46 protein-coding genes, 2 tRNA genes and 2 pseudogenes (1 of these 50 running past the window's edge) are annotated in these 57233 nt (G+C 40.7%); 12 read left to right on the forward strand and 38 right to left on the reverse strand.

Going from position 1 to position 57233, the window contains the following annotated elements:
- Positions 1–1263, reverse strand: the 5' portion of a protein-coding gene (locus HMPREF0549_RS00330) for an adenylosuccinate synthase (RefSeq protein WP_003716247.1). 27 nt of this gene lie to the left of the window's left edge; only the first 1263 of its 1290 coding nucleotides appear in the window; its start codon is at positions 1261–1263; the stop codon falls past the left edge of the window.
- A gap of 200 nt (positions 1264–1463) precedes the next feature.
- Between HMPREF0549_RS00330 and HMPREF0549_RS00335 the strand changes: the two genes are divergently transcribed.
- Positions 1464–2438: a GMP reductase gene (locus tag HMPREF0549_RS00335; protein ID WP_003716248.1), complete on the forward strand. Its 975-nt coding sequence runs from the start codon at positions 1464–1466 to the stop codon at positions 2436–2438.
- A 269-nt stretch (positions 2439–2707) separates the two neighbouring features.
- Here HMPREF0549_RS00335 and HMPREF0549_RS00340 read toward each other — a convergent pair whose 3' ends face one another.
- The 11 genes from HMPREF0549_RS00340 to HMPREF0549_RS00390 form a co-directional block, all read right to left on the reverse strand.
- Positions 2708–3043: a HigA family addiction module antitoxin gene (locus HMPREF0549_RS00340; RefSeq protein WP_003716249.1), complete on the reverse strand. Its 336-nt coding sequence runs from the start codon at positions 3041–3043 to the stop codon at positions 2708–2710.
- A gap of 47 nt (positions 3044–3090) precedes the next feature.
- A complete protein-coding gene (locus HMPREF0549_RS00345; protein WP_003716250.1) occupies positions 3091–3747 on the reverse strand; it encodes a nitroreductase in 657 nt (218 codons plus the stop codon).
- A gap of 72 nt (positions 3748–3819) precedes the next feature.
- Positions 3820–4971 carry a M20/M25/M40 family metallo-hydrolase gene (locus HMPREF0549_RS00350; RefSeq protein ID WP_003716251.1) on the reverse strand — a complete coding sequence of 384 codons (1152 nt, stop codon included), beginning with the start codon at positions 4969–4971 and terminating at the stop codon, positions 3820–3822.
- A gap of 35 nt (positions 4972–5006) precedes the next feature.
- Positions 5007–6164, reverse strand: coding sequence for a 2-hydroxycarboxylate transporter family protein (locus tag HMPREF0549_RS00355; RefSeq protein ID WP_040530571.1), 1158 nt, complete (start codon positions 6162–6164; stop codon positions 5007–5009).
- Positions 6165–6454: 290 nt separating this feature from the next.
- Positions 6455–7717: a sensor histidine kinase gene (locus HMPREF0549_RS00360; protein ID WP_003716253.1), complete on the reverse strand. Its 1263-nt coding sequence runs from the start codon at positions 7715–7717 to the stop codon at positions 6455–6457.
- Positions 7718–7723: 6 nt separating this feature from the next.
- Complete coding sequence (locus HMPREF0549_RS00365) at positions 7724–8389, reverse strand: response regulator transcription factor (protein WP_040530896.1); 666 nt, start codon at positions 8387–8389, stop codon at positions 7724–7726.
- A gap of 12 nt (positions 8390–8401) precedes the next feature.
- Positions 8402–9010, reverse strand: a complete 609-nt coding sequence (locus HMPREF0549_RS00370) for a GTP pyrophosphokinase (RefSeq protein WP_003716255.1) — start codon at positions 9008–9010, stop codon at positions 8402–8404.
- A gap of 143 nt (positions 9011–9153) precedes the next feature.
- A complete protein-coding gene (locus tag HMPREF0549_RS00375) occupies positions 9154–10941 on the reverse strand; it encodes a glycerophosphoryl diester phosphodiesterase membrane domain-containing protein (protein WP_003716256.1) in 1788 nt (595 codons plus the stop codon).
- A gap of 63 nt (positions 10942–11004) precedes the next feature.
- On the reverse strand, positions 11005–11424 hold the full coding sequence (locus HMPREF0549_RS00380; RefSeq protein WP_003716257.1) for a hypothetical protein: 420 nt from the start codon (positions 11422–11424) through the stop codon (positions 11005–11007).
- A gap of 2 nt (positions 11425–11426) precedes the next feature.
- Positions 11427–12953, reverse strand: a complete 1527-nt coding sequence (locus HMPREF0549_RS00385; protein WP_003716258.1) for a Y-family DNA polymerase — start codon at positions 12951–12953, stop codon at positions 11427–11429.
- A 122-nt stretch (positions 12954–13075) separates the two neighbouring features.
- Complete coding sequence (locus tag HMPREF0549_RS00390; protein ID WP_003716259.1) at positions 13076–13942, reverse strand: aldo/keto reductase; 867 nt, start codon at positions 13940–13942, stop codon at positions 13076–13078.
- A gap of 129 nt (positions 13943–14071) precedes the next feature.
- Between HMPREF0549_RS00390 and HMPREF0549_RS00395 the strand changes: the two genes are divergently transcribed.
- Entirely contained in the window at positions 14072–14791 is a 720-nt protein-coding gene (locus HMPREF0549_RS00395; protein ID WP_003716260.1) for a gamma-glutamyl-gamma-aminobutyrate hydrolase family protein, read from the forward strand.
- Between the two features lie 63 nt (positions 14792–14854).
- Here the strand turns inward: HMPREF0549_RS00395 and HMPREF0549_RS00400 are convergent, their stop codons facing one another.
- The 9 genes from HMPREF0549_RS00400 to cls (HMPREF0549_RS00440) all read right to left on the reverse strand — a co-directional run bounded on the left by HMPREF0549_RS00400 (position 14855) and on the right by cls (HMPREF0549_RS00440) (position 32110).
- Positions 14855–16195: a glutamate--cysteine ligase gene (locus HMPREF0549_RS00400; protein ID WP_003716261.1), complete on the reverse strand. Its 1341-nt coding sequence runs from the start codon at positions 16193–16195 to the stop codon at positions 14855–14857.
- Positions 16196–16538: 343 nt separating this feature from the next.
- The gene (gene pgmB / locus HMPREF0549_RS00405) at positions 16539–17201 is read right to left on the reverse strand and encodes a beta-phosphoglucomutase (protein WP_003716262.1); all 663 of its coding nucleotides are present in this window, start codon (positions 17199–17201) and stop codon (positions 16539–16541) included.
- 20 nt (positions 17202–17221) lie between these two features.
- Positions 17222–19474: a glycoside hydrolase family 65 protein gene (locus HMPREF0549_RS00410; RefSeq protein WP_003716263.1), complete on the reverse strand. Its 2253-nt coding sequence runs from the start codon at positions 19472–19474 to the stop codon at positions 17222–17224.
- 97 nt (positions 19475–19571) lie between these two features.
- Positions 19572–20918, reverse strand: a complete 1347-nt coding sequence (locus HMPREF0549_RS00415) for an SLC45 family MFS transporter (RefSeq protein WP_040530578.1) — start codon at positions 20916–20918, stop codon at positions 19572–19574.
- 211 nt (positions 20919–21129) lie between these two features.
- Positions 21130–22065 carry a LacI family DNA-binding transcriptional regulator gene (locus HMPREF0549_RS00420; protein WP_003716265.1) on the reverse strand — a complete coding sequence of 312 codons (936 nt, stop codon included), beginning with the start codon at positions 22063–22065 and terminating at the stop codon, positions 21130–21132.
- Entirely contained in the window at positions 22065–25925 is a 3861-nt protein-coding gene (addA, locus tag HMPREF0549_RS00425) for a helicase-exonuclease AddAB subunit AddA (RefSeq protein WP_003716266.1), read from the reverse strand. Before addA ends, HMPREF0549_RS00420 begins: the two co-directional genes overlap by 1 nt.
- A complete protein-coding gene (locus HMPREF0549_RS00430; protein ID WP_003716267.1) occupies positions 25925–29701 on the reverse strand; it encodes a PD-(D/E)XK nuclease family protein in 3777 nt (1258 codons plus the stop codon). The genes addA and HMPREF0549_RS00430 overlap by 1 nt, the downstream gene beginning before the upstream one ends.
- Before the next feature lie 129 nt (positions 29702–29830).
- On the reverse strand, positions 29831–30598 hold the full coding sequence (locus HMPREF0549_RS00435; RefSeq protein ID WP_003716268.1) for a sulfite exporter TauE/SafE family protein: 768 nt from the start codon (positions 30596–30598) through the stop codon (positions 29831–29833).
- Positions 30599–30631: 33 nt separating this feature from the next.
- The gene (cls, locus tag HMPREF0549_RS00440; RefSeq protein WP_003716269.1) at positions 30632–32110 is read right to left on the reverse strand and encodes a cardiolipin synthase; all 1479 of its coding nucleotides are present in this window, start codon (positions 32108–32110) and stop codon (positions 30632–30634) included.
- A 132-nt stretch (positions 32111–32242) separates the two neighbouring features.
- On the opposite strand from cls (HMPREF0549_RS00440), the gene HMPREF0549_RS00445 reads away from it, so the two are divergent.
- Both HMPREF0549_RS00445 and HMPREF0549_RS00450 read left to right on the forward strand, forming a co-directional pair.
- Positions 32243–32821, forward strand: coding sequence for a GNAT family N-acetyltransferase (locus HMPREF0549_RS00445; RefSeq protein WP_003716271.1), 579 nt, complete (start codon positions 32243–32245; stop codon positions 32819–32821).
- Positions 32822–32859: 38 nt separating this feature from the next.
- Positions 32860–33141, forward strand: coding sequence for a hypothetical protein (locus HMPREF0549_RS00450; protein ID WP_003716273.1), 282 nt, complete (start codon positions 32860–32862; stop codon positions 33139–33141).
- Positions 33142–33218: 77 nt separating this feature from the next.
- Here HMPREF0549_RS00450 and HMPREF0549_RS00455 read toward each other — a convergent pair whose 3' ends face one another.
- The 3 genes from HMPREF0549_RS00455 to HMPREF0549_RS00465 form a co-directional block, all read right to left on the reverse strand.
- Complete coding sequence (locus HMPREF0549_RS00455) at positions 33219–33569, reverse strand: type II toxin-antitoxin system PemK/MazF family toxin (protein WP_003716274.1); 351 nt, start codon at positions 33567–33569, stop codon at positions 33219–33221.
- Between the two features lie 102 nt (positions 33570–33671).
- Complete coding sequence (locus HMPREF0549_RS00460; protein WP_003716275.1) at positions 33672–35873, reverse strand: ATP-dependent Clp protease ATP-binding subunit; 2202 nt, start codon at positions 35871–35873, stop codon at positions 33672–33674.
- A gap of 56 nt (positions 35874–35929) precedes the next feature.
- Positions 35930–36151, reverse strand: coding sequence for a hypothetical protein (locus HMPREF0549_RS00465; protein WP_003716276.1), 222 nt, complete (start codon positions 36149–36151; stop codon positions 35930–35932).
- A gap of 433 nt (positions 36152–36584) precedes the next feature.
- Here HMPREF0549_RS00465 and HMPREF0549_RS00470 point away from each other — a divergent pair, with 433 nt between their 5' ends.
- From HMPREF0549_RS00470 to HMPREF0549_RS00490, 5 genes are all read left to right on the forward strand, one after another.
- The gene (locus HMPREF0549_RS00470; RefSeq protein WP_003716277.1) at positions 36585–37010 is read left to right on the forward strand and encodes an OsmC family protein; all 426 of its coding nucleotides are present in this window, start codon (positions 36585–36587) and stop codon (positions 37008–37010) included.
- Between the two features lie 12 nt (positions 37011–37022).
- The gene (locus HMPREF0549_RS00475) at positions 37023–37484 is read left to right on the forward strand and encodes an NUDIX hydrolase (protein ID WP_040530582.1); all 462 of its coding nucleotides are present in this window, start codon (positions 37023–37025) and stop codon (positions 37482–37484) included.
- A 152-nt stretch (positions 37485–37636) separates the two neighbouring features.
- Positions 37637–39127 carry a cardiolipin synthase gene (gene cls, locus HMPREF0549_RS00480; protein ID WP_040530585.1) on the forward strand — a complete coding sequence of 497 codons (1491 nt, stop codon included), beginning with the start codon at positions 37637–37639 and terminating at the stop codon, positions 39125–39127.
- 18 nt (positions 39128–39145) lie between these two features.
- Entirely contained in the window at positions 39146–39490 is a 345-nt protein-coding gene (locus tag HMPREF0549_RS00485; RefSeq protein ID WP_003716280.1) for a hypothetical protein, read from the forward strand.
- The gene (locus HMPREF0549_RS00490; RefSeq protein WP_003716281.1) at positions 39487–40353 is read left to right on the forward strand and encodes a DUF4097 family beta strand repeat-containing protein; all 867 of its coding nucleotides are present in this window, start codon (positions 39487–39489) and stop codon (positions 40351–40353) included. The genes HMPREF0549_RS00485 and HMPREF0549_RS00490 overlap by 4 nt, the downstream gene beginning before the upstream one ends.
- Before the next feature lie 109 nt (positions 40354–40462).
- Here the strand turns inward: HMPREF0549_RS00490 and HMPREF0549_RS00495 are convergent.
- From HMPREF0549_RS00495 to yycF, 12 genes and pseudogenes are all read right to left on the reverse strand, one after another.
- Positions 40463–41636: pseudogene (locus HMPREF0549_RS00495) on the reverse strand (iron-containing alcohol dehydrogenase).
- Positions 41637–41776: 140 nt separating this feature from the next.
- A complete protein-coding gene (locus tag HMPREF0549_RS00500) occupies positions 41777–42325 on the reverse strand; it encodes an NADPH-dependent FMN reductase (protein ID WP_040530588.1) in 549 nt (182 codons plus the stop codon).
- A gap of 98 nt (positions 42326–42423) precedes the next feature.
- Positions 42424–42528, reverse strand: a pseudogene (locus tag HMPREF0549_RS10230) (hypothetical protein); the annotation flags it as partial.
- 18 nt (positions 42529–42546) lie between these two features.
- Positions 42547–44991, reverse strand: a complete 2445-nt coding sequence (locus HMPREF0549_RS00505) for a mucin-binding protein (protein WP_003716285.1) — start codon at positions 44989–44991, stop codon at positions 42547–42549.
- Between the two features lie 264 nt (positions 44992–45255).
- The gene (gene rlmH / locus HMPREF0549_RS00510) at positions 45256–45735 is read right to left on the reverse strand and encodes a 23S rRNA (pseudouridine(1915)-N(3))-methyltransferase RlmH (RefSeq protein ID WP_040530899.1); all 480 of its coding nucleotides are present in this window, start codon (positions 45733–45735) and stop codon (positions 45256–45258) included.
- A 454-nt stretch (positions 45736–46189) separates the two neighbouring features.
- Positions 46190–46687: a phosphatidylglycerophosphatase A family protein gene (locus HMPREF0549_RS00515; protein ID WP_040530591.1), complete on the reverse strand. Its 498-nt coding sequence runs from the start codon at positions 46685–46687 to the stop codon at positions 46190–46192.
- 252 nt (positions 46688–46939) lie between these two features.
- Positions 46940–48187 carry a S1C family serine protease gene (locus tag HMPREF0549_RS00520; protein WP_003716288.1) on the reverse strand — a complete coding sequence of 416 codons (1248 nt, stop codon included), beginning with the start codon at positions 48185–48187 and terminating at the stop codon, positions 46940–46942.
- Positions 48188–48278: 91 nt separating this feature from the next.
- Positions 48279–49085 carry an MBL fold metallo-hydrolase gene (locus HMPREF0549_RS00525; RefSeq protein ID WP_003716289.1) on the reverse strand — a complete coding sequence of 269 codons (807 nt, stop codon included), beginning with the start codon at positions 49083–49085 and terminating at the stop codon, positions 48279–48281.
- A 14-nt stretch (positions 49086–49099) separates the two neighbouring features.
- Positions 49100–49942, reverse strand: a complete 843-nt coding sequence (locus HMPREF0549_RS00530) for a two-component system regulatory protein YycI (protein ID WP_003716290.1) — start codon at positions 49940–49942, stop codon at positions 49100–49102.
- Between the two features lie 14 nt (positions 49943–49956).
- The gene (locus HMPREF0549_RS00535) at positions 49957–51249 is read right to left on the reverse strand and encodes a YycH family regulatory protein (protein WP_003716291.1); all 1293 of its coding nucleotides are present in this window, start codon (positions 51247–51249) and stop codon (positions 49957–49959) included.
- Positions 51227–53095, reverse strand: a complete 1869-nt coding sequence (walK, locus tag HMPREF0549_RS00540; RefSeq protein ID WP_003716292.1) for a cell wall metabolism sensor histidine kinase WalK — start codon at positions 53093–53095, stop codon at positions 51227–51229. Before walK ends, HMPREF0549_RS00535 begins: the two co-directional genes overlap by 23 nt.
- Before the next feature lie 13 nt (positions 53096–53108).
- Positions 53109–53816 carry a response regulator YycF gene (gene yycF / locus HMPREF0549_RS00545; protein ID WP_040530594.1) on the reverse strand — a complete coding sequence of 236 codons (708 nt, stop codon included), beginning with the start codon at positions 53814–53816 and terminating at the stop codon, positions 53109–53111.
- Positions 53817–54055: 239 nt separating this feature from the next.
- Between yycF and HMPREF0549_RS00550 the strand changes: the two genes are divergently transcribed.
- Both HMPREF0549_RS00550 and HMPREF0549_RS00555 read left to right on the forward strand, forming a co-directional pair.
- A tRNA-Lys gene (locus HMPREF0549_RS00550) sits at positions 54056–54128 on the forward strand.
- A gap of 115 nt (positions 54129–54243) precedes the next feature.
- On the forward strand, positions 54244–54951 hold the full coding sequence (locus HMPREF0549_RS00555; protein ID WP_003716294.1) for a MerR family transcriptional regulator: 708 nt from the start codon (positions 54244–54246) through the stop codon (positions 54949–54951).
- A 45-nt stretch (positions 54952–54996) separates the two neighbouring features.
- On the opposite strand, the gene HMPREF0549_RS00560 is transcribed toward HMPREF0549_RS00555, so the two are convergent.
- The gene (locus HMPREF0549_RS00560) at positions 54997–55641 is read right to left on the reverse strand and encodes an HAD family hydrolase (protein WP_003716295.1); all 645 of its coding nucleotides are present in this window, start codon (positions 55639–55641) and stop codon (positions 54997–54999) included.
- 174 nt (positions 55642–55815) lie between these two features.
- Here HMPREF0549_RS00560 and HMPREF0549_RS00565 point away from each other — a divergent pair.
- Positions 55816–55888, forward strand: a tRNA-Lys gene (locus HMPREF0549_RS00565).
- Between the two features lie 89 nt (positions 55889–55977).
- Here HMPREF0549_RS00565 and HMPREF0549_RS00570 read toward each other — a convergent pair.
- Positions 55978–57099, reverse strand: coding sequence for an NAD(P)-dependent alcohol dehydrogenase (locus HMPREF0549_RS00570; protein ID WP_003716296.1), 1122 nt, complete (start codon positions 57097–57099; stop codon positions 55978–55980).
- Positions 57100–57233 lie beyond the last annotated feature (134 nt).

The following is a 57233-nucleotide window of genomic DNA, read 5'->3' on the forward strand; positions in this document are numbered from 1 at the left end:
AATGGTTTGAATTCGGTCGGCACCGACGGAAACGGTGGCGAGTGGGGTTTCGGATAATTCGCTAACTCGCTTGAGGTAGTTTTGAGCGTTAACTGGTAAATCTTCGAACTTCTTAACACCAGTAATATCTTCATCCCAACCAGGCATTTCTTCGTAAACTGGTTCGCAACGGTCGAGTTCCTTTAAGCTAGCAGGGTAGTAGTCGATTACTTTGCCATCGAGCTTGTAGGCCTTGCATAATTTAACGGTCTTTAAGCCGGTCAAAACATCCAACAAGTTCAAGCTCAAAACAGAAAGTCCTGAAACACGACGTGCGTGCCGCATAGCAACGGTATCAAACCAACCAACCCGACGAGGACGACCAGTAACAGTACCGTATTCATGACCAGTTTCACGAATTTGGTCACCAATTTCATCAGTCAATTCTGTTGGGAATGGGCCAGCGCCAACACGAGTTGAGTAAGCCTTGCAGATCCCAACAACAGTATTAATCTTGTTAGGTCCAATCCCAACACCGGTGCAAACACCACCAGCGATTGGGTTTGAAGCAGTAACGTATGGGTAAGTACCCTGATCAACATCAAGCATTACCCCTTGAGCACCTTCAAAGAGAACCTTCTTACCGGCATCCAAAGCGTCATTAACAACCCGTGAAGTATCAGTAACGTACTTCTTCAACTGTTGACCATATTCATAATAAGGTTCAAAAATATCATCAAAGTTAATTGGATCAACGTGGTACAACTTAGTGAATAATTCGTTCTTTTCCTTTAAGTTACGCTTCAACTTAATTTCGAACGTATCCTTTTCTAACAAGTCGCACATCCGAATACCTACACGGGAAACTTTATCCATATATGTAGGTCCAATCCCGTTTTTAGTGGTACCAACCTTGTGATCACCCTTAGCAGCTTCCTGGCACTTGTCCAATAGAATGTGGTAAGGGAAAGTAATGTGTGAACGTGAAGAAATCCGTAAGCCAGAAAGGTCGATTCCGTTGTCTTCCAGATACTTCATTTCCTTAAGCATTGCTGGTGGATTAATAACAACCCCGTTACCGACAACCGCCAACTTATCCTTACCGAAAATTCCAGATGGGATCAACCGTAAGGCAAACTTCTTTCCATCGAACGCAATTGTGTGACCGGCATTATTTCCACCTTGGGAACGGACTACAACATCCGCTTCTTGACTAAGGTAATCGGTCATTTTACCTTTCCCTTCGTCTCCCCATTGACTACCAACAATCACAACTGATGACATTATTCTTTCACCTCAAACTATTAATTTGTAAAAGACGTTTTTACTTCACTATATTACCGGACTTCAGAATCTTCGTCAAGGAGATAACGAACGATTTTTCTAAGCATTTTTATAATTGTCCGATGTTTTTTATTGACGATAATCATTAAACAGTGCATAATAGCATACGGAATTTTTAAGAAAGTAAAGGAGCTGTTCTCGTGCAAACATTCGATTACGATGACATCCAACTAATCCCAAACAAGTGCATTATTAAAAGCCGAAAAGAGGCTGATACCAGCATTAAATTTGGACCAAAAACATTCAAGATCCCTGTTGTACCGGCAAACATGGAAAGCGTGATCAACGAAGACCTTGCTGTTTGGCTCGCCCAAAATGATTACTTCTATGTGATGCACCGGTTTGAACCCGAGAAGCGTGCCGGGTTCGTTAAACGGATGCATGAGCGCGGCCTCTTTGCTTCCATTTCTGTTGGAATTAAGGATTCTGAATACGACTTTATCGATCAACTAAAAGCCGAACATTTAGATCCAGAATACATTACAATTGATGTTGCCCATGGTCATTCCGATTTTGTTATTAAAATGATCCAATACATCAAGAAAAACCTTCCCGACGCATTCGTAGTCGCTGGAAATGTCGCAACCCCCGAAGCAGTTCGTGACTTAGAAAATGCTGGGGCGGATGCTACTAAAGTTGGTGTTGGCCCTGGTAAAGCCTGCATCACTAAGCTAAAGACCGGTTTTGGTACTGGTGGCTGGCAGCTCGCTGCAATCCGCCTCTGTGCTAAGGCTGCTCGTAAGCCAATCATTGCTGACGGTGGTATTCGTCATAATGGTGATATTGCTAAGTCCGTGCGCTTCGGTGCTTCGATGGTAATGATCGGTTCAATGCTTGCTGGTCACCTTGAATCTCCAGGTCACGTGATCACAATTGATGGCAAGCGCTATAAGCAATATTGGGGCTCTGCTTCTGAAGTTCAAAAAGGCGCTTACCGGAACGTTGAAGGTAAACAAATGCTCGTTCCTTACCGTGGTTCAATCAAAGATACTCTTCGCGAAATGCAAGAGGATCTTCAATCATCAATTTCATACGCTGGTGGTCGTGATCTTGAATCAATCCGCCGCGTCGATTACGTAATCGTCAAAAACTCTATCATGAATGGGGATTATTAAAGTCAGAGTGCGAAGCCGTTAAAGCCAGAGTGCGAGCCAGCAAAGAGCTTGCGGAAAGTTAGCAATTTCTCCTGACGAAGGTGTCTTACGCCTAGGAAGGAGGTTGCTAACTCTAGCAAGCTCCTGGCGAGCAGATCTTGACTATGTTGTCTATAGGAGCTTCCCTGTGAGCAGATCTCAGCCATATCGCAGTAAGAACACCACTAACTTCTAATAAAAGTCAAAAGAGATCGTGAAGAATCAGCTGATTTTTCACGATCTCTTTTTTGCTATACGGTTACCCAACTGTACCGTTGAAGAAATAATGGTGAATCTCCTTTTTCTTTATTAAGCTTAGATTCTTGTTCAGCTAGCTGAAGCTTATAATTAGAGTCTAAAGATAGTAGTAATTTACTAGGAATCCCCATAACTTTTTCAATACGAAGAGCTAAGATCTCTGTTAAATATCGTTTTCGATTAAGAATATCTGAAATATTTTTCTGACTTACTCCAATCCGTTTTGCTAAATCAGACTGCGTAATTCCATAGTAGCCCATTACTTCCTTGAGTAGATCAGCAGCTGAGCTAGTATGATACTGTTTTATTCTATTTTCACGATGCAACATTATTCATCAGCTCCTTAATGCTCAGTAGAGTACTTTATCATTTATTTCTAATCACTAAAATGCAAAACCTCACCCAAAGGACGGCGCTCGGACCGGTAAGAATTAATCTTCGCTTTTTTCTCGTAGCCCAGTGAAATCCCTTCAATAAAGCGCTCGTCGTCAGGAACATCCAGGATCCGGTGCAAAATATCGGGAAAACGAACACTATTATAGGTTGGAATTGATCCCAGGCCTAGATCAGTTGCCGCTAACATTAGTGTTTGGCCAAAAGCTCCCGCGTCCAGAATCGACCAATCCGGTGAAGCCTTTGGAATCGTAATATAGAGGATTACCGGAGAATTGTAGAGAGTCTGACTAGCTTCGGTCATTTGTTGGTGAGCCTCGTCAAACGTTGGAAAATGATGAACAATGCCATGGCGCCACTGCTTCATATTAGCCTGCGTTTTATCGCTCCAGTCTTCCCGTGACATCACTGTCAAATCGGGATGTCCGTGATTTCCTGCTAGATCTTTCTCATGATATGCCGTCTTAATTTGCGCCAACGATTTGCCCATTGCACAGTAAACTTGCCACGGTTGCGAATTAACCCACGATGGGGCCCGCTGTGCTAGTTTCACAACTTTCTTAATGAGATCCTGTTCAACAGGTTGATCAGTAAACTGCCGAACTGAATGACGAGAATTAATTGCTTCCGTTAAATTCATTCTGATCGCTCCCTGATTACCTTATTCGTTAGTTACAGTTTAACCTATTTTTATTAACTAACGGAACCAGCACTAGCCTTTTTGAGCAATAAAGTTAGCAATCAATGATGATCTCGTTAACAACGACTTCGCACTAGCATGTTCTTTTTCGCTATGGGCGTCATCCCCGACAACCCCTAAAGCATCAATTGTCGGTACATTCCGGGCAACCATAATTCCCGCATCGGATGCTCCACCGCCACCAACAGCTCGGAGCTTACCATAACCAACCTGTTGGGCAACCTGATTTAACTCAGCAAAAAGCTTATTAACTGCTGGCGTGTCCTCCATACTATCGATCTTCGTCCGCACTTTCACTGTAGTTGTCGTATCTGAAACGGTTGGCGTAGCAGCGATTGATTTAATCCGCTCCAATAATTGATCCCGTTGCTGGTTCGTCTTAAACCGAACACCGAGGCTAGTCGTTGCCCGATCCGGAATAATATTCTCACTAGTTCCCCCATTAATCACTCCACAATTCACATGGACACCCGCTTGCAAATCACTGAGTGCGCTTAATTTAATGATTTGGTGGGCCAATTCAATAATCGCGCTCCGTCCCTTTTCCGGTTCCGCTCCTGAATGGGCAGCTCGGCCATGAACAGTAACATCAACGATCATCCCGCCACGGTTATGGGTTCCAACATGACTTGGATCGTCCTTTGTCCCTTCAAGGTTAAAACCATAGGCACCACCTTGGCACTCTTTCGCAATAATGTTATACGTATTTGAATCCATATGAAGCTTTTCCTCGTCACTCACGACAATCATTTTAACCGGGCGCCGATTCAACTTCAGTTTTACCAGAGCCTGAATTGCAAATAGGCCAATCACCAATCCAGGCTTCATATCAAAGATCCCTGGTCCCGTCATTCGATCCTTCTCAAGCTTAAATGGCCGTTGTTCGACAGTTCCCTTTGGAAAAACGGTATCCATGTGACCAAGCAGAATCACTGGTTGAAGGCCTTCTTCTCCTGGTAGCTCGCCAATTAGGGCCATCCCCTGCTTTCCACTATCTCGTTGACGAGTTTGCATTCCGATTTCGCGCATTTTTGCGCTAAGAATATCCGCTACCTTTTGAATACCAGCAATGTCATTAGACGGGCTATCGACATTGATGATTTCCTCTGTTAACTCAACCATTGCCGAAAATTGTTTTTGTAAGTAGTCTGTAATTTGATTCATTGTTATCTCCTCCGCTCAATTAATCGTCTTAATTCTTATAAATAATTAATTGCAAAGCCAGCAAAGAAAACCGACACTAAGGTAACGGTGACCAATCCAGCAGTAATCATTTTTGGTAAGAAATAATTTTCTAATGCCGCTTGTTCTGTCTCTGTTTGACCAGTACTTGCTGCTATTTCCTGAGACAAAATCATTGTAGTGGGAAAGCCAAAAGTACATGTCATCCCCAACGCAACTGCCATTTCACGTGAAACATTGAAGAGCTTTGCGGTAAAGAAAGAAGTTATTACTACCCCAATTGTTCCCACAATCAGGCAAACCAATAATGGGAGTAAAACAGACATTACAGTTTGTGGCGTTGTATTCGCAAGGCTTGCTAAGATCACGATGGTTACCAAGAATGTAATCATCCCACTAGAAGCCGTTTTATCCATGATGTGGTCATTAAGAAAACCTAATTGATTGAAGATAATCCCTAAGATAAAGCACAGGACCAGGTAATTAATCGTACCGTGAATCAGGAGACTAACCCCGTAGCTTAACGAGGCAACGAGACCCAGCTTAGCAAGATTGATAATTGGTGTATCAAAAAGTGCTGATAATTGTAATGGTCGACGGTGCGGAGTCATTTCAGTCTGCTTTTCCTGAAGCTCTGATTTACCGTCTTGGAGAAGTCGGTGAGCTTCCCGCCGCATTGCATAAGTAGCAATTGGAATTCCAATTATGTTTTGGAACGTTAGCACTGCTAGGGCGTAGGTGGACAGCATCTGCATATTCTTTGCCCGCATAGCATTCAGTAAGACCAACGTCGCGGCATTTCCGCCAGCAAAAATTGGGGCACCGACAACACCAAAGTTCTTCTGCTTTACTAATAAGGCAACGGCAACAATTAAAACGCATGAACCGATTGCACCAAGAATCGCAATCACAACTACCTTCCATTGACGCTTTAGTTCAGTAAGATTAATGGTGGTTCCAAGCGACGTTAGCATCAATCCAACAATTGCCATCCCGAATTCTTCAACCCCACTATTTGAGAAAAGATTTTTCGGCAAGATTCCGGTCCAGAAGCCGATTAACGCTAAAACTGAAATTGTTAGTACCGTATCAATAATTCCGTTAGTTTTTCGGGAAACATATTCGCTAGCAGCATAAATCACTAGCAGGATTGTTAAAGAAATTACTCCAGACATAAAAAAATCCTCCAATATCATTTACTGTTCAAAAACCGATCTCGAAGCGTAAATGGTTTGGAAGATCCAAAAAAGACCACGCAGTACTGAACTGTGTGGTCTTTAATAATTTATCGAGCCAACACAGGTACGCTTTGAGAAATCTCAAAATGACCGTACCCGTGTGAAAACACTAAATACGATCAAAAGTGTACCATGCTTGCCAACTATTTTGATAACGTGTTTTCATTATTCTGGCTCCTTTCATTAAATCTTGATTAGAATATTACACTGATTTTCCCAGATGTCAATCACTTATTTTTAATTTGTCTTTTAATTGTGATGATAAACGAAATCTTACCATTGGAATAGCTCGCCTTAATCTGGCCACCAAAGCTTTTAACAATACTCTGGGCCATTGATAGGCCAATCCCATAACCTGATTTTTTCTCACTAACCGTTCGGGCTTTATCTTCACGGTAAAACCGTTCAAAGAATCGTTGGTAGTCAGCATCCTTGCCAGCCGCGAATGAGTTAGTAACAGAAAGGATCACGTTCTTTTTTCGTTTACCTAGTCTTAAATTAAGGAAAACATCGCCATGCGGATCACAGTATTTATTAGCATTATCAAGTAGGATGCTGATTAATTCATAGAAGTAATTCTCATCTGCCCTTACTTTAAGGCCTGAGGTTACCGACTTCTTAAAATGCTTGCCATCCTGAAGAATAACGTTCTTAAAATTATCAGCAACCCGGTTAGTGATTTGACTCGCATCAATCACGGAAAGCGTCATTTGTGGCCGTTCTTGGAGACGGGCCAGAGAAACAAAATAATTAATCAGCTTAGTTAATCGCCCAACCTGCTCTTTTGTACTCTTTGTGAGGTCATTTTCCCCATTCAGCAACTCTTGCATTTCATTATTAGCTGAAATAACGCTTAGTGGCGTCTTTAGTTCATGTCCTGCATTGGTAATAAACTCTTTTTGGCGTTTTTCCGCTTGAATTATTGGGCGGATTGCGGCATTAGAAAACAGAATAAGCACGATTGTGTAGAGCAGCAAACTAATTATTCCTAGAAAGACTCCTAAGTATGTAACTTCCCGCGCTTTGGCTAACATTAGGCTTTCATCCAGGAAAACAACGTTAGTCCGCTTACTATTGTTTTTCACTCGGTAAGCATAAAAGGTCTGATGATAAAAGATCCTTCCCTGTGTTCGGTGGCGCTTCAATACCCGTTGCGTTAATTTTTGAATTTCTGCTGGTGAAACAGATAAGATGTGGCTGTCCTCAATCTGCATCTGCTTATTTTTCTTATTAAAAGTTGCGCTGAAATAGCGGTACTGATACAAGCTTTCTTTGGTAAATTGACTCTGCGAAAATAGCTGTGGTTGGCTAGAAACCGTCCTCGCCGGCATCTCTCCCTCATTATTACTCAAAATTTGCAAAACCGAATTTACTTCCTGATGGGCCCGGAAATAAGTAATCGAACTGATACTACCAACGATTGTGACAATTACTAGTAATAATGCACACGTTGAAAAGATAATAAATTGTTTTCGAAAATGCCGGATCATTGTTCCTTATCCCTCCAAACTATATGGCCCACCCTTTTCACCAATAATTTTTACCGTAGATTGAATTGACTGAAATTTTTGCCTTAAGTAACAAATATTTATCCAAACATCTTCAGCATCGGCTTCATCATCAGCACTCCAAACGTGGTTAAGCAAGTCATCAGCAGTTAGTTTCTTGCCTGCATTGAGGATAAAGTACCCTAACATTTGGGTTTCTTCACGAGAAAGGCTGATTGAATTACTGCTTTCAAGGACCTGCTCATCACTATCCAAGTGCAAATCAGCAAACTCAAGATCGCCATCACCATAATCCTTCGCCCGCCGTTCTAACGAGCGCAACCGTGCAAGTAATTCCTTAAGCGAAAATGGCTTCGTTAGGTAGTCATCGGCTCCCGAGTCTAATCCATTAACTCGGTCGTCTTCTTCAGCCATTGCAGTTAACATCATGATATAGGTCCGATCACCGCGCGCCCGAATCTCTTTTAAAGCCTCGATCCCATTTTTTATTGGCATCATAATATCTAAGATTATCGCATCGTAGGCATTCTTTTGCGAAAGTTCAACTGCAGCCTGACCATTTTCAACGGCATCAACTTGATAACCGCTTTGTTCCATTGCCATTTTCAAAACTCGCGCTAGTTGTTCTTCGTCTTCAGCAAGTAAAATTCTCATCTTAATTACCACCTAATCTTCCCGAATTAACTGACGAATGGTTTCCATTTGAATATCACACGAGGCAAGCTGATCTGCACATCGCTTTAATTCCTTACCGATTCGTTCTGGATTTTTTATCTTATGCTTATATTTGATTTCATGTTCCAAACTGGCCCATGAATCCATTGCAATTGTCCGCAACTGGATTTCGACATAAAAGTGACCTGGATTCTGCCCATCAATATCTTGGTAGTTTTCGGTTACGTCTAAGATTAAATGATAGCTTCGGTAACCATTCGGCTTAGCATTCGTAATGTAATCTTTTTCTTTAACGACTGAACACCAATCACTATTACGTAAAATCGTCAGACACCGCTCAATATCACTAATAAAATTACAAACAATCCGAATTCCTACAGCATCTTTGCACTTTCGTAATGCTGATTCAGCCGTTAGCGGATAATTTTTTCTTTGACACTTTTCTTCCATGCTGGCTGGTGTCTTTACCCGGCCAATTAAGTGTTCATATAATTTTGGCTGTTGACTAGCAACTTCTTGTTGGTTTAATTGGCGAATCCGCTTTTCAACATCAAGAAGAATATTATCTAACGTTCCTTCATAAGGGCCATAGATCGACATGATCAACACTCCTTGTCATCTTTTAACTCTTTTTATTATAACAAGCTTTCCGTAAACCCTTTAACAATAAGGGATCCTTAATATAAATATAAAAAAGCAAGGGATCCTTCAAGTTTGGATCCCTTGCAATTAATTCTTTATCATCATGGTTCTAGCCCACCACTTGTAGGAACGGCTAAAATAAAGTTGAGGATTCGATTAGCATAGCTCTTTGAACCCATATAGTCTTTAATGGTCGAGTTTAGTTCGCCTAAATTATCGGTAATAATCCCGTCAACATGGTTATACATCATCTGCTTCATAACATTACTATCATTAACAGTCCAAGAATATACCACATCTTTTTGACGGTGGGCTTGCTGAATAAATTCAAAGTTTAACGTGGAATATTCCATTGAGTACCCATCGGCAACGCTCTTTGGATAAGAAAAGTTGTACGGTTGGATATAAAGCACCTTTAACTTCGGATTCAACTGTTTCAATCTCGCAACAGCGTGATAATCGAGTGAATGGACTAAGTCATGATCCTTAATAATTCGTTTTCCGTACTGACGATTAAACCGTTTAAGCATCCCCTTAGAATCTGTAGGCGTGGTCTTCACCTCAATCAACAATTTTTGGTGAAGCTTTTCCGCTGCATTGAGGTACTGATCAAAGCTAGCGATTTTAGCATGGTGACCGTTCTCGTGAGCAGTTAAACGAGTCAGTTGGGCTAGTGTTAATTCATGTGGCGTCTTGTTAACCCCGGCTAATTTCTTTAGGTTTTCATCATGGAGAACCACAAATTTATGATCCTTTGTCTCATGAATATCCATCTCAACATAGGTTGGGTGTAAACGGTGAGTCTTCTTCATTGCAGGAATGGTATTTTGAACCCCATTTTCTTCCGCAACCCCGCGATGAGAAATTGTGACCGGCCGCGTCAACCCAGAACCTTTGAGGTAGTAATAATTATTAACTACCGCTAAACTACCGGCAAAGACTGCTAGCAAGGCAATTGCAGTCCAACCATGCCAACTACTCTTTCTTACCTGTTCATCACTTGTTGAAAAATCATCGAGTAAAGAAATCACTATCTGTAAGGCAATGGTCCCCGTCCAAATTGTTAGCAATTCACTAATAACCTGCACTAATGTCAAATTAAAAATTGCCATTACAAAAGCAAATTTCCCGGGAAATAAATCCATTAGCGTCTGTAAACCAAAAATTAATAGGTAAAATAAGCCTAGACTTATTGTGGTTACTACCACAAGTACAATTAAACGTTTAACATATTGCCACCACTCTAATTTCCGTGTGAGCTGCCAGCTTCTAACTAGAGCATCACGAGTACGGCGACGTTGATAAATCATTAAGGGCAAAGTGAGAATCAGCCGAATCCCAAGAATTGTAATGATAACGTAGAAAACAATCAAGCCAGCTAACAGCATATTGTTCCGCGTCATAAAGTCGAAAATAAACTCAGGAATTTGAACCTTCGAAAGTAATGGCGTCCGAAATACCAGATCCACAAAAGGCAGAACGAGAATAAAGTAAAGAAGCATTAGTGGTAACGAGCCAGGACGAATATTCTGTATCGCTATCCACGATTCTTTCATCAGTCGTTTGAAACTAGCCTGGTTACCCAGAATCAACCGCAGTCCCAATAGAAGGAACGCAAACTGCCAATAAATCACAAGAAGCAGGAGCACTAGTTCGATTAATAGCCCAATCACTACCATTGTGTGTTGTGTTACTAGTATTCCAATGTTTTGGTAAGAAATAAATGGGATTCCGCCCGCTTGCAAAATATAGGTCGTTGCTAACCGAAAAAGCGGGATAAAGATCAGCTGGTTAGCAAGATCCATCCCCACAAATAAAATGATAAAAGATATCCAATGTTGCCAAAAATTCTTTGAATACTGGCAAAGGTTACGCCAAATTACTTTCAAAACTACTCCCTCTTCAACTATTCATTCAGTGTCTTTTATGTCCTTACCATTATACAGCACTCATCATTGACGAACCTGCTTAATATTGGCAAGCGCAATGGCTGAATGATGATTAAAGAAGACTCTCCCGCGCTCGGGCTTAACTACCGATACCTGATCACGGAACTCTTCATAGTAGCCGACGTCATCATTAAAGTAGTTAATCACAACCGTTTGCTTCGTTCCTGCTAAGGACTGAAGGACATTAAGCAGGTGTGCTTCTACTTTAGCCGGAAGATACTTTTTATGAGAATATATTACTGCCTTTTGGTGAATTAAATTATTAAATCCCGTCAATGCTGCAAAAGGTGAAAATTGACCCGCGCGATCTGATTGTGGCATTGGCAAATGCCCCTTTGAATGTTGATAAGGACGCTTCATGATGTCGTTATACCGAGAAGTATCGGTAAATAATTTCTGCTCAATGATTTCTTTTTCATCCATTGCTATGCTTGATGACCCCCAATTTGAGCGTTTCGTTCTTTAGTTGTCGATCCCTTTTTCAAATCTGCTAAGTGCAGGACAACATTTTTGTTACCTAGTTTCTGCTGAAGTTTAAGGATCGTCGTTTGTAGCTTTTGGTCACGCTGACGCTTAATTGCCGCTACTCGCTCTTGTTTAATCTCCCTTTGCGGATCCTCAAAAAGATTAACCTGTTTGAAGTGCGGTGTTTTTGCTGCAATATCCTCATCAATCATGTGAGTAACAATTAACGTTATCTTCCTGATTAGCAGGTTAGGATTAACGCATTTTTCGTAAAGTTGCTTATAAATTTGCCTTAACTCTGAGCCGGATGCTGTTGGCAGGTCAAGTTTTTGATGTGCATGACTGGGTTTAGCCGTTCTCCGACCATAAAAGTCTTCAACTACCGGTCCCTGGTAATTAGGTGCATACTGAAGGCTCTGCGGATCATAGTTAATGACAATCCCAAAATCAGCACTAACTACATGTCGTTTGACCATACTCAATGCAACTGAATCAACCATCCCCTGAGCCGCAGCTAACCCTTCATGATACTTGTATGGCCTCATTAGGACTTGACTAGAATATATCCCGTGTTCTTCTGAATGGTAGTTCTTAATATCCGTAATCGTTGCTGTTTCATGTCCCCAGGCATGATCGATGAGTAGTTCCGCGTTCTTACCGAATTCACGATAAAGGATCTCTTCATTCAACGGATCCGATAACTTACCGAGCGAGCAACGGGCAATGTCCCCCATGGTATGCAAGCCTAATTTTTCCAATCGTTTTGCATAACCGCGACCAATTCGCCAAAAATCTGTCAGGGGCTGATGTGCCCAAAGATAGCGTCGATATTGGTACTCATTCATTTGAGCAATCCGGACACCATCTCGGTCAGCAGGAATCCGTTTTGCAACAATATCCATCGCCACTTTTGCTAAGTAAAGGTTTGTACCAATCCCGGCCGTTGCAGTAATTTCGGTTTCTAACTGAATCTGTTGAATAATTTGTTTTGCCAGTGTATGAGGCGATACTTGATGATCATGAAGGTAGTCTGTAACGTCCATCATCACCTCATCGATCGAATAGGTATGGATGTTTTCGGGTTTAATAAACCGTAGATATATTCCATAGACTTCTGCACTCTTTTCCATATAAAAATGCATTCGTGGTGGAACGATCCGGAAGCCAACCCGTAAGTTAGGCGACTTTAACAACTTCCCTCGGTAGATTGAACTATGCTTAGAGAGGTGGTGACACGTTGCTTTCTTTGCTCGTTCCCGGTTTAACCGATCAACGATTTGTTGAACTTCATATAAGCGCGGTCGACCAGGGACTCCAAATTGCTTTAAAGCTGGTGATACAGCCAAACAAATTGTCTTATTAGTTCGTGACCGATCTGCAACGACTAAGTTAGCATTTAACGGGTTCAAATGATGAGCAATACACTCAACCGATGCATAAAATGATTTCAGATCAATCGCCATATAGATTCTTTGTCGGTCATTCATCAGCTATTTTCCTTTCACTGTTTTTATTTATTATAACATCTTAATCGAACAAACGGTCGATAAAAACGCAAAAAAATGATCCCGACAATATGTCTAGGATCATCCATTTAAATATTTAGATCTTAAAAATCAACATCATCCGGATCTGCACATTGGCCACCGAGGTTAGTCAAAAGACTAATATTCTTCATTTCGTCATCAGTTAACGTAAAATCAAAGATGTCCTTGTTTTGAATCATCCGATTTTCGTGAACTGACTTTGGCAGCGGCACAATTCCTTGCTGAATAACCCACCGTAAACTAACCTGTGCAGGCGTTTTATCGTACTTATCAGCAATTTGCAGAATCGTCGGGTTAGTCATTACGCTAGCTCCCTGTCCGCCAAGTGGAGCCCAAGCCTCTACCAGAATATTATGTGCTTGCAAATACTTTACTTGTTCTGCATGTGGCCAGCCAGGGTGAACTTCAATTTGATCAACGGCTGGAGCTACCGTTGCCGTCTTCATCAAGTCAACGATATGGTGAGGCATAAAGTTACTCAAACCAATTGCCTTAATTTTGCCTTCTTTATACAGGTCTTCCATTGCTCGCCAGGTTTCAGCGTTAATTTTACTTGCATCAGTACCGAATTGCTTTTGGTTTGCTGGCCAATGAATTAAGTAGAGGTCAAGGTAATCCATTTGTAGGCGATCCAGAGTTTCTTGAAAGGCTTTCTTTGTCGATTCATAACCTCGATTATCGTTCCACAATTTACTGGTTACAAAGAGATCTTTCCGGTCAATTCCAGAATCCTTAATTCCCTTACCAACCGCTTCTTCATTACCGTATACAGCAGCCGTATCAATGTGACGGTAGCCAACCTTAATTGCATCCGCAACTGCTTTTTCAGCAACGTCAGCAGGCGTCCGGAACGTCCCGTAACCGACACACGGAATTTGGGTCCCGTTATTTAAATTCATCTTTGAGTTAATGTTAGTTAATTCAATCATTCTTTTTCACTTCTTTCACACTTACTATTATATAGTCTTTCTCTCATTTATGGTAATTTTTAAAATGTGTCTTTCTACTTCATTAAAATTCTATTATAATACTATTAAAATATTTCAAGGAGGTTTTCTATGCGACCACGAATTGCAATTCCAGCAGACACTCTAACCGAGGCTACTAACATCATTAACGAGCGCAATGCCGCCTATGCTCCTCGGCCACTAATCGAAGCGATCGTTAAATCAGGGGGCCTCCCGGTAATTTTTCCTAGCGTAGATCCCGAATTAATTCCAAACTACCTTAACCTTTTTGATGGAATTATTTTTGCTGGCGGAAGTGACGTTGACCCCACCTTTTATGGCGAGGAACCACACCAAGAGCTGGGATCGACATATTTTAAACGTGATCAGTTTGAAGTTGTCCTAGTAAAGGCTGCACTAGAAGCTGGTAAGGCATTAATGGGAATTTGTCGTGGAATGCAAGTGATTAACGTTGCTCTTGGCGGAACAATTTTCCAAGACCTGTCAGAAGATCCACGACAAACTTTAAAACACTCTCAAGATGCTCCAGGGAACTTTCCCTCCCACCACGTTAACGTCGATCAAGACAGTCGAATCTTTAATCTAGTAGGCTCTCGTCCTTACGTTAACTCTCGCCACCACCAAGCACTAAATCAAATTGGAAGTGGTCTAAAAGTAACTGCACGGGCTGATGATCAGATTCCTGAAGCAATTGAATCGGTTGATAACGATCGTGTTCTTGCCGTTCAATGGCATCCAGAAAATATGTTTAAACACTACGACTATTCTCAAGCACTTTTCGCTGATTTAATTCAACGGGCACAAGAATAAAGAGAAGAGGCAGGAAAAAGCAAAAATGTTTTTCCCTGCCTCTTGTTAATTCCCAGCTTAATTCTACCTGCGTAATGCTTCTCGTAACTCATCTGAGCTATAAATTTTGCCATCTTCAAACCCCTTAAACGGATTGATCGATTCTTGAGCAGCAATCTGGTAGCGTTTTGCTCGCCGAAGCGCATATTCCGTTAACGAGCCATCTTTAACATAGTTTAATAGCTTAGCACTTGGCGTTGTCAATGGATTCTCTACTCGGTCCTCCAAGTCTTCGAGCACTTCAGCATATTCCGGTCCCAATTGAATTTGATTTGCATACCGTTCAAGGCTCTTCACCAATGCCCGAGCAGTTGCCTGGTATTTGCAGTTTTCCCGTGGATCTTCTTCCGCGACAACCTCATTCATTTTATCAGCGTTTTTAAGAATATCATTAACTTCCTCTTCGTTTAGCGCTGGGTGCATGATGAAGTAGCTAGCAAGTAACCGAATGAACCGCAATGTCCCGGTACGAATCCCGACTGAACTGCTTGGATCAAGATCGAGCATGCGTAATTCAAGGTATTCGATTCCATTTTTCGGTAAATCCTTAAGATTGCGATTCCCCTTAAAACGAACTGAACCGTGGAATTCATAGTCTGATGTCAGGACGCCATCCTTAACTCCCTTTTCAATTCGCTCAATATAACGATCAAGGTTAGTAAAGTCACCAGTAAACTTAGTCCCAAACCCATACTTACTTTGACGAATACTACGGAGTGGATGCTGCGGTCCCTGACCATTTTCAAAGTAGTTTGCTTCCGCAATTGGACTAGCACCAAATAGGTAAGTGATAAACCAGCGATAGCGAACAAACCCTTGCGCTAATATCGTATAAAGGTAATTACGAACTTCCCGCTCATTTTTAAACTTTCCCGGGAAATGTTTTTGGACTAGTGCAATAACGTGCTGATCAATACTTAAGTTGATATGCGCACCACAGGGAGTCCCTTGTGAGTAGCCATGACGTTTTGCCCACTCCTTCAAATACGCCTCTTTTTCGGGACCCATCTTAGCAAGCCGTAATTTTCGCTTATCCTTTGGCAACCGTGGCGGCATTGATAATGGCCAAAGCAATTCTCCAGGAGCTAGTGCAGAACGTAACGAATTATTAATGACGTATAAGTAGTGCATTGCATCAAGCGCGTGTTGAGCAGACGGCGTTACCGTTTCAGACATTGTTTCCAAAAAATCATTGGTAATCCATGGATTGGTCTTTTCATCACCAATCGCTGACGGATATGGCTCCTGACTGATATTGCCATTCTCATCTACCCGTTGCATTTCAATTTCAAGCCCCATTGTAAAATCCTGAGTCTTTGCAACAGCTTCATTATCAAAGATTAATTGACCAATTTGACTGAACATTGCTGTCCCTCCTTAGAATTTTCTCATTATTTTCTAATAATATACATGCTATGGTTCTCTAAGGCAATATTCAGTCATAAATACTAAAAATATTAAGTTCACTACTGAACTAGGCTGCTGTTTAGGTAATAGTACAAATAAAATTTAAGTAGTTATCCAATTAATTTATCTAATCAAAGTATCAAAAAAGGAAACACAACGAAGAATTTCAACGTTGCATTTCCTTTATGCAATGATATTCACTTTTAGCAAGGATGGATTTAGCTGTTAATACCATCCATCCTCCTCCCAATTATCCAACTGAACTAATATTCTTAATTATTCATTTGATAGAGAGTTAACATTAGTTCATTTGCTTCTTAATTGCTGCCAGTGAAACATCACCAGTTTCAGCAAACTTAACATCGGCATCCTTCAATTCTGAACCGAAGCCGATAGAAAGTTCACCAGCACGATTAATTGATTCAATTCCTGCTTGAGCATCTTCTAAGCCCGCTACCTGATCAGCAGGAAGGTTCATTAACTTAGCTGCTTCACTATAAATCTCTGGGTCCGGTTTACCATGAGTTAACTTAGCAGGATCCACAATTCCTTCAAAGTAATCAGTAATTTGTAAGTACTTTAATACTTTAGGTGCGTTCTTAGAAGCTGAGGCCAAAACAATATGGTAATTGTTTTCCTTTAATTCGTCCAGGAAGTCCTTCATCCCCGGAAGAATGTCTGCAGGAGTCAATGTTTCAACTAACTTAATGTAGTTGTCATTCTTTTCGGTAGCCAATGCTTCCTTTTCTTCTTGGGTATAGTCATTCTCATGACCACCAGCCTTCAAGATTAATTCTAGGGAATCCATCCGGCTAACACCCTTCAAACTGTCCGCAAGTTCAGGAGTCCATTCTGTGCCAACCTTATCAGCAAGTTGGTGCCATGCTTGGCCGTGGAAACGGGCAGTATCAGCGATTACACCATCAAGGTCAAAAGCAAAACCTTTCAAATCTTCAAACTTCATTATTGAAATTCCTCCAGTAATTACTTCAATTCAAGCTTCTTACCGTCAAGATCAATGGTAATTGGGTCACCTGATACCAAGTCAATCTTAGTACCGTGCTTGTCAACCTTAACCTTCAAAATCCGACCACGGAACATTTGACGGAATTGGTATGAGTTCCACTTCTTAGGAAGGAATGGTGCATAGTGTAATTCGTTATCCCGAACACGCATACCAGCGAATCCTTGAACAATATCAAGCCATGAACCAGTCATTGAAGTGATGTGTAACCCATCTGAAGTATCGTTGTTGTAGTTATCAAGGTCAAGACGAGCTGAACGTTCATATAATTCAACAGCCTTGTCTTCGTAACCAATATCAGCAGCGATGATTGAGTAAACAGAAGCAGAAAGACTTGATTCGTGAACCGTAAATTGTTCGTAGAAGTCAAAGTTGTTCTTCTTTTGTTCCTTAGTAAAGTCATCAATGAAGTCCCAAAGACCTTGGATAACGTCCCCTTGCTTTACGTATGGTGAACGTAAGATCCGGTCCCATGACCAGTGTTGGTTAAGTGGTAATTGATCGCTTGGAATTTCAGAAACTGGTGTTAAGTCCTTGTCCATGAAGCCATCATTTTCTGGGAAGATGTCACGTTCCTTATCGTAAGGAAGGTACATGTTATCAACGATTCCCTTCCAACGACGCTTTTCGTCTTCGGAAACATTAAGCTTCTTAGCAACCTTATCGTCAACTTCGTCTAAGATTTCAAGAGTATACTTAAGAGTCCAACGGCAAAGAAGGTTAGTGTACCAATCGTTGTTAACGTTGTTATCGTATTCATCAGGACCAGTTACGGCGTGAAGCATGTACTTGTTCTTGTTTTGTGAGTAGTGAACACGATCTGCCCAGAAGCGAGAAATTTCAGTTAAGACTTCTGCACCTTCGTTGAGAACGTATGACTTATCGCCAGTATATTTAGTGTAAAGGTAAATAGCAAAGGCAATGTCCCCGTTACGGTGGATTTCTTCAAAAGTAATTTCCCATTCATTGTGACATTCAATCCCGTTGAAGGTAACCATTGGGAATAATGCACCATCGAGGTCTTGTTGCTTAGCGTTAACAAAGGCACCGTCTAATTGCTTGTAACGGTACATTAACAAGTTCCGTGCAACTTCAGGGTTAGCTACCCCAAGGTAAACTGGAATACAGTAAGCTTCGGTATCCCAGTAAGTAGCACCACCGTACTTTTCACCAGTGAATCCTTTTGGACTGATGTTAAGACGGTAATCATTACCGTAGTAAGTAGAGAAGAGTTGGAAAAGATTGAACCGAATTCCTTGTTGTGCTCCATCGTCACCATCAATTTCAACGTCAGACTTAACCCAACGATCTGCCCATTCTTGAACATGAGATTCGAGGAGATCGTCAAAGCTTTGGCCATCAAGCTTTTCACTTAATTCATCAAGGTGCTTTTCGATTGCTTCTTGAGAATCAAAGTCACGTGAAGTTACAACGACTGTCCGCTTTTCAAAGTTAACTTCCTTACCAGCAGCAACGGTTCCGGCAAAGTTGTTGTAAGCATCTTTTTCGTCAGTTCCGTCACCAACATGATCAAGGTCGGTCTTGGAAGTGGTCTTCATTCCAACAGTGAATTGTGGAGTACCAAAATCGTTCTTCTTGGTCATGGAAGTTAATTCGGCATGTTCACCATTAGCAGACTTGTTAAGAACATTCCAGAATTGTTCATCATAGTTAGCGTCTTCGTTGTAAACGTCAGCATCAATCATGCTGGTAATTTCTACCTTAGCATCATTAGTGCCACGGTTCTTAATGTGAAGACGTTGGCCAACCAATTCCTTTTGGGTAGCACTTACGAACCGTTCAAAATTGAAGTACATTTCGGTACCGCCAATTTCAACAATAAATTCACGCTCGAGGACGCCACGCTTCATGTCAAGATCAAGCTTAAAGTCCTTTGGTGTTTGCTTAGCAAGGTCAAGTTGTTCGCCGTTAACCTTAATAATTAACTTCATGAAGTTAACTGCGTTGATCATCTTACCGAAGTACTTAGGATAACCATTTTTCCACCAACCAACACGAGTCTTGTCTGGGAACCAAACACCGCCAAGGTATACACCTTGCATGTGGTCAGCTGAGTATCCTTCTTCAAAGAAGCCACGCATTCCCAAGTTTTCGTTAGCTAAACTAGTCATTGATTCTTGAAGACGCTTATCTTCAGGATCCCATTTATGAGTTGCAACGTGCCACGGAGCAATTTCAAATGTTTGTTTCATAATTCAATTCCTTCCTTCTTTAGACAATAGGGCTGTGGCTAATTCCCGTCACAGTCCTATTCTAGTTTAATCTACTTTATTATTCAGCTTATCCGCCTTATTCAGCGTAGGTTTCCTTAATTGTACCAACTGAAAGGGCACCAAGAGCTAACACAATTCCACCAAGGATGAACATGTTAACTTGTGAGTTACCGAAGAGTGGGAACAATGCGAAACTAAGCAATGAGGCAACGATTTGTGGTAAACAAATTGAACCGTTGAAGAGTCCAAGGTAAGTACCCATGTGCTTACCAGACAATGCGTTGGTAACAATTGTTAATGGGTAAGTGTTCATTCCGGCCCATGCAATCCCGACAAGGATGTATGAAATAATCAATGTCCATTGGTCGTGGATAAAGAAGACAGAAATGAATCCAAATGCACCAAGAAGCAAACTACCAGCATAGCCTAGCTTGTGGTACTTGTTAGGAACCTTAGCTAAAACATATGACCAAACAACAGCAGCGATTGATTGAACGGCAGCTAAAACACCGTACCAGTTACCAGCGGCTTGGTAACCTGCTGAAGTAGCGTTGGTAGTATCCCAAACGTTCTTCGCAATAGCACCTGCTGAGTATGTCCAGAGGTATTGGAAAGCAAACCAGCAGAAGAATTGAACAAGGGTTACAGTCCAGAATGCCTTAGGAGCAGTCTTTAGTAAGGTGAACCAGTTTCCACCTTCCTTGTTATCTTCTTCAGTAATTCCGTGATACTTAGCGTAAGTTGCTGGGTCATATTCGTGAACCCGGAAAACAGTGAACAGACTAGTAACAACCAGTAAAGCAGCACCAACATAGAAAGCAACCTTAACAGAATCAGGAACAACCCCTTTAGGAGCAATGTTCTTAACCCCGAACCAAGTAAACAGGAATGGGAAGATAGCGGCTAAAACGGCACCGGTGTTTGATAAGAAACTTTGAATACCGTATGCATAACTCTTTTGGTCATCGTTAACCATGTCCCCAACCATCATCTTGAATGGTTGCATTGCAACGTTAGATGACAAATCAAGGAAGGCAACGGTAATAGCACCAAACCACAGTGCAGCTAGTGAACCATACCCGAAGCCAAAACTACCTGAATTTGGCAACAGTAACATAACAATAACAGCAACAATCATCCCTAAAAGAAGGTATGGGAGACGCCGACCACCGAGCTTTGGTGCCCAAGTACGGTCGGAATAGTAACCGACGATTGGTTGAACAACAAGTCCCATTAAAGGTGGCAGGATAAAGAACCATCCCAGGTTGTTAGGATCGGCACCAATGGTTTGGAAAATCCGACTCATTTGTGAACTTTGCAAGGTGAAGGCAGTCTGAACACCCAAGAATCCAAAGTTGATCATCCAAATCGTACTCTTGGAGAGTGTTGGCAAGCCTGCGCCCGCTGGCTTTTCTTGACTCATAATTACACCCCTAATTATCTTAAAATTAATGCTTCTCGTCATGAAAGCGCTTCATGACGTTTTACAATTAATAATATACCAGATTCCTCACTTTTGCGCAACCGTTTGCACAAAATTTTTGGAAGGGTTTTCTTTATTCAAAAACAAAAAGACTGAAATACCAATGATTTCAGCCTAATTTTTCTTTAATTTTAACTAGTGTGCTCTCGTATTAATTAACTTGAAATGTGACATAACTGTGGTGCTTCATTGGATCGAAAAGCAACTTAACCGCCTCTCTCCCCAACTCACGGGGACGCAAATCAACCCGCCCATCACTATTTGTCAGCATCCCCATTAACCGACTATTGTTAAAGCAAAATACTGGTAACGAGCGCTTTTGCAATTCATGAGAAAAGCGAACAAATAACAGATCATCAGAGAATAATAAACCATCTGTTTCGGGATGGTTATTAAGAAAATCATCCAACGAATCAGCATTCGTACCCAATTGCCAAACAACTGCTTTTAAATGATGAGTTCTCATGCATTCATCATAACCAGCTGCTCGTTCTCGCTCAAACAACCAGGGATCAACAGATTCAAGAAAAGCTGGATGAGTTAAATGATGGGTTTTTAACAGTTGTTCTGTTGCTGCTTTTCCGGCAGCAATATTGTCGTTATCAACGAATCGATCCGGATATTGATCCATTGGGTGACCGATAATAACAAAGTTAAGGTTATTCTGCCGTAAATAAGCTGTTATGGGGTCATTGCTCATTGCATAAAAAACCAGAAAGTTATGGACCTTAGATTGATCAACCATTGAACGAACCTCTTCAAGCAATTCGTCTTGAGTTGCGGCGATTGCTACCACCATTTCGTAGTGTAGTGGCTGAAGTGCCGTACTAACTCCCCGCATGAGGTCAATATGAAATGGGTTTGCTGGTGCCGTATCTTCCGTAACTGGAAAAATTAACCCCACCATATTCGATTCTCCACGAGTAAGATTCCGCGCAGTGTAGTTAGGTTGATACCCTAACTCTGCCGCAATCTTCTTAACCCGTTCTCGCGTCTCCTGACTAATTCGCGGATTATCATTCAACGCCCGTGATGTCGTTGAAACGGATACTCCCGCCTGTTTTGCAATGTCCTTAATTGTTACCATTACGGCCGTCCCTCGATTTCAAATGGAATAAACTCACCTAATTCTACCAGGTAGAGTCCCATCTGAACAACCGGTATTGGTTTCATAATATTTAATGCTTGTCGATATAACTCCAGCTGACCACGATAACGACCAGTAATTTTAGCTAATTCAAATTCTCGATACTGAGGATTAATATGATCGGTTTTATAATCGACTAAAGTAATTCCTTTAGGCGTTTCTAAATAGCCGTCAATAATCCCATGAACCAGGATCCGCTCATCATCCCTTGCTTGAACCTCTTTAAATAGTTCATGACCATTCATTATCATCGCAAATGGTTCTTCCCGATGATAGTTTTGCCCATTGGCGATAATCTGTCGTCCTGGATCTGTTTGGAAAAATGCAGCAATTCCTTCCATATTAATAAACGGTGCTACTGCAGAGTTAATTAGGTGTTCCTTAACTAATTGCTGAATCTCTTTTTGGACTTGCTTCACCGTGATCTCTTTGTCGTTTAGCGGTAATTTTTGAAATACCAAGTGCGTGGCAGTTCCGACTTCTGTTGCCGCTGGCGATTGATCACCTTGTTGAATAAACTGTGGTGTCGCAAAATCGTTTCTTAAATAAAGTCCGCGGTTCTTCACCTTTCGTTGCTGTTCATAATCCCACTGACCCATTTCACGATTATCCGGATCTTCAAATACCCGTTTTACATCCGTAACTGATTGATAGGCCGTCGTTTTGGTTGCGACTTCGTGTGGATAACGAAAGGCAAGCACTTGATCAATCTCCTTTGCTGACGGGGACTCAAGTGATTGCGAACCTACTTCATCCGCTACATTGATTGGCTTAGTTAATTTTTCCAGTTGTTGCTCAACATCAGTAGCGGTAAAAGTTTGGGCAACGAAGAATGGTTCTGTCGCCATTCCGGTAAATCCTTTTCCCGTATTAAGGGGACTATCTTCCAAAATAATTCCCTTATCTGTTATGTCATCCCCTGAAATACTTAACTTAGCAGCATTAAACTGCTTAGAATACCGTGCAAGCGCTAAACCGATCCAATCCATAAAGGACTTCACACTTATCCGTAACTGCGAACCAATCAATTGCTGGTTGCTTTGGAATGCTTTTTGCCAACCATTCCATGCTTCAACTAGTTTTTGGCCCCTTCGCGTTTCGTTAAACGATGCCGTAATGATCAGCCGCTGTTCAGCTCGGGTTAGCGCAACGTAGAGGACCCGCAAGTCTTCTGCTCGTTCGCCTTGCTGAATATTATTTAAAATAATTTGTCGCTGTGGCGTATCATAAACTAGCCGTTGCTGATCCATTACCTTAATACCAACTCCAGAATTCGGGTCAACAACCGCATTTTCCCGAACAGCCGCGTTATTAAAATGATGGTTTGTATTAATCAAGAAAACAACTGGAAATTGAAGACCCTTGCTCCCATGAATTGTCATTACGTTAACGGTATTCGTATCTAATTGTGTTGGCGCTACCCCCAGATCCTGATCATGTTCCTGCATTTTTTCAATAAAGCGCGTGAACTGGTAAAGACCCTTAAAGCTACTTTGCTCATAAGTATGCGCCCGCTCATATAGTGCATGAAGGTTGGCCTGTCGTTGTTGCCCACCCGGCATTGCACCAACGTAGTCTAAATAACCCGTTTCCTGATAAATATGCCAAATTAAATTAACTAAGGTTTGTTGTTGAGCTACTTGCCGAAATTCAGTTAATTGCTCAATGAAAGTAGTTAGTTTCTGCTGAAGACGTGTTAACTGATCAGAATTCAATGCTGACGATTGCTGAAGGTGGTGACTTTCAAAGTTGCTTTGACACGTCGTTAATGCCGTATAAAAGTCTGCCCGCCGGTTTTGAAGCCGAATAAAAGCTAACTCTTTATTACTAAGGCCAACAATTGGTGAACGAAGAACTGCAACTAACGGAATATCTTGCTTAGGATTATCAATAATCTTTAGCAATGCCATCATTACCCTGACTTCCGTTGCTTGAAAATAGCTTTCGACATCATGAACTGTCAGCGGAACTTCCAGCTCATTAAACTGTTCCATTAAAGTATTATTAATGTTCTTTGTTCGCTCAAGGAGAACGATATCCCCATACTTAACTGGCCGCATTTGCTGTGTTTTTTTATCGTAAATCAATTCTTTATTAGTTACCATCTGTTTGATTCGCATGGCAACCATCCGTAGTTCTCCAGTTAACTTATCGTCTTCTTGGGGAAGTTTAGGATTGGCGTTGGCATCATAAAGCAATACCTCAGCAGGGGTAACCTGGTTATCTGGATTTTCGTCGTAATAGGTTGCGGCATACTTCAAATGAGCATCCTTATCATAATCAATCTCACCGACCTGACGATCCATCAACTGTTCAAATAGAACATTTGTAAAACCGGTCACGTTTTGCATTGACCGGAAGTTTTCTGCTAGAACAATTGATTCACCACCCTTTCCCTTACGATAATTCTCATATTTTGCAAGGAAAAGAGTTGGATCTGCCTCACGAAAACGGTAGATTGACTGTTTTACGTCACCAACCATGAATAAGTTTTGCTGATCTGGACTGGCTAATTGCATCAAGATCTTTTCCTGAAGCGGGTTGGTATCCTGATACTCATCAATCATAATTTCTTGATAGTGTTCACGTAATTCGTTAACAAGGGTAACCCAATCTGGCTGATCCGCAGGTGGCGTTAAGATTTGGTAAGCATAGTGCTCCAAATCGCTAAATTCTAAAACATGACGATTCAATTTTGCTTGTTGGTAAGCTCGTGAAAACTCAATTGTAACCGCTGATAATTCATTTAGGATTCCGGCCGCATGATTTGCAACTTGCCGGAAACGTTGTTCATCATATTCAAAGTAATCTGTCGCTAAGGATTTCAGTTGTTCTTTGAGTCCGTTTCGCGCCTTTATTAATGACTGGTAAGTCTCATATTCGGGATCCTTCTTCTTTGCCCCGCCACTCATTCGAGCATATTTAACTCCCTGAAATGCGGCACGGATGTCTCCCCACTGGTCTTGATCCAAACTCGTGATCAGATCCCTAATTTGTTCCTGGTCACTTTTGATGATTTCAGCTGGTTTATCATATCCAAGGTCTGCCATTCGAATACTCAATTCGGCATAGTCATTCATCAGCTGTTTCAAATTATTTTTAACAACTGGTTTTAGCTGTTCTTGATAGAATTTGGTACTAGTAATTGAATCATTTCCCAGGAAATAATTGTCAGCTAGTCCTTGTAACCAGCTCTCCGGTTCTGGCTGAGCATTTGCTGTTTCATATAACTTCAAAACCAGATCATCTAATCCTTGTGCGTCACGGTCATTAGAGAAATTAGTTACCAGTTCGCTAAAGCTTGCCCGCTCATCATTGGCTTGCTCAAGTGGTGATTCATATAGTTTTTCACTAACTTGTTGCCAGATTTCTTCTTGAAGAAGGAGACGCTCGGTATCATCCGTTAATAGCCGAAATTGAGGATCTAAATGGATTAAGTAATAGTAGCGCTTTATTAGTTTTAGGCAAAAGGCGTGAATGGTACTAATATCGGCCGTAGCTAACCGATTAATTTCATTAATCATTCGCCGCTGCTGTTGCTGTTCTTCAGCGTTATGCACTGGTTGGCGGACTGCTTCTTGGAGAGCTTCACGAATCTTATCCCGCATACTCTTTGCCGCGGCATCCGTAAAGGTCACCATCAACATCCGATCGACATGAATTCCCTCTCTGATCAATTTAATAGCACGTTCAACCAAAACTGCTGTTTTCCCTGATCCTGCTGAAGCGGAAACAAGAATGTTCTTCCCACGATCATCTATCGCTCGTTGTTGACTTGGCGTTGGGTTAAATGTTGCCATTACTCTTTAGTCCCTCCTTCTTTCTTTGCATTATCAAAATCTTCCTTCGCTTTCCGTGGATCAAGCTGACGGTAACGCTGCTGATCCAGCATATTGTCAAATTGATAAATATCCTTGAAGTCGCTATAGTCTAATCCCGTTGACCGTTTACTTCCCTCAATTAACCGGTAAGGATTTAACTTAACCTGTCCCTCAAGGATTTTATCTCCCGCGGCAATAATTAATTGTTTATTCCATTCTTGGAGCCAGTGTAACTGATCAGGAGTAACAAGGAGCGCGTCCTTTTTAGCAGAAATGCCGCCCTTTTTAGTAACCTTTAACGGGTACAAGACCGACTGATTATCTTGAAGTTTCTGATCGAGCGAGTCAAGGATCGCTGGTTCATTCAGGAGAATTCCCTTGTATTCGTGGGAGCTTAACTGTAACTCTTCTAAATCCTTATGCTGGTTTCGTTTCCAATCAAACTTGGGATTATTTAAGTGCAGGTATAATGCTCCCGCAAGCCGTGCTGTTGGCTCGTCTAATTCCTGCAGATTGCTTTGTAACCCATTTAAATAGGTTAATAACTGTAAGGAAATGCCATAGTAAGCCGATGTAAGGTCAAAGGTATGGTTGCTTGATTTGTAATCAACAACGGTAAGAAAATCACTTGGCTGTAAAAGATCAGTTAACTGCTCCTTAGGAAGGCGATCAATTCGGTCAATTCGGCCACGCAAATAAATCCGATCTCCAGAAGCTAATGGGTAGTCTAATGCTTTCAAGTTAACTTGATTTGGACTGCCAATCCGGCCAAATTGCGCTTCAGTCTTAAAAGGTCGAGCCTCAGTATACTGAGCTTGCTGACACATTGTTTTAAGCATTGTTGTCACAATCGTCCGTAACTGGTGATACTGGAACTTTGCCTGGGTTGATGATTCCGTTAGTCGGACTAATTCAGGCTGGTTCTTTTCAGCGGCCTGTAACGCCTCATCAATAAACCTTCTTAATTCCTGCGAATCAGCTACTAACTCCTTTAATTCAACTTGTTGTTGACGAGTGTTATTAATAAAGGTCTCCATCGCCTTATGGAAGAAAGTCCCGATCCGATCAGAAGACATTTCAAGGCGGTCTCGTTTTTGAAGTTGTAAACCATACTTTAAGAAATATTCGTACTGATTAATGTAAAAGTTTTGCAACTGTGAAATTGAAGCATACAAAACCCGTTGTCCACCCTTATTAGGGGTAGCGTGGAGATATAATGCTTGCGCTAACGTTGCTCCAATGTCGTCCACAACGTTATGGTAATTAAATCCTTGATTTACCATTTCTAAGCGCTGTTGAAGTCTTTTTCCTAAAGCATTATCAGTAGCATCTGAGCTTAACTGCCACTGCTTTGCTAATAAAATCAAATCCTGTTTAATTTTTTTCCAGGCCGATGGCATCTGGACTGGTGCAGCAACTGCTTTTTGGTCATCCCGTACCTGACGGCCTACCCGCACTAGCTGACTTAGACTAGCTTCCGGACTACTGATGAACTGCTGAGCACTTTCCCTACCAACCTTACTAGTTACTAATGGCGAATTAATAATCGGTTGCTGGAGATAAGCAGCCAAGTCGCGCATATATGGTGAAATCGTCAACTCTTTATCATCATTGGTTGCTTGTGGAGCCGTGAAAATCAACTGTTGCTTTGCAGAAAGCATCCCCAAATAATGCACAAATGGTTCATTATTCAATTCTGTTATCATGTCAGCCGGTAAGTATTGAAAATCATCATCTAAATATGGAGCTAAGATCTGCTTATCTTGATCAGTCAGTAATCCATCGTTTTCGCGTACTTCTGGCATCACATCATCAGTTGAGCCGATCATAAAGACAACCTTTTTATTTTGACTTTGCACAATTCCCGTTTCGGAAACAACCACTTGATCAAGCGTTGCTGGAATTTGGGAATATTGGGCTGCTGAGAAACCGGCTTGGATAATCTCATTAAATTTTTCAAGATAATCGTCGATATTCTCCTTGTCCAACTGATCTTCTCCAAGGATCTCGACATATTCTTGAAGGATCTGGCAAAACTTTTCCCAAACTTGTTGTGGCTGACGTGCCAAATCAAGATCACGAGTACTCTGATATTGTTGCCATTGATATAGTCGTTCAGTAACCCCATTTTGTTGCAAAAAGTTAAACAGCATCGTTGCCAACTCCCGGCCTGATTCTGCTTCCTTTAGTTGGTTTAAAAATGGCACGATTGTTTCAACAACGTAATTATGAACAATCGCTAATTGCTGATTTAATTGTTCTACTTGCGGAGTGGTTGCTTTTTCTCGCTGGTCCTCAGCATCTTTAACGGTCCATAAGTCTGAGTTTATCCAATCCTGTTTTCCGCGAATTGCCTGCTTTAAACACCAATTTTCGGTAGTGAATACCGCTTCTTGAAAAGTCTTGATTGGCATTAACTCACCAGTCGCTAATCGTGGTACCAATAGCCACGTCTTTAGCAACTGCATAATATCTCCTAATTGATACCCTCGTTGGTCAATACTAAACAACGTGCTTAACAAGATTACCAGCGGATGCTGATCCATTTTACGTTCATGATCATCAAAAACCGGTACCTGATTTTGTGCAAAGATCGGCGAGATCATGTTCTGATAACCATCGAGGTGCCGGGTCAAAACTAAGAAATCCCGGTAACGATACTTGCCACTAGCGACCAACTGTCTAATTTTTATGGCTACTTTTTCTAATTCTTCACGACGATTTGCCATTGTATAAAATTGAACCGCTGAAGGTACCGTCAACTGGCTAGTTTCCGTTGTTGAAATTGGTCCTGCTGCATACCGCTTAAAGTAATGATCAACCCTTTGAAGATCATCATTAACTCGCGGTTGTGTTGCAAACCATACATTCGGCTGAAGTTGGATTTGTTGTGGTTCTTGCTGAGCCAGCTTCCAGAGCCGTCGATAAACCATTGCCGAGGAATAGAACAAATCATTTTCGGCAGGAACTTCACTTGGACTAGGGTGATTTTGGTCAGGATAACCCCGATCGAGAACCAGTGAGACCATTGTAGCTGCCCCATTTTCTACTAAAGCATCAACAATTCGTTGTTCACTAGCAGTAAACTGTGCAAATCGATCAATAAAGAAGTGCATGTGATGAACTTCTTTATTAGTTTGTAAATACTTAACTAACTGCAAATAAAGCTCATTATTTCCCAGGAAATTTTGCCGAAGTTGTTCCTCATAAGCATGGTAAATAATCTCAATATCATGCATCTTAGTTAGCCAGACACGGTTAGCCCCTGATGATTGGTCTTGCTGAATTTGCTCAAGGATCACTGAAAAATCGTCCGCTGAAATATTAGCACTTTTTAGTTCTTCTAATTGCTCCGTCAGCTTCTGAATAAAGCCTGGCCGCTTAATTTCGCTTGCATAAAGGTGTAGCTCCTGAGCATGTTCCTGAGCCACTTGGGATGTCAGCATCGTCATTCCGATCTTAGAAATTCGTGGTGTTTGAAAAGCTGGTGTATCACGTAAAAGGAACCACGCTAACCGGCTAAAGGATAGTACCTGAAGCTTTTCTGAAGCAAAGCGTTGATCATTATCAAGGCCCATTCGTTTTCGTAAACCAGCCAAGATACTTATTTCTGTTTCAAATTTAATATGGTTAGGAACCAAGTAGAAAAACCGGTCTTTAGCTGAGGCCTTTTTCATTTGGTCTGCCAGTTGATCGATCATTACTAGTTCATGATCCATTGCACGAGTGCCTAAAACAAAGCCTAGAGTTCCCATGGTGATCCATCCTTTTTACATAAATTCAAATTCAATTTTACCATACGCATCGAACAAATGTTTAGGTAAATTATTTAAAAAGGAGCAGTCCATTAGTAATAAAGGCCCACTCCCAACAATAATATTTCTTTATAAGTATGCCTGCTTAAAGAAGATGATTGCCTGAGTTAGAGCAAGCAATGCAATTACCCAGCGCATCAATTTAGCAGGGACATATCGTAAAACAATTGGTCCTAAGTAACCACCAATAAACATTCCTACTGCCATTGGAATTGCATCCCACCAATAAATTTTTGATGTGAATGAATAAATAATCAAGGCAACGAGGTTAGTAAAGCCGCAAACCGCATTTTTGATTGCGTTTGATACTAAAAAGTCCTCATCAGTCAAGTATGTTAATAATACTAAAATTACAATCCCGCTTGCGGCACCAAAGTAACCCGCATATCCCCCAACAACTATCAGGAGAAAGATATACAAAACTTTTAACCACTGAGGTTTCTGTTTAGTTAAGTCGGGTTGGTGCTTCCCTGAAACTAAAATCATTGCACCCGCAATCAAAATAAAGAACGGGACTACTCGTTCAAACACCTTCCCCGGAAAAGCAAGTAAAAGAATGCAACCAATAATTGAACCGATCACAGTAAAGAAACCGTAGATCCATACCTGACGCCAGTGACCGTGGAGTTCCCTTCCAGAAGCAAATACCGCGCCCAGGCTATTCCAAATCAGTGCAGCATCATTTGTCACATTAGCATAGACTGGAGCTACACCAACACTTAAAAGCAGTGGGTATGATGCCAATGAAGCAAAAGAAGCTGCCGAAGCTAAAATTCCCGCAACGACACCACCAAGTAATAAGTAAATTAATGTTCCAATCGATGGAATTCCTGCCATTTCTCTCTCCCTATCAAACTAACTTATTAAATCCTACAGAATCGGTGATAGTAACCGTGAAAATGTCTGCTTAAACCGCAACCACCGCGATTGGTTGGCAAACATTTCTGGCGTAATCACCCGTGAACTACGAATATCATTTACAAAGATCTGTTCTAGCTTATCCGTCATATTGCGATCGTAAATAAAGGAATTAATTTCGAAATTTAATTTAAAGCTTCGAAAATCAAGGTTTGCAGAACCAACACTTGCCATTCTGCCATCGATCATGATCGTTTTGGCATGCAAAAAACCATTTTCGTAAAAGTAAATGGTGATATCATGGTTTGCCAATACTCGAGCATAGTATTGAGTTGCCCGGTAAACAAACGGATGATCCGGCTTGCACGGAACCATTATCCTGACATCTACTCCCGAATGAGCAGCTACCTGAAGCGCATCAATCACACTATCATCTGGAATTAAATATGGGGTTTGAATCCAAATATGATCAGTCGCAGCGTTAATTAACCGCAAATAACCTAACTTAATGTTTTCCTGTGGTGATTCTGGACCACTAGAAACGATCTGCAGTGACGTTTCGTTCCCAAGCTGACTCTTATCTAATTTAATTTCAGGGAAGAAGCGCCGAAAATGCTTAATTCGACTTTCCTGATGCTTAACTGAGGCATTCCAGTCACGAATAAACCGCTGTTGTAGGCTATATACACCGCCACCGATAATTCGGAGGTGAGTGTCACGCCACGGACCAAACTTCTTTACCCGCCCAAGGTACTGATCACCAATATTAAAGCCACCGACATAGCCAATTTTGCCGTCAATTACAACGATCTTACGGTGATCACGGTAATTCAACCGAAAATCAATAAAGTTGCTATGGGTCATCAAGAATGGCGTTGCATAGCCGCCACGTTTACGGAGTCCGTTATAAAAATCAGAACGAACCCCCATCGAACCCCATGAATCATAAAGCACCCGAATCTCAACGCCCTCTGCTGCCTTCTGCTCTAACAGGGTCCGTAATTCATTCCCGATTTGATCATTATAGATTGTATAAAATTCAATATTAATGCTCTTTTGGGCCGCTTCAATGTCAGCAAAGAGCTGTTGAAATAGCTTATCACCATCTATATAAACTTTGACATTATTATGACGGGTCAGAAAGGCGTTATCTAAACTTTGAAAAAGCATTACCGTCCGTCGATACATTTGAGCAGTTGAATGCTTCGGTTTTGGCATATTTTGAAACTGAACCTTTTGCCGGTCAACAGCCTGTTTCAATTTCAATTGCGTCTGCGATTTAATTCGCTCTAACCGACGCTGTGGCAACTTTCGTCCGAGAAACGCGTAGATAATAAATCCAACTACCGGAAGCAATAATAGCACAAGCAGCCATGCCCAGGTTGCCGCAATATCTCGCTTTTCTCTAAAGACCGTAAATAGTGCCGCAATTTCGTTAATAACGACAATTGTAATCAGCAACCACTTAATAACATTCCACGTTAATATCATTACGGCACTCCCCTTTTTTATCCCTTTAATTCTAACTCATAAAAATTGGATAACCAACGGCAGTTACAAAATCTTTCTTTTTTTGTTCTATAATGAAAGAAATTTATTAGTGAACCGAGGTTAATTTAAATCATGTCAACAATTTATCTTCGCCGCGCTAAATTAGCAGATCTCGATACTATTATGGAGATCATCGAGGAAGCGCGAAATTCACTTAAGAATGATGGCAACCCTCAATGGCAAGATGGTCACCCTGATCGTGCAATGATTGCTCATGATATTTCCCAGGAAATAAGTTGGGGCCTCGTGGTAAATGATCAAGTTGCCGGAACTGCAGCTCTCCAACTTGCTCCCGAGCCTTCATACCAAAACATTCATAATGGCCAGTGGAGTCACCCTCAATCTCCATATGCCACAATTCATCGAGTAGCTCTTTCAAGTAATTACCGTGGACAGGGACTCGCCAAGTTCCTCTTCAGTAACCTTATTACTGTCGGTCAACTCCAAGGACGGACTAACTTCCGCCTTGATACTCACGAAAAGAACAAACAAATGCAGAAGCTAGCTCATGATTTTGGCTTTATTCGTTGTGGTGAAGTTACCGTTAATGACAAAAACGACCCAAAACGGCTTGCTTTTGAACTAAATCTCAATCACGGTTATAAAGTTACAAGAATTACTAACGACTTTATGAAAGGACTGTTAAAATAGGAAGTGTAGGATATAATTTTACTTATAGGAGGGATTTTATGCAGTACGCAAAAAACGATCTGGGTTATTTAGTTCGCCAACACAATGAACTAGTTAATAAGATCCAAAAAATTCATCCAGAAATTGAGCAGCTTAGTAAGCGAATTGGCTTAAAGCCAGATGATGACTTCTGGAAGATGTACTTAAACCAACAATGGTTGCCTACTAGTACAGCAATCCAAAGTCGCCTCTTTAGGCTTCAAAAAGAGTTCTTTGATCTCGGTGAACGAGCCGGATTGATTGAAATTAAGATTAACCAACTAAAAAAGAACGCTGCTTAATTAGCGCTTAACATAGTTAAAAATAAAATGACGGTGACCGGGGAACATTTCGTATTTACCGGCCACCGTTATTTTAATTACAAAGAAAGACTTACCCGCAGTCCCTGGTTAACCTTTTTCATTACCGAAGTATCAAGGTGATCAATCCGATCCATCAGTCGTTGCTTATCGATCGTCCGAACCTGTTCCAATAAAACAACTGAATTTTTAGGAATTCCAGTTACTTTAGTTGTCAGCGGAACATGTGTCGGCATTGGTTTCTTCTGTGAGTGCGTAGTGATTGGGGCCACAATAACAGTCGTGCTAAAGTGGTTACCGACATCATTCTGGATAATTAAAACCGGTCGTTGTCCCCCTTGTTCCGAACCCACTACTGGTGAAAGATCGGCATAAAAAATGTCCCCTCGTTTTACTTCTTTTGCCTTCATTCAATAAATTTCTCCTTAAGCTATCGTTATGATCTCATTTTAAAAAGAAAGAAGACAGGAAACAAGTTTCCTGTCTTCTTTCTTCATTGAAAAGCTTACCGATTACTTGTCGTCTTCAGCTTTTTTATCGTTGTCTTCGCCCTTGTCAGTCTTTTCTGACTTGTATTGATCACTGTCATCTTCGGCAGCATCCTTAGCATCAACGATTACTAACTTACCATCCTTCATTTCAGCAACTAAGTGCTTTGCATCAAGGTGGTCAAGGTAGTAATCAGTTACCTTGTCACGAATTTCACGTTCGATAACCCGACGAAGCGGACGAGCACCCATTGCTTCATCGTAACCTTCATCAATAAGGTATTGCTTTGCAGTTGGGGTAACCTTAACATCCATTCCCTTCTTAGCCAAGGTCTTGTTAACGTCAGCTAACATCAAGTCAACAATCTTCTTCAAGTCTTCCTTAGTCAAACTGTGGAATTCAACAATTGCGTTGAACCGGTTCAAGAATTCTGGACGGAAGTAATTAGTTAACTTCTTAATCAAGTCTTCTTCATCGTTGTCGTTACCTAACTTAACTGGAGCATCATTGGAGTATCCAGCGTTTGAGGTTGCGATAATTACCGTGTTCTTGAAGTCAATAGTGTTTCCTTGACCATCAGTTAAACGACCGTCATCAAGGACTTGGAGCAAGAGGGTAATAACTTGTGGGTTAGCCTTTTCAATTTCATCTAACAAGATAATTGAGTAAGGGTGACGACGAACCTTTTCAGTTAAGGTATTGCCGTTGTCATCATAACCAACATAACCAGCAGTTGCACCGATTAACTTAGAAACGGCTGTCCGGTCTGAGTATTCTGACATATCCAAACGAATAATGTCATTCTTGCTACCAAACATGTCGAGAGCTAATTGCTTTGCAAGTTCAGTCTTACCAACACCAGTAGGACCAACGAAGAGGAAACTGCCAATTGGTGAGTCACCTTCATCAAATCCGGCACGGTTACGACGAATAGCTCTAGCTACAGCTTCAACAGCCTCATCTTGACCAATAACTTTGCCTTCTAGCCGCTTATCCATGTCCTTCAACCGTTCAACATCGCTAGCGCCAATCTTAGAAACTGGAATACCAGTCATTTGTTCTACAGCGTTAGCAACATCTTCAGGGGTTGCGGTAACCTTGTCATTTTCGGAGCCTTCCTTTAATTGCTTTTCAAGATCAGCAATCTTCTCCTTAGCGGCTTGAGCAGTCTTGTAGTCTTCCTTCTTGGCTGCTTCCTTTTGCTTCTTCTTTTCGTTTTCGATATCCTTTTCGATTTGCTTTGCATCGTGTGCTGGGTGCTTAGCAGCTAAGTGGGCAGCAGTCATATCTACTAAATCAATTGCCTTGTCAGGTAATGACCGTTGTGGCATGTATTGAACTGAGTAGTCAACTGCAGCTTGAAGAACATCATCTGGTAACTTAACGTTGTGGTGACGTTCGTACAAGTCACGAATTCCCTTTAGGATAGCGATTGTGTCAGCCTTGCTTGGTGCGTTAACTGTTACTGGGTTGAATCGCCGTGCCAAAGCTGCATCCTTCATAATCGTGTTCCGGTATTCATCTTGAGTAGTAGCACCAATAACGGTAATTTCTCCCCGTGATAGTGCAGGCTTCATGATGTCGGACATTCCCTTGGAGCCGCCAGCATCACCAGCGGAACCAGCACCAATGATTTGGTGAATTTCATCGAAGAAGAGAATAATGTTTCCAGCCTTCTTGACTTCATCAATCAACTTTTGCATGTTCTCTTCGAAACTACCACGGTATTGGGTACCAGCTTCAAGACTAGAAACATCAATACTGATAATTTCCTTGTCCTTAATTGCTGCTGGAACATCGCCAGAAACGATTGCTTGAGCAAGACCTTCTACAACAGCAGTCTTACCAACACCAGCATCACCAACTAATACTGGGTTATTCTTTGTCCGCCGACTTAAAATTTCAGCGGTTTCTTGAATTTCCTTGTTCCGACCGATAACTGGGTCAAGTTCGTGACGACGAGCTTCTTCAGTCAAGTTCCGGCCTAACTTGTATAAGATACTTTCCTTACCTTCATTAGGTTGTTGGCCTGGTTGTTGTTGTGGAGCAGCTCCACCAGGTAACTTTCCAGTTTGACGATATTGTGCAAATTCTTCAGGAGTGACTTCTCTACCGTTAATGAGGTAGCGGCGGTTATCAGAATTAAGACCGTTCATATCCCCCATTAATTGGTTAAAAATGTCATTCATGTCTCCATCAAATGGGTTCATTGGGTTTTGTGCCATAAGTACATTCCTCCCTTAATTTTCTTTAATTACTAAATTTATATATTTACAATGCTTTATTCGAGATAATTTTCTTCCAATTCTTTCAGGACCTCCCACATTTTTTTGTGTTGCGCCTGAGCTAAAGCATCTAAGTCTCTCAAATTCAGTGGCGTAGCGCTCGACTGAGGTTTGCTAAAAGACTTATGTAAAGTGGTATAACCGTATCCGGAACGTTTCGACACCTGGTAGATCGTCAAGTTGTGAACCGCCAGATAGTGTTTAATATCAATCCGCATATCTTCACTTCCTTTACGATTAATATTATATCACATCTGTGAAATAACACAAGTGTGAAGTATCAATTTTTTCAAAAAATCCAAAAAACTTATTGACTTTGATTAAAAATGAATTAGAATATTAGTAATCTCTTAATCAATTGAGGAATGAATAATTTAGTATCCTTGTAATCCCTTTTCTTTTGTGTGCTAACATTCCATTCCCAGATGTTCCCCAAGCGTCTGGGAATTACTACTTTACTCATTCCAATTCGGTAAAAGGATCATGATTGTTTGTCATGATCCTTTTATCTTTTTTATTAAAATTTACTAAGTAACAGCTATTAATTTAGCTAGGCATTTTTATTGCTTCCCATTACCTATTCGGATATACTTAAAGCAGTTGGATAGAAGTATTAGTTCCATTGCTACCGATAAAAGGAGGATAAGCAATATGAGTACATTTAAAGTAAAAGCCACAAAAACCACTACTGGAATGCAAGTTTCTGCTGGAACACGAGGATTTGAAATTACCTTTGATGAGCCAAACAGTACTAACACGGGGATGAATCCTGTAGAAATTCTCTTAACTTCTTTTGGTGCTTGTACTGCAATTACAGCACAAGCCTTAGCAGACAAGCGAAATTTCGACTTACAAGCTTTTTGGATCGATATTGATGGCGATCTAGACCGCGAAGATGTCGCTGCCGGAGATAGTCGACGGAAATTTACTGAGATTCGCTTTACGCCTCACCTTCGTTCAGACGAATCTGATGAAGACATTAAGCAATTTCTTGCCGATGTCGAAAAGAAGTGTCCTGTAAGAAACACCCTTGAATTCGGGACAAAATTTGTTGCTAATAACTTTGTGCGGGAATAAGGTGCTAAGATAATGCCATACATTAAAAGGATCCGTAGCATGGTTGGCCATGAGCCTTTAATCATGACTAGCGCTTCAGGAGCATTGCTTAACCAAGATCAGCAAGTTCTTCTTCAAGCACGCGCTGATACTGGCGATTGGGGATTCCCCGGTGGCTACATGGAATACGGTGAGTCATTTAGCGACACTGTAAAACGCGAATTTAAAGAAGATGCTGGTTTTGAAATTATCCCGGAAAAGTTGCTAAAACTTCAGGATCAGGATTTTTATACCTACCCAAACGGTGATCAGGTTCAACCAGTTAATGCCTTTTACCTCGTTAAATTGGCTACTCAAAAGCACGTTAATACTAAGCCTGATGAAACCGTTAAAGTTCAATACTTTGATCTTGAAAAAGAGCCACCAAAGTTCTTCAATGACCAACATGCTGAAATGTGGCAGCTCATTAAAAAATATGTCGAGCAAAACAGATAATTAAATTTAAGATACCCGTCCTGGTGTTCTATTCCAAAAAGAACACTGGGGCGTTTTTTCTAGTCTTCTCCTTTTTCGCCTTGATTACCCTCATCATTAATTATGCTAGAATAGTTTTATTACGTGTAATCAGAGAAATAAGGAGAAAAATTATGATTTGGACCTGGGATATTATCCGGCGCATCATTGAAGTACTATGGCTAATTAACATTGGTTTTGCTATTTGGACCGTTTTTCGGAGCAGGCGGGATATTGCTGCTACTTGGGCATGGCTGCTTGTTTTATCAGTCTTTCCCGTTGCCGGATTTATCCTCTACATGTTCGTTGGTCGTCAGCTATCACATGATGATATCTTCACAATTCAAGAAGAACAGGCCAAGTATCAAAATACTTTCCTTAAAAAGCAGCATCGGCTTTTAGAACAGCACGAACTATTGCCGCAAAGCAATCAAAAGCCCCGAGCACGGATGCTTGTTAATTTAAACCTTAATAATGACGAAGCACTCTTAACCTTTGATAATCATGTCGAAGTCTTTACTGACGGTCATGCTAAATTTGAACAATTAATTGACGATATTAATCATGCTAAAAAAATCGTTGATGTCGAATACTACACCTTTTATGCTGATCATCTCGGTAAACGAATTCTTGATGCACTTGTCCATGCTGCCAAACGAGGCGTTAAAGTCAGGGTCCTCTATGATGCCAGCGGATCTCGCGGAACCAAGCCATCTTTTTTCGAACCACTGGAAAAACTCGGCGGTCAAGCTCAAGCATTTATTTCAAGCTCATCTAAGTGGTACACTTCACCACGACTTAACTACCACCTCCACCGAAAATTAGTGATTATCGATCATCAGATTGGCTACATTGGTGGATTTAATATTGGTGATCAGTATCTCGGTGATAGTCCTAAGTTTGGTTACTGGCGCGATACGCACCTAAGAGTGGTTGGCCAAGCTTCAGTTATGATGGAAGTTCGGTTTGCGATGGATTGGAACACTACCTGCCGAAAGACTCGTAAGCCAAAGTTTTCCATTGATGATGAATTAAAAGACTTCACTATCAAGCATCCCCAATCAACCAACCCGGATGAAGTCCCAATGCAAATCGTCTCCTCTGGTCCAGATAACCAAAATTACGCAATTCGGCGGGGGTATGAGGGAATCATTGCCACTGCACGGAAATATGTTTATATCCAATCCCCTTACTTAATTCCTGAGGATTCAATTCTTGAGGCATTAATCATCGCTGCCAAAAGCGGTGTTGACGTTCGAATCATGGTCCCATGTATGCCCGACCATCCCTTTGTTTACCGGATGACCGAGTACTATGCTAAGTATCTCGTTCAAAACGGTGTTAAGGTTTACCGCTATGATAATGGCTTTATCCACGCTAAGACAATGGTCAGTGGTTCCAACATCGCATCTGTCGGCTCAGCTAACCAGGACTACCGGAGCTACAAACTTAATTTTGAGGTAAATGCTTTTACCTATAATTCACAGCTCTCCAGTGAACTTAAAAAGATCTTTGAAGCCGACCTGCTTAATTGCACACCGATGACGGAAGAGTACTTTGCAAAGCAATCACGGTGGCTGAAGTTCAAGCAACAGTTCTCCCACCTTCTAGCACCAATTTTCTAATTTACGGGAGGAATTAAAATGAACACGGAAAATGCCAAGCGCATTAAAGATGTTCTGATTGCAATTCTAATAATCGTTGGTGTACTTGCTATCCTTCCAGCAATTTTCATTGCGATCGTAACCATCCTTTCTGCCCTTATTGCCGGTTTTTCATTTGCTAACATTGCACTCGTTGAAATGATGAGTTACTGGTCAATCAATGTCTGGACAAGTCTCTTTTATCTAGGATTATTAATTGCAGAAATTGGTCTCTTAATTATCATTGTTCCCCTCCTTGTCTGGGCCGCTAAATGGTTAATCAAAGCGGTAAAATGGGTGATCAATGCTATTAAAATGCGATTGGGAGGCAATGATAAACAATGAAACGAGCATTTAAGTGGGGAAGCATTATTATTGTTTGCGGATTAATCATTTCTGGAATCGCCTATTTGGGGCATAAACAACCATTTGATCCAATGTCCCCAATTGAAGAATCAACAGCTAATCGTGATGTTCTTACCCGAAAGTCATTTAATAAAATTAAGGTTACTGCTAGTTCAGCTGACGTAATTATTAAGCAAGGAAACCACTTTTCCGTTTCCTATTACGGAAATAAAAACCATGCAGTTCATGCTCAGGTTAAAGATGGTGTCCTAAAAATTACGCAGACACCCGTTACTCATTCAAAACTGGCTAAATTTCAGTTACTTAACAGTAGCGATGAAGAGCGTTGCATCGTTACTGTTCCCCAAAAGGCAAGTCTTACTAAAATAGAAGGTCACGTCAATAATGAACTTCTCCTTAATCGAATTCTTGCCAAAAAGATTAATTTAGAGAGTAATAATGGCGACATTAATGTCCTTAACAGCGAGTTTGATCAAGGAAAAATTATTACTACCAGCGGAGATATTACCATTCGTAACTCATCCCTTATCCAGACAAAACTTGCTTCAACTAGTGGCGATATTAATTTAAATAAGGTTTCATTAACCAAGGGATGTTCTTTGTTAACATCTGGTGACTTTAATGGTCAGCGATTAACTATTATCGGTCATTATTCAGTTACTAACCAAAGCGGGGATAATTCGATTACTAAATCGACCATTGACGGTGCTAAACTCACAACTAAGAGTGGTGACAACAACTTAAAGCGGAAACATCGTAGCGGTGGTTTGCTCGAACGAAATACCACTGAGCCAAACTTCATCTACCTCAAGAACGTTAGTGGCGATAATATTATTAAGTAACGTTTCACATGAAACAGATAGTAAAAGAGCTTCAAAATTCGTTTTTTCGAACTTTGAAGCTCTTTTTAGGAGTTATTTAAGTTTTTAGTTGTGTTATCTTACCTAATTATTAGTAGATACCATCATAAGCCTTTTGGTAAAGGTCAATTATTTCTTGCTTAGTACCCTTCCGTGGGTTGGAGAATGCATTACCATCTTTCAATGCGTTTTCAGCCATCAATGGGAAGTCTTCTGGCTTTGCACCAATTTCCTTGATTGATGCTGGAATACCAACAGCCTTGCACATTTCTCTCATTCCGTCAATTGACTTTTGAGCAGCTTGCATGGTAGTTAAACCAGTAGTGTCGTAACCCATAATTTCAGCTAATTCTGCAAAGCGTTCTGGGCAAGCAATAATGTTGTACTCTTCAACGGGTAGTAAGCAATAATGCACAGCAAACACCGTGTGGAGCATCATATTGACCACCAAGTTGGTGAGCCATTGCGTGAACATAACCTAAGTTAGCGTTGTTAAATGCCATTCCGGCAAGCATTTCTGCTTCAACCATCTTTGTCCGTGCTTCAATATTGTGACCATTAGCAACTGCTTCAGGCAATGCAGTTTGGATTAATTGAATAGCTTCCTTACATTGACTGTCAGTAATTGGGTTGTGGTCAACTGAAACGTATGGTTCAATTGCTTGAACAAAGGCATCACAACCAGTAGCAGCAGTAACTGATTGAGGAACATCTAACATCAGCATTGGATCGTTAAATGATACCAATGGAATGTTACGCCATGAAACAACAACGAACTTCAAGTGATCCTTTTCGTTAGTAATAACTGCGTGACGGGTTAATTCTGAACCAGTTCCGGCAGTAGTGTTAACAGCCATCAGTGGTGGTAGTGGATTCTTCAAAGTTTCAATTCCGGCTAACTTAGTAATATCGTCACCGTTAGTCAAAATAATTCCGATTCCCTTACCACAGTCATGAGCTGATCCACCACCAACAGTGATGATTGAGTCACAACCTTCATCTTCGTACATCTTCTTACCAGCCTTGATGTTCCGAATCTTTGGGTTAGGTTCAACACCAGTGAAGACAGCGTAGTCAACACCAGCCTTTTCCAATGATGCAAGAGTTTGCTTAACTGGTCCATTGTCGATAGCAGCCAAGTTATCTTGGGTAACAACCAGTACCTTGTGCATTCCCAGCATCTTAGCACGATCACCAATCTTTTCAATTACACCTGGGCCAAAGAAATTAACACTAGGCATCAGAAAGTCAAATTGTCTATTCATTGCAATAGCCTCCTTAGATTGCTTGTATGCACTTACATTATGAAACATTGTGAAGAGCATTGCAAATTAGAATTGCCTAATAATAATGAGAATTTAGACATATTACCTCATTTGTTTTATTACAAGAGTTTTCAGAATATTTATTCCGCCTTTTTTGTTAAATCTTTTTCAAACTCTGCCCGTAGTAATTGAGCAATCGGATCATAAGTGTGAAGAATTCGATCAACCTCTGCAACTGAATCGGACGGACTAATCTTTAATTGCGGATTAATCGCTAATTGTTTCATGTGAAACCCGGTAATTACTAGTCGCATTGCAATTTGCGCTTGCGCTCCCCCATGGGCACCAAATGTTACTAAACTAACTGGCTTATTCTTCCATTCGTTTGCTAAGTAATCAAGTGCATTCTTGAGCACTGCTGGATAACCCCAATTATATTGTGGAAAGACAAAGATCAGACCATCATAGCTTGAGATTAAGTTGCTCCATTCACGAGTATAGCTGTGTTCGTACTGACCTAGTGCTGGAATTTTACTTTCATCTAAAAATGGTAAGTCGATTGTTCTTAAGTCAATTTCATTAAATTTTAGCTTTGTACTTACAGCCAATTGCTTCTGTAGCCAATCGGCAACCTGCTTGCTCCGCCGCCCGGGACGTGTACTACCAACAACTATTCCAACCTTTTTCATTGAAATCACTCCCATTAATTGTCTTTGACTTCATCATAACCATATTTGGCTTTTAAAACAAAAGAATGGGGCTGGAATCGTTAATTTCCAGCTCCAATCTACTTCTTTTTCACTAAACCAAACGTTAGTAATTGAAGAAGGAGAGTTACCAAGACGAGCATTGTTCCAGTAATTAGTCCTGGACTCTGCTTTTCACCAGTTTGTGGTAGTTGCTGGTTATCCTAGTTTGCTTTTTTAGCATTATTATCAACTTCTTTTACGTCAGCTTGTTCAACTGTTGTTGCGGAAGTTAACTGAACAGTTGCCGTAGCTGCTGCGTTTGCTGCATTAGTGGTTGCAGAAGCTGAGTTTTCGTTTCCTTGCTGATCGGAGTTGCCTGAACTAGTTGGTCCATCTGAACCTGCTGGCTTATCCGAGTCTACCGGTCCATCAGAAGTTCCCGGTTGTCCAGGACTTACCGGCTTGTCCGGCTCCGTTGGATTATCAGGTTTATCATGAGTGATTGGCTTATCTGGATCTACTGGTGTATCCGGTTCAGTTGGTTCACTCGGCCCTACCGGATCTGTTGGCTTTTCATTTTGCTTGTAGCTAATTTCTACCAACACATTCCCGGTATTAACATTTGGTGTTACGGCCTCCACCTTTTCCTGACTTGGTGTGTACCCGTCAACCTTTTCTGGTATAAATTCAGCCCATGTTCCATCCCCATCAACAACTTGCCATTCAGTTTCACTAATAATTTCACCGTTTACTGGGTGCTTAGTAGTGTGCTTAACAAATGTTACTGTCTGAGTAATCGTCTTTACGGTTCCATCCGGCATCGTAACCTGAATCAGCCGGTTAACAGTCTTAGTATCAGCATCAACTTGGTGGGCCAGGTAGTTAACGTGGTGGAGCTGATCCTCTGTTGTACCATTAACTTCCATCAGTTCAATCTTTTCAATATCTGGAACATGGCCTTCAACTGTTGGCACAACAAATTCTGCAAATTGCCCAGTTGACCACTCACCATATTCCTTTTCACCCGTTTGTAGATTTGTTTTTACTTCACGAGTTAATGTTACGGTGTGGTTAACCGTTTCAACTGTCCCATTCGGGTGGTGAAGGTGAATTACCCGGTTGACTGTCTTTTCTTCAGTTGCAGTTGAATATGCTGCTTCATAACGAACTTCAACTTCATAATCCTTAGTATCTGGATTAGCTACCTCTCTTGGGATGTATGTTTTATCAGGCTTTTTTCCGTCAATTTCAGCTGGATAATAGTCATCAAACATCTTTCCCGGTTGATCCCATTCGCCATAAACAATTTCACCATTTGCCTTTTTAGTTACTTGACGGGTGAAAGTTACCGTTTGGCGAACATATTTGATACTGCCATCCGGTAAGATTAGTTTGATTGTCCGGGTTACATCACGGGTTTCCGTTGTTACTTCGTTTTGAGGATACTTAATTTCCTCAACCCAACTATTAGTTCCTGGCTTAACCGTAACTTGACTGATCTCTGTCCGGTCTGGCGCTATCCCGTCAATTTCTCCTGCCTGGTAACTATCAAATGAATCTTTATCCGTAGTCCATTCACCGTAAGTTGCCTCATTTGTCCACGGATTAGTAATAACATCACGAGTAAACTTTACTGTCTGCACAATTTCTCTTGTTGTCCCATCTGGTAAGTATAAGATGATTGTCCGGGTAACTGTGTCGGTTTCCGTATTGACAATGTTCTTCTTCATCAAGACATCGATCTTTACTGTACCAGAATTACTATCCACCGTTGTTTCCTTAATCACTGAATGGTTAGCTGAAAAACCATCCTTGGGAACAACCGTGTAGTCTTGGAACGTTAGGCTTGGCTGCCATTCTTGAACAACAACCATTTGTTTAGTGTACTTGTCATACCTCACAACCCTTGTAAACGTTACTACTTGGTGGTTGAGGATTTCTTTATTAGTCCCATAATGACCGTAGATAATTTGTTCAACATCTTTACTTTCTGTCTTTTCTTCAATAATATGCCTTACGTAGATTGGGATACTTTGATAAGGTTCACCAGTCACTTCAAATTCTTGAGGCTGGCCTTCCACAATTTCTAATCCTGCAGGTAAATGCTTAATAATTTCATCCATCGTTATTTTGTCGCCCGGTTTTTTTCCAGGGATGTAAACGTAGTCAGGAAGAACATTACCGTGGTCGTCTTGATCTTGGAACTTAATTTCTACCCCATTTTGCTGCGGGATGTCTGAAGCAGGGTCACTAGCTGATCCTACCGTCCCCCCCCCACTAATTTCTGGAGCCGTGCTAGTTACTGGCTGTGCACTAGGTGGCGTCTGATCTTGTACTGCGCCTGCTGAGTCTGCCACCACTTGCGAAGTAGCTTCACTCGAAACTGGTGTCGCTTCTGCTGTACTACTACTCGCTACCTCATCATTGTCCGGTTGCCTCGCACTTTCACTCCCAGTAATTTCTACTGGTTGGGGCGTTGCTAGTTCTGTTTGAACTGCTTGTCCTTCTTGATTAACTGTTTCATCTGCTGAAGCACTACTCGCACCAATGAAAGTTAATCCTAAAAGAACAGATGCTACACCAATACTTAATTTTCGGAGACCAAACCGTTGTTTTTGCGGCTGACCTTTACGAATCATCATTTGTATATTTTTCTTTGATAACATGTATTAATCCTCCTGTGAGTTAGTAATAAAAAGTAGCATTATTACAAAGTTACTTCCTATCTATCCGCACTATTTCATAGGGGGTTAAACCTATCTTTATCCGCTTTTAGATACATTATTGTAATATACTAGTAATCTTTATGTAATATATTACTATAACGCCATCACAGGGAAAATATTATTAAGTTGGATCATAATATTTCTTAAGAATTTGATCAAAAAAAAGTTCACAAATGAAAGTTTAAGCATTTGTGAACTTTTTTGTTACTTATGATAAGGCAAACCATTAATAATGGTAAATGCCCGGTAAATCTGTTCGGTTAATACCAACCGCATTAATTGGTGAGGGAGGGTAAAACGACCAAATGAAATTTGGGTATCAGCACGTTTTAAAACTTCTGGACTAAGACCTAAAGAACCACCAATCACGAAGGTAATATCACTATGGCCATACGTGGTTAACTGGTTAATCTCCTTAGCAAATTCTTCCGAAGTCCGCTCTTTTCCCTTAATCGCTAAGGCATAAACGTACTCCTTATCCTTTATTTTCTCCAGAATCCGCTCGCCTTCCTTCGCCATTACCTCATCCATTTCCGCCTGACTTAGTGACTCTGGTGCCTTTTCGTCTGGAACTTCAACAATTTGGAATTTGCAAAAACGACCAAGCCGCTTTGAATATTCCGCAATTCCTGCTTTAAAATACTTTTCTTTTAATTTACCAACACCGATAATTTTAATATTCAATTTATCCACCACTTTCAACATTTTATCCACAGAGTTATCCACAGGCGATTGATTATAATTCTCTTTTTCTCGAATGTTCGGTAGAAAAACTATAGTGAATGCGCTTACCTATTTTTTACTTATCCACAGTTATCAACAGAAACAGCTGTTCGTCCACAATGCTCTAATCACCTGATATAACAAGGATTTGCCCTCGTTGATTTTCAATTAATCCACTTATCCACAATATAGTTTCTAACTTGTGGATAAGTTTTGCACACCGATAATGACTGTTATTAAGGCACTTTTACAATAGTAAAATAATTTCGCTGATTTTTCCACTAACTTTTCCACAAGCTAATTCACAGCTAATTTTAGTTAAAAAATAACACGGATTGTGGTTATTGAATCACAATCCGTGGTTAGCTGAATATTTAACTAACTGAATAGTTTAATCATTCGTTATTTCTCAAGATTAAGCATACTTATGAGCAATCTTTCCACAAACTGCTGCTACAATTGCTGAAAGTAAATCATCAATAAAAGTATTAACGTGCAAGTCTGAGGTATCAAACTTCTTCATGATCCCAGATTTAACTCGGTCAAAATAGCCAAAGTTTGTTGTTCCAATTGTTCCGTAAATCGTTGCAATTTGGAGCGCGATTGTTTCATCTACCCCAAATACTCCAGCATCATTTTTGATAATTGAAGCAAGCGGTTCATCGACTTGCCCTTCTTCCGTTAATCGATCCAATTCCAACATGACCATTGCGTTATTCATTAACTCACGCTTATGCATAACATCAACAACTGCATCTTCACACTCTTTCAGTGTAACTTCAGGTTCATACTGGTGCTGGGTTTCATAGACAATCTTAGCCAAATCTGATTGGGTTACCCCACGTTTTGCGAGTCGGTCTATCACAAAATTATAGGCCTTAGTATCAGGATACTTAAATTTAGGATTATTCATCTTCACTTCTCCCAACATTTATTAATGATTTCATTATAATGCAAATAATACTAGGGACAACCTACTTCAATGTTCAAAAAAAGGGGACTGTGACATAAGTACTTTTACCAAGTTCAAATACGAACAGCGCGGTACGTAAATGGGTTCCAGTGTCCGGTATAACCGAACTCTGGAACCCTATTTGCGCTCGCGGGGGCGTGAAAACGAAGTCATAAATGACTTCTGTCACGCTCCCTCTCTCATATACTTAATTTATTTTGCCAGCTTCAATGTTGCTGTATGGGATTGACCATCACGGTAATAAGTTACCTTAGTCGTGTCGCCAACTTTGTACTTATATAATGCTGACTTCAGCGAGCTAGTATTCGTAATCTTGGTATCACCAAGTTTGGTAATAACGTCATATTGCTCAAGGCCTGCTGTTTGTGCATTTGAGCCACTCTGAACATCCATGATTACAACACCCTTAGTAATACTTGATGGTAATTTTAGAACAGACTGCTGCTGATCGGTTGTTACCCGACTTAGGTCAATCATACTAATTCCAAGTGACGGCCGAGAAATCTTACCATTCTTAATTAACTGGTTGATAATCTTGACCACTTCGTTACTTGGAATAGCAAAGCCCATCCCCTCAACGGAAGAGCCATCACTGCTCCCTGCTAACTTCATCGAGTTAATCCCGATTACTTGGCCAGCCATGTTAATTAATGGACCGCCTGAATTACCTGAATTAATTGCTGCATCAGTTTGGATAACAGAGGTTAACGTCCCGTCTGTACCACTCTTTAGCGTCCGACTCTTTGCAGAAATAATCCCTTTCGTTACAGTGTTAGCGTATTCGCTACCCATTGGTGACCCGATTGCTAAAACATCTTGACCGGCTGCAATTGAGTTTGAATTTCCAAATTCAGCAACCGTTTTAACATTCGCTGAATTTATCTTTAAGACCGCCAAGTCAGTCGCTGAGTCTGAACCAACCAAGCTAGCATTTACTTTCCGTCCATTGCTTAAAATTACTTGGAGAGCATTTGACCCTTTAACAACGTGATTATTGGTAACAATATAAGCAGAGTTACCACTCTTCTTATAAATTACCCCAGAACCTTCGCTGGCCGTTTGAAGTTTGCCAGGATTTTGTGAACTATCTGAATTAGAAGAATCACCGCTAGTTTGGCCACCAAACATTCCCATAATTCCTTGATTGGATGACTGAACTTCCTGCTTATTAATAACACTAACAACAGCATCCTTTGTAGAATCATAAGCCTTCGTCGCTTGGTTGCTTAAGTTCGCCTTATTTTTATTTACTTTGGTTCCTCCAGACTTGTTTGAACCTGCAGGAACGTTCGTACTAGAGGTCTGAACATGATTTTCAATTACATTACCAATTCCTAGCGAAAGCCCGCCACCGATTAAGCCAGCGACAAGGCCAACTCCAGCCACTTTTAACCAAAATTTATTTTTGGTATTGCGCGGTTTTTGGTTTTGGTCACTCATCAAATAACTCCTCCAATCTCATAATTATCAAATTCAATATATCGTTAAATTATGAAAAAAGCTTGAAATTTCATCTGTCTTTTGATGATTATTACACTGTTAAAAGTTTACTTGGCTTGTCTGGTTCCGCGTCCACAAGTTGAAAATCGTGGTTAACACCAAAATCATGCCTCTCCATAATCGTTGCCACGGTCAGGTGAGCTAACGAACGCATATTATTATGCTGACTCCGGTGACCGAGAAAAATGCGTTTGGTCCGCGAGCCAAGGACATCCATCAGTGCATCAGCTCCCTCTTCATTAGAGAGGTGCCCTGTATCGCTTAAGATCCGTTGCTTTAACGGCCAAGAATATGGTCCCATCCGTAACATTTCCGTATCATGATTACACTCCATTAGGTAGGCGTCGGCGTTCCGAATTGTTCCTTCAACCCGATCAGAGACATAACCAGTATCCGTAATGATACAAAAGGTCTTGTTATTATGGTGAACCTGATAGAATTGGGGTTCTGCCGCGTCATGGGAAACGGCAAAGCTCTCAACGTCAATGTCTCCCAGATCCTTAACGCTGTTTGGTGCAATAATGTGCTTTTGTTCTAACGGAATTTTGCCAATTTTGCTGGCCATTGCATCCCAAGTTCCTTGATTAGCATAAATATCCATTCCATAGCGTCGGGCGAGCACACCTACTCCATGACAGTGATCAGTATGTTCATGCGTTACAAAAATTGCATCAACATCTGTTAGTGACCGATCAATCTTCGCCATTAAATTTTCGATCCGCTTACCACTTAATCCAGCGTCAATCAAGATTCGGTGCTCATCGGTTTCCAAGTAAGTTACATTTCCTGTACTCCCACTCGCTAAAATGCTGTAACGTAATGGATCCTGTTCTGTCACCTCAGATTACTCCTTTACTTCTGATTTAGTGCTTCAGTATTAACACTAGTAGTTGTATTTTTCATTATGGTACTGTTAAAAGCATTAATTGAGATTTGCTCAACTGCCCCCGAGTTCTTAGTTTTAATCTCCGCAACCCAGGTTGGAATATAAACATTCCGGTTATTCGTATTTGTACTCAGTAATCGTGAATACCCTAATTGAACCCACCGAATTCGTGAATTATTAGGGATCTGATTATGTTTATATAGCCAAACAACAGCTCGTTTTTGACTAATTGTGGCGGTTTCTGGACGAAGAATCCGTACGCCCTCCAAAAACGTCTGCGTATAACTCGTTACTTCATGGTTAGAATTTACCCGAAAACGAATTTGTCCATCATTGTTCATTAACGGTCGTCCTTCAACCATTTGTGTATAAACAATTACACGTTTCGTTGAAAGATTTGGATTGTACTGGTAATGCTTTCCTAATGCTATCTGATGGCTGTTATGAACTAATTCATTTAGCCGCACATTAGGAGTTTCAATATTAACGTTAATCGGTTCATTAAATTCACTCGTTAAAGTATTGCTTGAAAAGTGTGTTTCTTGATTATGAAGACGAGTCGAAGCATCATCTAAAGCCCCATTTTCAGCAGAACGATAACCAGAAAGGTAGTACCCTTTTTGCTGACCACTATTTATCTTTCCATAACTAATCGAATCATCTTTCATTTCCTTCAAAATGACGGATGAGCGGCTGCTTTGATTATTCGTTACGATAAAGCGGTTTTCAACCAATAATGAACTTGCGATGATCACATCAAAGAGCAAGAAGGCAAAGAAAAAGATCCATTGAATTCGTTTAAAGTCCATTTTCCAATGCCCCCTTACTTCTGTAATTCAGTGTAGTCAACCCACTGTCCATGATAGTCAACAAAGTAGGTTGGCGTTAACTTAACAGTACTGTTATCACTTGTATTTTCTTTCCAAAGGTAACCAACTCGAATTCCCTTAACATCCTTAAGCCGGTTGCTTGCCCGAAGTTGTTTGAAGACCGTAGTCGTTGAGGGAAGACGAACCGGCTTATGGTTAATCGGCAATGGAACTTGAATGCTGTATAAACTCAACCAAGTTTTATTTATTCCGTTAACCTTTGATGACATCCGAATATCACCATACCCAGCAGAGTTAAAAATTGGAAATCCTTCGACATAGCTCCGGTAATTAATGGTCCGCTGATGATCACTAATCCCATCGTAGCGGAGATTATCCATTGGAATTCCGGTTTTCGCGATTCGATTAAAGAAATAACTATACAGCTGACTAGATTTTGGCACATCATCATGACTTACATAGTTCTCATAACGGACGGTACCATTTTGATGATTATAAATTACCCGTTTATTTTCACCATCACGATAAATAGTCGTGTCTCCCTTACGTTCGGTTGTAATTGAAGACTGCTTATTTGTACTAATAAGGTTTTGACTTAAGGTATCAATATTTTGTGCTGTTACCTGGTAGCCAAAAACCGGTAATGTAAAGCTCTTTGGGTAAAGAAGCATCGTTTGACCGTGAATGATCTTATGATCAACTTCTACTTTTGCTGTTCCCTTAATCAAGGCGTTTAAGCTACTACTTCCCTTTGTCTGACTAATCCGTGCCCGGTATACCTTATAACCACGATCATTTAGCAAATAAACATTTCGCGGATTATTTAATGGAATTAAAATATGGTCGATCTGCTTAACCCGACTAGTATCAATCGACTGCGAAAAAGTCTCATTAAAAATCGTGCCCGTAATACTATCCGGATAACTCACCATTAACGAATTAGGCTGGTGAAGATAGCTAAGGTAAACGTCGCTATTATCACTTTTTACCAGACTAGCGCGTCCTAACTGACAACTGCGTAATTGGTGCCTAATGGTTATAATCAAATTTTTCCGTGAGCTATACAGTAAGAATTGTTGCTGATTAGCATCAACATGCACTACTTGGGTCGGTAAGTATAAATCACCGATTGACTGGGTTGTATTGAGGTTTCGTGAACTCGAACTATCTTTCGTTCGCTCATATTGCACAGGGTTGGACCAGATTGCAGCAGTTAAGAATAAGCTGATTACCACTACAATGGTTAACGCAATGGCTAACCAATTAGTTTTGATCTTTTTGATCATCCCACTCGTCCCCCTCTTCATATGGTACGTATGGTAAGGAAATGTAGAAAGTTGAACCCTTTCCTTCAACACTGTCAACCCAAATCTGGCCACCAAGCATGTTTACAACCTCTTTAGAGATGGCAAGGCCAAGCCCTGTACCTCCCTGCTTCCGGCTTCGTGCCTTATCAACCCGGAAGAAACGGTCAAAGATATGACTTAAATCCTTTCGTGGAATCCCAAGCCCTTGGTCAGAAATACTCATAATAACATGATTGTGCGTTTCTAATAACCGGGCAGTAATTACACCACCATCTGGCGAATACTTAATCGCATTATTCATGATATTGTCAATAACCTGGGTAAACTTATCGGTATCAATCTCAACCCATAGATCCTTCTTGGTAAAGAAGCGCTCGATCGTGTACTTTTTCTTTTTCGGGTCTTCTTCCTTCTTAATAATCATGTCGAACCGATTCAGAATATAGTTAAAAAGCTCGTTAATATTAACGTATTCAAGGTTTAACTTTGTAGTACCGGCATCCATCCGTGAAAGACTCAATAGGTCGTTAATCATCCGAATCATTCGTTCAGTTTCATCCTGAACAACCTTGAGAAATTGGGGTGCAATTTCTTTATCTTGCCATGCACCGTCGCTTAATGCTTCAACGTAGCTCTTAACACTGGTTAGTGGGGTCCGCAATTCATGTGAAACATTAGAAACGAATTCCTTTCGTTCCTGTTCCTCTTTTTGCTGACTAGTAACGTCATGGAGAACACAGACTAACCCGCTAACAAATCCGGACTCCCGCTGAATTGGTGAGAAATAAGCGTTCAATATCAAATTACTTCCCGAATTCGACATATCGAGAATCATTTCTTTTTGTTCACTGTTAACAAGTTGACGAACGGTATAGTCATGACGAATATCAAGAACATCAATAATTGATTTTCCGATTAGTTCATCATCATGTTCTACCCCTAATAATTGAAGCGCCATATTGTTAACAATCGTTACGTTGCCTCGCCGATCTGTTGCTAAAACACCATCAGACATGTGTGATAGGACGCTATCCAACCGCCGTCGCTCAGAATCACTCGACTCCTGGGCCTCTTCAACCCGAACTGAAAGGTTGTTAACTGCCCCGGCTAATTGACCTAACTCATCATTTCCCATTACCCGAACTTGACCAGAAAAATCACCACGGGCAATTCGAAGGGTCTGTTTCCGCATTTCTTCAATCGGTCGGGTTATTTCCTGGGAAATAATAATTGCCAGCAATAGTCCAATTACGATCGTGATCAGGGCAGCAGAAAGGTAAATTAACGTAATGCTGTTGATGTTAGAGTAAACACTCTCTAAGCTGGCACGAAGATAAACAACCCCAACCACGTTATTATTACTATTATCCACTAACGGAATAATATTAACGTAGTAGCGTGTATGGTTGCTATTATCATAGACATTTTCGGTGTGGGAACGGTTATTAACCAGTGTTGCCTTTACCATTTGCTCGGTAGTTTTTTGACCAATCATATTTCGATTATCAAAATTACTGGTCCCACGAACAACACCCTGACTATCAATTACCCGAATTTCTGAAATATTGTTGTTATTAACCTCAGCCAGAATTTTCCGGATCTTTTGATTAGCCTTCTTATGGTTAGTGTTTACTAGCTGTTCACTTAACGAATTATCAACGTAAGAAGGAAGCTCAATTGTTTGCTTAAACGTATTTAAATTCTGATGTTCCAATTGACGCACAAAAACCGCCCCAACGCATTCCAACGTTAACATCAACATTAACGCGAAAACGAGGGCGATTTTGAATTTGATTGACTGATAAAATTTTAATTTGCTGTTCACAACTGGCTAGCCTCTAATTTTGATCAGGATTTGCTAAGTAGTAACCAACACCACGACGGGTAATCAACCATTGAGGATGGCTTGGATTATCTTCAATCTTTTCCCGGAGTCGACGAACTGTAACATCGACGGTCCGCACATCACCAAAGTAGTCATAGCCCCAAACCGTTTGCAAGAGGTGCTCACGGTTAATTACCTGTCCAATATGTTCTGCAAGGTAGTGGAGGAGTTCAAATTCACGGTGAGTTAAATTAATGTTTTCGCCACGCTTGGAAACTGTATATGCCTCCGGGTGAATTACTAAGTCGCCAACTTGAATGTCAGTGTTATTATCCTCCTCAGCTGGTGCCTTAACTGCCGCTTGACGACGAAGATTTGCCTTTACCCGAGCAACTAATTCACGATTAGAAAATGGCTTAGTAACATAATCATCAGCACCAAGTTCTAGGCCAAGGACCTTATCTAATTCAGAGTCCTTAGCAGTAACCATAATAATTGGGGTAGTGTGTTTTGCCCGTACTCGCTTAGCTACTTCAAGGCCGTCAATCTTAGGCAACATTAAATCCAAAATAATTAGATCAGGTTTTTCACCTTCAACTTTTTCTAGGGCTTCTTCCCCATCAAAGGCAACAACGACTTCATAGCCTTCTTTTTCAAGATTAAATTTGATGATATCTGAAATTGGCTTTTCATCATCAACAACTAAGATTTTTTTTGCCATATCAATACTTACCTCCACATAGGTACAGTTGATTATTAAGGACTGGAAATTTATAGTTTCCAGCTTTGTTTATAATTTAAATTACTCCACCAAAAGGGCGAAAATCACTAATAGATCGCCCAATTACTCTTTTAACATTATACCACATCAGTAAAAGATCAATTTAAATTCCAATAAATTATTGACAGTGTTAAAGAATGATGATACATTTATATATGTTCTGATTGAACAAGATATATGGGCAGTTAGCTCAGCTGGCAGAGCAACGGACTCTTAATCCGTGGGTCCAGGGTTCGATCCCCTGACTGCCCATCAGAGGTTTACAAGATCACCATTTTGGTGGTCTTTTTCTTTTTTAAATTTTTCCTTGATTGTTACCTAACGTCATTATGTAAGATAAAGTTATTTAGAAGGGAGGAATTATTCAGTGCTTACTAGCGGACAATTGGCACAACGATGTCATACTTCTATTAGAACAGTTCAATACTATGATCAAAAGGGGTTGCTCCATGCTAAAAGAAGCCACAGTAATCGGCGGGAGTATGATAAGAAAGATCTTTTACGTCTTCAACAGATCCTTACCTACCGCAAGCTCGGCTTTAAGCTTAACGATATTCAAAAGCTAATGGATCATGACCAATCAGCTCAAATTCTATCATCATTAATTGATAAACAAACAAATTCGCTACAAGAACAACTTCACCAAGTCGAATCACAGCTTGAAGGGTTGAAACACCTACAAAAACAGCTTAATTCTATAGATAATTTTTCAACTGAAGTACAAAAAGAGGTGTTATCTAGTATGAATATGACCAAAAAACTCCACTATTTACGGTTAAAAATGTTGGGATGGGGACTTATTGTTGATTTTCTGCTGTGGGGAAGTTTGATATACGTTATTTACCACGGTGCTTCAATTTGGTGGTTTGTTTTAGGATTAATTTTCTCTCTTGCTATCAGTGGTGAGCTCACCTATGCTTATTACCAACACTCAATCTACCTTTGTCCTCACTGCCAATCTGAATTTGTTCCCTCATTCAGAATATGGGTTGGGGCCGCACATACTCCCAACACCAGAAGGTTAACGTGTCCGAATTGTCATCAAAAAAATTTTTGTGTTGAAGAATATCGATAAAACAATCCCCGGATGCCTTAAACCTGACACTCGGGGATTTATTATCTACTCATCTAATTCATTGTCTTCCCATACTTTACGGATCATTGGGTACTTCAGATCACCAACTTGACTTACTTGATACTTAGCAGCTTTCAATTCAGTTGCATCACCAACACCAATTGAAACAACACCCGTATCGTTTATTAGTGCAATTTGCTTAGCATTAGACCCAATCCCAATACATGCAGCTGGTTGAACATTTAACTCTTGGCTTGCTTTTAGGTATGGGTTATCACTATCTACTGGAGAAACAAAGGCATCAAAGAAATCATCGACCTTTAATTTCTGGAGAATCTCTTTTGCATGCCCGTCAACATCATTAACAGCCATATCAACATAATGATCGTAGAAGTTATTTAGTAATCGCTTAGCATTTGGGTAAAGTTTATCTTCACCGATTCCTTCAATAACCTTGGTGTACATTTCATATTGCTCATTTAACAGTTCATCCTTGTCGGCGTCCGTTTGGTTAAAATGACTTAGGACCACTTCTAACGCTTGGTGTCGATCTAGTCCAGCTAATTGATGAGCCACCTTTCCAGGTAGCCCCATGCCAAATTCGTACATCGCTAAATTACGCCATGCTTCGAATTGTAATTCATCGGTATCCAAAATAATTTGATTGAGGCTTAAAATTGCACCCTTCACTATTTTTCATCCCTTTATCAATTAATTATTCTTAACTCCTACTTTACAGATACAAGCAAGAATCTTCAATCAATTTCTATTCCTTCTCGTTCTCATTTTAACCTCACTTTCTTCAAAAAAGGTCTTGCAAATTCAATTAAAGATTGATAAGATAATATCTGTTGTCAATGACATGGGCAGTTAGCTCAGCTGGCAGAGCAACGGACTCTTAATCCGTGGGTCCAGGGTTCGATCCCCTGACTGCCCATCGTAAAAAAGGTCACCGATTATTCGGTGGCCTTTTTTGATATATTAATGACTTCTAAAAACATAGTTACCAACATTGCTGCTAGACTTTTAGTCGCCAGGTTGATAGTCCTTATCAATAATTAGAACTGGCTTAATTGTCTTTCCTGATACTGAATCGGCGTTGGCTTGATTGATTTGATCGAAGTCATAGAACTTTTCAGTCTTGTCAAAGTCAAACATTCCCAACTTGTAGAATTCGATTAGCCGTGGAATATCAACTTGTGGAATCGAGTCACCCATGTTAACACCGACGATTGTCCGGTCACTAGGGCAAAGATCGTTCCAGGTATCAACATCAATATGGTTTGCGGTAACCGCAACTGGTGCCAATGTTCCACCTTGGGCAAGCGATTGAATTGCATCTTCCATAACCTTAGTCACACCGGTAGTATCAACAATATAATCAACGCCTTTTCCATCAGTTAAGTTTTGGATTGACTTAACCATGTCTTGGTCATTAGTATTAATTGCGTCAGTAGCTCCCAACTCCTTAGCTAACTCAAGCCGTTCAGGGACACGATCAATAGCGATGACTTTAGTGCATCCTGAAATCTTACCAGCCATCATTGCCGCTAAACCAACGGCACCGGTACCAGTTACAGCAATTGTAGAACCTGGTTCTGGCTTTAATGTATTGAAGACCGTTCCTGAACCAGTAACGTAACCACAGCCTAGAGGACCTAGTTTCCGCAAGTCAAGATCCTTAGGAACCTTAACGGCGTTCCGTTCACGAACCACGGTCGTTGTTGTAAATGAAGATTGATCAAACATATCGTCAACTTGATGACCATCCTCAGTAAAATGAGCACTTCCATCGGGACGAACACCAGAAAGGTTATTAGCAGCATAGTTCAGACACTTTGTTGGCTTCCCTTTCAAGCAGTTAATACAATTACCACAACCATAGAATGAAAGAATTACATGATCGCCGGGTTTGAAATTCTTAACTTCAGGACCAACCTTTTCAACAATCCCAGAACCTTCATGGCCCAGGATGATTGGGTAGCCGATTTCTGCGTCACCTTTCCGTAAAGCTTCATCTGAGTGACAAATTCCAGAAGCAACCATGTGAATCTGTAAATCATCAGCTTGCATATCTGCTAATTCAACATCATCACGAATATCAAATTTTGCTCCCTTTTGATCAACAATTGCAGCTTTAATCTTCATAAAAATATCTCCTGTTTATTTAGCTAACATCTCTACAATGTTCATACTATCACAATTGAACATTTGATAAGCCCTTATCAGAAAGCGCTTACTTTATTATAACAACAAATTCTTGTAAAAACAGGATTTATATT

Origin of the sequence: Limosilactobacillus vaginalis DSM 5837 = ATCC 49540, assembly GCF_000159435.1 — a bacterium.
Lineage (GTDB): Bacteria > Bacillota > Bacilli > Lactobacillales > Lactobacillaceae > Limosilactobacillus > Limosilactobacillus vaginalis.

What these genes read in the sequence shown, in the direction of transcription:
- HMPREF0549_RS00340 (WP_003716249.1), bottom strand. Translation starts at nt 3,043, where the DNA reads ATGTTGCATCGTGAAAATAGAATAAAACAGTATCATACTAGCTCAGCT.
- HMPREF0549_RS00345 (WP_003716250.1), bottom strand. Translation starts at nt 3,747, where the DNA reads ATGAATTTAACGGAAGCAATTAATTCTCGTCATTCAGTTCGGCAGTTT.
- HMPREF0549_RS00350 (WP_003716251.1), bottom strand. Translation starts at nt 4,971, where the DNA reads ATGAATCAAATTACAGACTACTTACAAAAACAATTTTCGGCAATGGTT.
- HMPREF0549_RS00355 (WP_040530571.1), bottom strand. Translation starts at nt 6,164, where the DNA reads ATGTCTGGAGTAATTTCTTTAACAATCCTGCTAGTGATTTATGCTGCT.
- HMPREF0549_RS00360 (WP_003716253.1), bottom strand. Translation starts at nt 7,717, where the DNA reads ATGATCCGGCATTTTCGAAAACAATTTATTATCTTTTCAACGTGTGCA.
- HMPREF0549_RS00365 (WP_040530896.1), bottom strand. Translation starts at nt 8,389, where the DNA reads ATGAGAATTTTACTTGCTGAAGACGAAGAACAACTAGCGCGAGTTTTG.
- HMPREF0549_RS00370 (WP_003716255.1), bottom strand. Translation starts at nt 9,010, where the DNA reads ATGTCGATCTATGGCCCTTATGAAGGAACGTTAGATAATATTCTTCTT.
- HMPREF0549_RS00380 (WP_003716257.1), bottom strand. Translation starts at nt 11,424, where the DNA reads ATGGATGAAAAAGAAATCATTGAGCAGAAATTATTTACCGATACTTCT.
- HMPREF0549_RS00385 (WP_003716258.1), bottom strand. Translation starts at nt 12,953, where the DNA reads ATGAATGACCGACAAAGAATCTATATGGCGATTGATCTGAAATCATTT.
- HMPREF0549_RS00390 (WP_003716259.1), bottom strand. Translation starts at nt 13,942, where the DNA reads ATGATTGAATTAACTAACATTAACTCAAAGATGAATTTAAATAACGGG.
- HMPREF0549_RS00395 (WP_003716260.1), top strand. Translation starts at nt 14,072, where the DNA reads ATGCGACCACGAATTGCAATTCCAGCAGACACTCTAACCGAGGCTACT.
- HMPREF0549_RS00400 (WP_003716261.1), bottom strand. Translation starts at nt 16,195, where the DNA reads ATGTTCAGTCAAATTGGTCAATTAATCTTTGATAATGAAGCTGTTGCA.
- pgmB (WP_003716262.1), bottom strand. Translation starts at nt 17,201, where the DNA reads ATGAAGTTTGAAGATTTGAAAGGTTTTGCTTTTGACCTTGATGGTGTA.
- HMPREF0549_RS00410 (WP_003716263.1), bottom strand. Translation starts at nt 19,474, where the DNA reads ATGAAACAAACATTTGAAATTGCTCCGTGGCACGTTGCAACTCATAAA.
- HMPREF0549_RS00415 (WP_040530578.1), bottom strand. Translation starts at nt 20,918, where the DNA reads ATGAGTCAAGAAAAGCCAGCGGGCGCAGGCTTGCCAACACTCTCCAAG.
- HMPREF0549_RS00420 (WP_003716265.1), bottom strand. Translation starts at nt 22,065, where the DNA reads ATGGTAACAATTAAGGACATTGCAAAACAGGCGGGAGTATCCGTTTCA.
- addA (WP_003716266.1), bottom strand. Translation starts at nt 25,925, where the DNA reads ATGGCAACATTTAACCCAACGCCAAGTCAACAACGAGCGATAGATGAT.
- HMPREF0549_RS00430 (WP_003716267.1), bottom strand. Translation starts at nt 29,701, where the DNA reads ATGGGAACTCTAGGCTTTGTTTTAGGCACTCGTGCAATGGATCATGAA.
- HMPREF0549_RS00435 (WP_003716268.1), bottom strand. Translation starts at nt 30,598, where the DNA reads ATGGCAGGAATTCCATCGATTGGAACATTAATTTACTTATTACTTGGT.
- cls (WP_003716269.1), bottom strand. Translation starts at nt 32,110, where the DNA reads ATGATATTAACGTGGAATGTTATTAAGTGGTTGCTGATTACAATTGTC.
- HMPREF0549_RS00445 (WP_003716271.1), top strand. Translation starts at nt 32,243, where the DNA reads ATGTCAACAATTTATCTTCGCCGCGCTAAATTAGCAGATCTCGATACT.
- HMPREF0549_RS00450 (WP_003716273.1), top strand. Translation starts at nt 32,860, where the DNA reads ATGCAGTACGCAAAAAACGATCTGGGTTATTTAGTTCGCCAACACAAT.
- HMPREF0549_RS00455 (WP_003716274.1), bottom strand. Translation starts at nt 33,569, where the DNA reads ATGAAGGCAAAAGAAGTAAAACGAGGGGACATTTTTTATGCCGATCTT.
- HMPREF0549_RS00460 (WP_003716275.1), bottom strand. Translation starts at nt 35,873, where the DNA reads ATGGCACAAAACCCAATGAACCCATTTGATGGAGACATGAATGACATT.
- HMPREF0549_RS00465 (WP_003716276.1), bottom strand. Translation starts at nt 36,151, where the DNA reads ATGCGGATTGATATTAAACACTATCTGGCGGTTCACAACTTGACGATC.
- HMPREF0549_RS00470 (WP_003716277.1), top strand. Translation starts at nt 36,585, where the DNA reads ATGAGTACATTTAAAGTAAAAGCCACAAAAACCACTACTGGAATGCAA.
- HMPREF0549_RS00475 (WP_040530582.1), top strand. Translation starts at nt 37,023, where the DNA reads ATGCCATACATTAAAAGGATCCGTAGCATGGTTGGCCATGAGCCTTTA.
- cls (WP_040530585.1), top strand. Translation starts at nt 37,637, where the DNA reads ATGATTTGGACCTGGGATATTATCCGGCGCATCATTGAAGTACTATGG.
- HMPREF0549_RS00485 (WP_003716280.1), top strand. Translation starts at nt 39,146, where the DNA reads ATGAACACGGAAAATGCCAAGCGCATTAAAGATGTTCTGATTGCAATT.
- HMPREF0549_RS00490 (WP_003716281.1), top strand. Translation starts at nt 39,487, where the DNA reads ATGAAACGAGCATTTAAGTGGGGAAGCATTATTATTGTTTGCGGATTA.
- HMPREF0549_RS00500 (WP_040530588.1), bottom strand. Translation starts at nt 42,325, where the DNA reads ATGAAAAAGGTTGGAATAGTTGTTGGTAGTACACGTCCCGGGCGGCGG.
- HMPREF0549_RS00505 (WP_003716285.1), bottom strand. Translation starts at nt 44,991, where the DNA reads ATGTTATCAAAGAAAAATATACAAATGATGATTCGTAAAGGTCAGCCG.
- HMPREF0549_RS00515 (WP_040530591.1), bottom strand. Translation starts at nt 46,687, where the DNA reads ATGAATAATCCTAAATTTAAGTATCCTGATACTAAGGCCTATAATTTT.
- HMPREF0549_RS00520 (WP_003716288.1), bottom strand. Translation starts at nt 48,187, where the DNA reads ATGAGTGACCAAAACCAAAAACCGCGCAATACCAAAAATAAATTTTGG.
- HMPREF0549_RS00530 (WP_003716290.1), bottom strand. Translation starts at nt 49,942, where the DNA reads ATGGACTTTAAACGAATTCAATGGATCTTTTTCTTTGCCTTCTTGCTC.
- HMPREF0549_RS00535 (WP_003716291.1), bottom strand. Translation starts at nt 51,249, where the DNA reads ATGATCAAAAAGATCAAAACTAATTGGTTAGCCATTGCGTTAACCATT.
- yycF (WP_040530594.1), bottom strand. Translation starts at nt 53,816, where the DNA reads ATGGCAAAAAAAATCTTAGTTGTTGATGATGAAAAGCCAATTTCAGAT.
- HMPREF0549_RS00570 (WP_003716296.1), bottom strand. Translation starts at nt 57,099, where the DNA reads ATGAAGATTAAAGCTGCAATTGTTGATCAAAAGGGAGCAAAATTTGAT.